General features: G+C 39.8%; 35 protein-coding genes and 2 rRNA genes (1 of these 37 only partly in view). 7 read left to right on the top strand and 30 right to left on the bottom strand.

Annotated elements, in window-relative coordinates; translation table 11 throughout:
* The 9 genes from fliF to T530_RS0103625 form a co-directional block, all read right to left on the bottom strand.
* Nucleotides 1-1,614, bottom strand: partial view of a flagellar basal-body MS-ring/collar protein FliF gene (gene fliF / locus T530_RS0103585; protein ID WP_027727851.1) — the 5' portion only. It extends 96 nt beyond the left edge of the window; the window shows 1,614 of its 1,710 coding nt (coding positions 1-1,614); it begins with the start codon at nucleotides 1,612-1,614; the stop codon falls past the left edge of the window.
* A 100-nt stretch (nucleotides 1,615-1,714) separates the two neighbouring features.
* Entirely contained in the window at nucleotides 1,715-3,727 is a 2,013-nt protein-coding gene (locus tag T530_RS0103590) for a serine protease (protein WP_027727852.1), read from the bottom strand.
* Between the two features lie 183 nt (nucleotides 3,728-3,910).
* Nucleotides 3,911-4,306, bottom strand: coding sequence for a flagellar hook-basal body complex protein FliE (fliE, locus tag T530_RS0103595; RefSeq protein WP_027727853.1), 396 nt, complete (start codon nucleotides 4,304-4,306; stop codon nucleotides 3,911-3,913).
* A 30-nt stretch (nucleotides 4,307-4,336) separates the two neighbouring features.
* Entirely contained in the window at nucleotides 4,337-4,795 is a 459-nt protein-coding gene (gene flgC / locus T530_RS0103600) for a flagellar basal body rod protein FlgC (RefSeq protein WP_027727854.1), read from the bottom strand.
* Between the two features lie 90 nt (nucleotides 4,796-4,885).
* Entirely contained in the window at nucleotides 4,886-5,302 is a 417-nt protein-coding gene (gene flgB, locus T530_RS0103605; protein ID WP_027727855.1) for a flagellar basal body rod protein FlgB, read from the bottom strand.
* Between the two features lie 136 nt (nucleotides 5,303-5,438).
* Nucleotides 5,439-6,959 carry an ATP-dependent protease ATPase subunit HslU gene (hslU, locus tag T530_RS0103610; RefSeq protein ID WP_156011514.1) on the bottom strand — a complete coding sequence of 507 codons (1,521 nt, stop codon included), beginning with the start codon at nucleotides 6,957-6,959 and terminating at the stop codon, nucleotides 5,439-5,441.
* A gap of 7 nt (nucleotides 6,960-6,966) precedes the next feature.
* Entirely contained in the window at nucleotides 6,967-7,512 is a 546-nt protein-coding gene (gene hslV, locus T530_RS0103615; protein WP_027727857.1) for an ATP-dependent protease subunit HslV, read from the bottom strand.
* Nucleotides 7,513-7,562: 50 nt separating this feature from the next.
* Nucleotides 7,563-8,465, bottom strand: a complete 903-nt coding sequence (locus T530_RS0103620) for a tyrosine-type recombinase/integrase (protein WP_027727858.1) — start codon at nucleotides 8,463-8,465, stop codon at nucleotides 7,563-7,565.
* Nucleotides 8,466-8,509: 44 nt separating this feature from the next.
* The gene (locus tag T530_RS0103625; RefSeq protein ID WP_027727859.1) at nucleotides 8,510-11,305 is read right to left on the bottom strand and encodes a CHASE2 domain-containing protein; all 2,796 of its coding nucleotides are present in this window, start codon (nucleotides 11,303-11,305) and stop codon (nucleotides 8,510-8,512) included.
* Between the two features lie 50 nt (nucleotides 11,306-11,355).
* Here T530_RS0103625 and T530_RS0103630 point away from each other — a divergent pair, with 50 nt between their 5' ends.
* Genes T530_RS0103630 through T530_RS14610 form a run of 3 tightly spaced genes read left to right on the top strand, consistent with a single transcriptional unit; the run spans nucleotide 11,356 to nucleotide 13,840 of the window.
* Complete coding sequence (locus tag T530_RS0103630; RefSeq protein WP_027727860.1) at nucleotides 11,356-11,805, top strand: hypothetical protein; 450 nt, start codon at nucleotides 11,356-11,358, stop codon at nucleotides 11,803-11,805.
* The gene (locus T530_RS0103635) at nucleotides 11,802-12,998 is read left to right on the top strand and encodes a hypothetical protein (RefSeq protein WP_027727861.1); all 1,197 of its coding nucleotides are present in this window, start codon (nucleotides 11,802-11,804) and stop codon (nucleotides 12,996-12,998) included. The genes T530_RS0103630 and T530_RS0103635 overlap by 4 nt, the downstream gene beginning before the upstream one ends.
* A 23-nt stretch (nucleotides 12,999-13,021) precedes the next feature.
* Nucleotides 13,022-13,840, top strand: coding sequence for a FecR domain-containing protein (locus tag T530_RS14610; protein ID WP_051537794.1), 819 nt, complete (start codon nucleotides 13,022-13,024; stop codon nucleotides 13,838-13,840).
* On the opposite strand, the gene T530_RS0103645 is transcribed toward T530_RS14610, so the two are convergent.
* The 4 genes from T530_RS0103645 to argH are packed head-to-tail and all read right to left on the bottom strand — an operon-like array spanning nucleotide 13,841 to nucleotide 17,583.
* The gene (locus tag T530_RS0103645) at nucleotides 13,841-14,599 is read right to left on the bottom strand and encodes an amino acid ABC transporter ATP-binding protein (RefSeq protein WP_027727862.1); all 759 of its coding nucleotides are present in this window, start codon (nucleotides 14,597-14,599) and stop codon (nucleotides 13,841-13,843) included.
* 33 nt (nucleotides 14,600-14,632) lie between these two features.
* Entirely contained in the window at nucleotides 14,633-15,310 is a 678-nt protein-coding gene (locus T530_RS0103650; RefSeq protein WP_027727863.1) for an amino acid ABC transporter permease, read from the bottom strand.
* 18 nt (nucleotides 15,311-15,328) lie between these two features.
* Complete coding sequence (locus T530_RS0103655; RefSeq protein WP_027727864.1) at nucleotides 15,329-16,132, bottom strand: amino acid ABC transporter substrate-binding protein; 804 nt, start codon at nucleotides 16,130-16,132, stop codon at nucleotides 15,329-15,331.
* A gap of 35 nt (nucleotides 16,133-16,167) precedes the next feature.
* Complete coding sequence (gene argH / locus T530_RS0103660) at nucleotides 16,168-17,583, bottom strand: argininosuccinate lyase (RefSeq protein WP_027727865.1); 1,416 nt, start codon at nucleotides 17,581-17,583, stop codon at nucleotides 16,168-16,170.
* 67 nt (nucleotides 17,584-17,650) lie between these two features.
* Between argH and T530_RS15285 the strand changes: the two genes are divergently transcribed.
* Complete coding sequence (locus T530_RS15285; protein WP_256380927.1) at nucleotides 17,651-17,782, top strand: hypothetical protein; 132 nt, start codon at nucleotides 17,651-17,653, stop codon at nucleotides 17,780-17,782.
* A 4-nt stretch (nucleotides 17,783-17,786) separates the two neighbouring features.
* Here T530_RS15285 and T530_RS0103670 read toward each other — a convergent pair whose 3' ends face one another.
* The 6 genes from T530_RS0103670 to T530_RS0103695 all read right to left on the bottom strand — a co-directional run bounded on the left by T530_RS0103670 (nucleotide 17,787) and on the right by T530_RS0103695 (nucleotide 30,502).
* Nucleotides 17,787-20,144 carry an HD-GYP domain-containing protein gene (locus T530_RS0103670; protein ID WP_027727866.1) on the bottom strand — a complete coding sequence of 786 codons (2,358 nt, stop codon included), beginning with the start codon at nucleotides 20,142-20,144 and terminating at the stop codon, nucleotides 17,787-17,789.
* Nucleotides 20,145-24,164, bottom strand: coding sequence for an ATP-binding protein (locus T530_RS0103675; protein ID WP_027727867.1), 4,020 nt, complete (start codon nucleotides 24,162-24,164; stop codon nucleotides 20,145-20,147).
* Nucleotides 24,165-24,202: 38 nt separating this feature from the next.
* The gene (locus T530_RS0103680; protein WP_156011515.1) at nucleotides 24,203-26,356 is read right to left on the bottom strand and encodes an HD domain-containing phosphohydrolase; all 2,154 of its coding nucleotides are present in this window, start codon (nucleotides 26,354-26,356) and stop codon (nucleotides 24,203-24,205) included.
* Between the two features lie 349 nt (nucleotides 26,357-26,705).
* Nucleotides 26,706-28,139: a sodium ion-translocating decarboxylase subunit beta gene (locus tag T530_RS0103685; RefSeq protein ID WP_027727869.1), complete on the bottom strand. Its 1,434-nt coding sequence runs from the start codon at nucleotides 28,137-28,139 to the stop codon at nucleotides 26,706-26,708.
* Nucleotides 28,140-28,149: 10 nt separating this feature from the next.
* On the bottom strand, nucleotides 28,150-30,234 hold the full coding sequence (oadA, locus tag T530_RS0103690) for a sodium-extruding oxaloacetate decarboxylase subunit alpha (protein ID WP_027727870.1): 2,085 nt from the start codon (nucleotides 30,232-30,234) through the stop codon (nucleotides 28,150-28,152).
* 19 nt (nucleotides 30,235-30,253) lie between these two features.
* Complete coding sequence (locus T530_RS0103695; RefSeq protein ID WP_009105648.1) at nucleotides 30,254-30,502, bottom strand: OadG family protein; 249 nt, start codon at nucleotides 30,500-30,502, stop codon at nucleotides 30,254-30,256.
* A gap of 124 nt (nucleotides 30,503-30,626) precedes the next feature.
* On the opposite strand from T530_RS0103695, the gene T530_RS0103700 reads away from it, so the two are divergent.
* A complete protein-coding gene (locus T530_RS0103700; RefSeq protein WP_027727871.1) occupies nucleotides 30,627-31,325 on the top strand; it encodes a hypothetical protein in 699 nt (232 codons plus the stop codon).
* Here T530_RS0103700 and T530_RS0103705 read toward each other — a convergent pair.
* Nucleotides 31,306-33,177: an alpha-amylase family glycosyl hydrolase gene (locus T530_RS0103705; protein ID WP_027727872.1), complete on the bottom strand. Its 1,872-nt coding sequence runs from the start codon at nucleotides 33,175-33,177 to the stop codon at nucleotides 31,306-31,308. The two genes, T530_RS0103700 and T530_RS0103705, sit on opposite strands and share 20 nt — an antisense overlap.
* A 76-nt stretch (nucleotides 33,178-33,253) precedes the next feature.
* Entirely contained in the window at nucleotides 33,254-34,954 is a 1,701-nt protein-coding gene (locus T530_RS14615) for an ATP-binding protein (RefSeq protein WP_197018230.1), read from the bottom strand.
* A gap of 258 nt (nucleotides 34,955-35,212) precedes the next feature.
* On the opposite strand from T530_RS14615, the gene T530_RS0103715 reads away from it, so the two are divergent.
* Nucleotides 35,213-35,506 carry a hypothetical protein gene (locus tag T530_RS0103715; RefSeq protein WP_051537796.1) on the top strand — a complete coding sequence of 98 codons (294 nt, stop codon included), beginning with the start codon at nucleotides 35,213-35,215 and terminating at the stop codon, nucleotides 35,504-35,506.
* A gap of 96 nt (nucleotides 35,507-35,602) precedes the next feature.
* Here the strand turns inward: T530_RS0103715 and rsfS are convergent, their stop codons facing one another.
* The 7 genes from rsfS to rplU all read right to left on the bottom strand — a co-directional run bounded on the left by rsfS (nucleotide 35,603) and on the right by rplU (nucleotide 40,342).
* Nucleotides 35,603-35,959: a ribosome silencing factor gene (gene rsfS, locus T530_RS0103720; RefSeq protein ID WP_027727874.1), complete on the bottom strand. Its 357-nt coding sequence runs from the start codon at nucleotides 35,957-35,959 to the stop codon at nucleotides 35,603-35,605.
* Between the two features lie 28 nt (nucleotides 35,960-35,987).
* Nucleotides 35,988-37,196, bottom strand: a complete 1,209-nt coding sequence (locus tag T530_RS0103725) for an LCP family protein (protein ID WP_027727875.1) — start codon at nucleotides 37,194-37,196, stop codon at nucleotides 35,988-35,990.
* A 1-nt stretch (nucleotide 37,197) separates the two neighbouring features.
* On the bottom strand, nucleotides 37,198-37,782 hold the full coding sequence (gene yqeK, locus T530_RS0103730) for a bis(5'-nucleosyl)-tetraphosphatase (symmetrical) YqeK (RefSeq protein WP_027727876.1): 585 nt from the start codon (nucleotides 37,780-37,782) through the stop codon (nucleotides 37,198-37,200).
* A gap of 32 nt (nucleotides 37,783-37,814) precedes the next feature.
* Nucleotides 37,815-38,498: a nicotinate (nicotinamide) nucleotide adenylyltransferase gene (nadD, locus tag T530_RS0103735; protein WP_027727877.1), complete on the bottom strand. Its 684-nt coding sequence runs from the start codon at nucleotides 38,496-38,498 to the stop codon at nucleotides 37,815-37,817.
* Between the two features lie 30 nt (nucleotides 38,499-38,528).
* Nucleotides 38,529-39,656 (bottom strand): GTPase ObgE, encoded by a 1,128-nt coding sequence (gene obgE / locus T530_RS0103740; protein ID WP_027727878.1) that lies wholly within the window; start codon nucleotides 39,654-39,656, stop codon nucleotides 38,529-38,531.
* A 101-nt stretch (nucleotides 39,657-39,757) separates the two neighbouring features.
* Nucleotides 39,758-40,012, bottom strand: a complete 255-nt coding sequence (locus tag T530_RS0103745; RefSeq protein ID WP_009105626.1) for a 50S ribosomal protein L27 — start codon at nucleotides 40,010-40,012, stop codon at nucleotides 39,758-39,760.
* 15 nt (nucleotides 40,013-40,027) lie between these two features.
* Nucleotides 40,028-40,342 carry a 50S ribosomal protein L21 gene (gene rplU, locus T530_RS0103750; RefSeq protein WP_009105625.1) on the bottom strand — a complete coding sequence of 105 codons (315 nt, stop codon included), beginning with the start codon at nucleotides 40,340-40,342 and terminating at the stop codon, nucleotides 40,028-40,030.
* A 314-nt stretch (nucleotides 40,343-40,656) separates the two neighbouring features.
* On the opposite strand from rplU, the gene T530_RS0103755 reads away from it, so the two are divergent.
* On the top strand, nucleotides 40,657-41,379 hold the full coding sequence (locus T530_RS0103755) for a hypothetical protein (RefSeq protein WP_027727879.1): 723 nt from the start codon (nucleotides 40,657-40,659) through the stop codon (nucleotides 41,377-41,379).
* Between the two features lie 547 nt (nucleotides 41,380-41,926).
* Here T530_RS0103755 and rrf read toward each other — a convergent pair.
* Together rrf and T530_RS0103770 are read right to left on the bottom strand one after the other, a co-directional pair.
* A 5S ribosomal RNA gene (rrf, locus tag T530_RS0103765) occupies nucleotides 41,927-42,037 on the bottom strand.
* A gap of 100 nt (nucleotides 42,038-42,137) precedes the next feature.
* Nucleotides 42,138-42,261 (bottom strand): 23S ribosomal RNA (locus T530_RS0103770); the annotation flags it as partial.

A 42,261-nucleotide genomic window follows, 5' to 3' on the forward strand; every position in this document is an offset into this window, starting at 1 on the left:
TGTTTCTTCAACAGACATTGTAACGTCCATACCTTCGTCTTTTGCTTCCCAAAGGGCACGTTCGCGTGCTGCCTGCTGTTCTGCAAGAAGACGGGCTTCGCGTTCGCGTCTGCGTCTTTCCATTTCCTTAGAAATAATTCTGAAGAGGATAAAGCCGACAAGGATAACAGCAATAGAAACAAGAACAAGAATAATTGTACGGCGTCTTTGGATTGCAGCAAAGTATTCTGCATCCTCTTCTTCAAACTGTTTAGTACGGTCAATCTGAAGAGCTGTAACACTTACAATATCACCGCGGCTTCTGTTATAGCCGATTGCGCCTTCAATATAACTTCTTACGCTGTCAAGCTCAGCCTGAGTTGGTTCTACATAAGTGCGTTTTATGGCGCCAAATTCGTCAAATTCCCACTGGCCGGTCTTAGGGTCTTTTGTCTTTTTCCAGATACCGTCAACATTGACAGAAACAGACCATTTTTCAGGCTTAGGAGCCGAAACTTCGTGAGTTGTTGTTGTGTTGATTACGTTATTCTGAGTAACACCTGTCTGAGTAGAACGGCCGATTACATTACTCATATCTGAATAAACAGGAGGAGTCTGTCCTTCAACACCCGCAGGACCTTCCGGATTATAACCTGTTCCCTGCCATTCATTTGTAACTGTCTGGCTTGAAATTGGAAGATAGTCTACCATATCAGAATCGTCGTAAGGAGTGTCGGGGTTATCTTCCTTGCGGACAATCGGTGAATATTTTGTAGAATCAATTGTTTTCTGAGAATAATCCATCTCAAGCTTTACGTTGAGGTTACGGATTCGGTCTTCTGTGAAAATTCCCTGCAGAGTTGTAAGGATGTCTGCAGTCATCTGAATTTCCATTTTATTGATATTTTTCTGCTGTTTTGCGACTAAATCAATGCGATCGCTTTCAGCCATGCCTTCAAAATCATTAATCTGCTCGCCCTGAGAATTTGTGATTACAAGGTTATCTTCTGTAAGACCTTCAACGGCAGAAAGGATAAGTCGCTGCAAGCCTAAAATACGGCGGCGGTTTGTAGCAAAATCACTTCCGCTGTTAAGGAAAAGTGTTACAGAGGCAGAAACAGGTCTCTGGTCAGCAGCAAAAAGCTTATCTTCAGGACGAACAATTACAACTTTTGCATCGCGGATGCCGTCAATTGTAATAATCATATTGCGGACTTCGTTCTGAAGTTCCTTATTCAGCTTCATAAGCTGGTCAGCATCAGTTGTTGACCAGTCACGCTTAAAGATTGAAGCAGAGAAAGGCTGTACGTAAGAAGGGACAAGATTTTCACTTACTAAAAGAGTCTGAAGCTTTCGGGCGGTTCTTTCATCTTCAACGATGATATAACCGTCCTGAACTGAACAAGGGATATGTTCTTCGTCAATTCTGTCTGTGATTTTTGTGAGTGTATCAGGATCTGAAATTGCCTGAGTAAAAACCCTTACTGTAGTTGGCTTTGAAGAAACGCGCGCAGCAGAAACTATCGCAATTATGATAACTGCGAATATACCAATTATTATGACTTTTTGAATTGGTTTGCCGTTTTTCCAAAGGCCTTTGGCTTTTTCGGCAAACTTTTTAAGCCATTCGTTCATCTGTCCCCTCCCGTGAACGAATTTCTTTTCATTTTTTTAAAGAAATTTATATAAATTTAATTAATTATAACACAAGGGTTTAAACTTGACAATTATAATTTTATTTTACAGTAATTCCTGTCTCAATTTTTGAAGCAAAATCCTTGATTTCGTCAAATTTATTCTGACCTTCCATCTCATAGCTGAAAACATAGAGATATTCTGAGTCTTCTGCATTTGATTTATCAAAGCCGGCCTGATAAACAACTTTATCAAGATATGTGCATTTTTCTTCATTATATGGCTCGCCATTATATGGAGAAACCTGATTTACATACTGTTTCCACCACTGCTGCAAATCATCTTTTGCCTTTTTGCCAGGATTTTTAATCATAAAAACAGAAACGCTTTTATAATCTTCTTCCTTAGTACTTGTCCAGAAGGCAACATTTCTGATTTCAGAAGTAAGTTTTCCGTCTTTTTCTGCATATCCTGTTCTTACAACAATTGCGCTGTCATCATTATACTGAATGTTCTTCTTGGAAATTGAAAACTTGATTGAATCTGTATTGAACTCAATTCCGTCATCACTTTCTTTCATAGAAAGCTGCTTTTCAATTGGTGAGAATTTTTCACGCATACTTTCAGGAAGAGCAAAATATTCACGCCAGTATTTGATTTTTCCGCCGTAACGAGGATATATGAAATCTGACATAAATTTTGTATCCAGATTGATTGTGCGTAAAATCTGATTACGGTTTGAAACTGAACAAAGAACAATTGCTCCAGTTGGAGTTGGAAGAAGGAATGTCAAAGCCATTGCATCAGAGAAATCAAGGGCATAATAATTCAAATACCAGGTTCTTCCAAAATAATCTTTGTATTCTTCTGATTTTACAGGTTCGCCGAAAGAAAGAATCTGAACCTGCTCACCATATACGTTTCTCTTAAAGGCAAAGGCTTTAATGAGGTAATCCATTGTTGTTTTTGGATTTTCAACAAGGTCTTTAAGAGGAAGAGAATCAGGCTTGTGAATTCTTGCAAAATAATAATTAAGCATAGCGCCGTATTCAACATATCCGTTATCTTCAAGGTTGAATGTTTTAAGGTTACTAGGCTGAGCATAATCCCATGAACCGCTCTGATTCAAATAAAGCAAAAGAGGGAAAGGAGAACCATAAACATTTGCAAAGAATTCATCTTTCTGAATTGAATTTTCAAAACATTTTTCACCGTTTGGAGAATAGTCCTTCTTCATTTCATCAATGCAGGTTTCAATATCCTTCTGATGAAGGGCTGTAGCAGTTTTATTTACTTCAGAAATTGTTTTTGGAAGAGGAATTTCTGCCTGAAAAATATGAGGATGGTGGTAGCTCAAAATATTTGGCAGAATATATTTATAATCAGCATATGCAATTCCCGTGTCAACTTTTTCTGCAGAAACTTCTTTAATAGGAAGAGCATAATTGAGGTTTTCATTTTCACTCTTCATGGTAATAATACCAATTACAGAACCGTCAGGATTTACAAGCGGTCCGCCAGAGTTTCCAGGGCTAGCCGCAGCAGAAAATCTGCTCCATTTCCAGTCGCCGTTCTTTTCTTCATATGTCTGGCTTGTAAGGGAACCGTTACGGATTACAATTCCTTCGCCCAGGGCATTTCCAACAGAAAAAACAGTTGAGTTGATTTCAAACTTATCGCTTGTTTCAAGACCCATTCCAGGCTGGAATTTAAAATCTTTGGCAGTAAACTTTACAAAGTCGCGGCGCTGAGAAAATTCCTGAATCATATCGATTTCATAAACATTTTCAGCTGTATCGCGGATAAAATATTTGTCGTAAACACTTACATTGTAAAGGCTGAGTACGTGAGCGGCAGTGTAAAAAGAGCCGTCTGTCAAAAGGAAGGCTGTTCCAATTGGAATATATTTATCATTTCTGATTGCAAAAGGAATTCTTTCCAATGGAAGGTCTTTTTCATAAACAATAGCTGTATCTTCGTGCTTTTCTACAACTACTTCAAAAACGTTTGCGGATACTTTTTTATATACTTCATTGTCCAGGGCAATCTGAGCAAAAAGAGAAAGCCCTGCAAAAAAAGATGTAAATAGAATAGAACAAATAAATTTCTTCATATATACTCCGTTTTTAAAGTATATCAGAAAAATTTATTTGTTGCTATTATCGCGTGAAAACAGGTCTGCCGCTAAGAGGCACTAACGGGCTGGATTAAAATTGCTTTCGCAATTTTAATCGACGACGCATTTCCACGTAAATAAAAAACACACTTTTGAACAAAGTGCGTTTTTTATTTTCTATTATCGCGTTGTTGTAATCTCGTTCCAGCTTGTTGTAATGCGGTCGATTACGTTCTGGGCAAGATTCAGGCTCATCCTTGCTTTTGACATGGCAATTGTAACGTCGTGGATGTCTACGTCATCAGGATTTGTGATTAATTTTTCCTGAACTGCGTTTACTTCAAGCTGGCTGCCGTTTACAGAATTCAAAGCTTCCATAAGATAAGACTGGAAGGAACGTGAAGAAGCTTCCTTCACACCGCCAAGAGAATAAAGTTCTGAATCCTTAGAAACGCCTTTAATTGAATTAACAACAGGCATTTCTCCCGAATTCTGAACAGAAGATATTTTTGATTTTCCAAAATGCTGAAGGTCAGTTCGCGCCATCTGAAGAGCGCCAAATTCTGCAATTTTCATATTCCACCACCCGAATTTATTCTACATCAACTAGCGGCCAATGTCCAATGCAGCGTTGAACATATCCTTTGCACCGTCAACAACAGTGGCATTTGCTTCGTAAGCACGGCTTGCAGAAATCAAATCTACCATTTCGTTTACGATGTTTACGTTTGGATATTCAACATATCCGGCGTGAGGACCCGATTTAATTGCATCCGGATGGTCAGGGTCATAAACAAAAGTACCTTCACTGTTGTCCTTTACAATTTCCATTACTTTTACACCGCGTCCAGGACCGTTGTCCAGGTCAGAAGGCACAAAAGGCATTCTCCACTGTGGATGCGAATCCGAAACCGGGCTAAGTATTACAGAAGAGCGTTTGAAGGCTCCCCCTTCCTGTGTTCTTGTTGTTGTTGCGTTTGCAATGTTATCAGAAATTACATCGCTTCTAAGGCGTTCGGCACTCATTCCTGTTGCCGCAATATTTATACTGGTAAAAAGTCCCATTCTAAGCTCCTAGTTGGTAAAGCTAAAAATTGCTCCGCCGCAATTTTTTTAACGCTTTGCTATCAATCAAAAGGCCGCCAGCGGCCTTACTCATTTCTTCATCGCCGTATTAACTTGATCAAACTCAAATGCTGTCAGCTGAGTAAGCAGGCGGTACTGCATCTGAATCTGAAGGATATTGTTAGCTTCGTATTCTGCGTCTACGTTGTTGCCGTTTGCTTTTGCTGTAGAAAGATAGTCTGTTACGCGGCGAGGCTGAACTTCGCGGTAATCGTATGGCTGGTTGATTTTGATATGGCGGTCGTCTGTACGTGTGAGATGAAAAGAATCTTTCGCCATCTTTTCTGATTCAAAAGCGCGTTTTAATTCGCTTTCAAAGTTTACGGTCTGACGCTTAAAGTTAGGTGTTTCAGCGTTTGCAAGGTTATTAGAAGTAACCTGATAACGCAGACTCGAAACATCCATTTCGCGCTGTAATAAATCGATTGAGCGTGTAAAACTATTCATTTTTTTGACATCCTTTGTTTTATCATCGGAATCAAAAAAGAAAAGTTAAGAAAAAAATTAGCCACAGATGGGACGCAGATAAACACAGATAAAAATCACCATCTGTGTCCTATCTGTGTTTATCTGTGGCTATAATCTATAAGATATATCTTGAAAGGTCTTCGCTTGATGCTACGTCGTTGAGTTTTTCTTCAACGTATTTTGCATCAATTGTGATTGTTTCGCCTGCGTGCTCGTCTGCATCAAAAGCGATTTCATCAAGCACCTTTTCCATGATTGTATGAAGGCGGCGGGCACCGATGTTTTCAGCCTTTGAGTTTACATCTTCTGCAATAAAACTCATCTTATCAAGAGCGTCTTCTGTAAATTCAAGCTTCAAGCCTTCTGTTTCCAAAAGTGCTGTGTACTGTTTGATAAGGGAGTTCTTCGGCTCCATAAGGATTTTCTTGAAATCTTCCTTATGAAGAGATTCAAGTTCAACTCGCAATGGGAAGCGTCCCTGAAGTTCAGGAATCAAATCACTTGGAGCAGCAACACTGAAGGCTCCGGCTGCAATAAACAGAATGTGAGTTGTATCTACAACACCCATTTTTGTATTAACGTTACTTCCCTCTACAATAGGAAGAATATCGCGCTGAACACCTTCGCGGCTTACGTCCTGTCCGTGGCTTTCACCATGAACGGCAATCTTATCAATTTCATCAATAAAGATGATTCCGCTCTGCTCTACCCGTTTTTTAGCCTCGTCAGCAACCTTATCGTGGTCAATCATATTGTCCAGAGTTTCTTCGGTAAGGATTTTGCGGGCCTCGCGGATTGTAACGGAGCGCTTTTTACCCCGGCCGGAACCGTTCATCATATTGAGGATGCCCTGCATGCTGTTCTGAAGGTCATCAATTGAACCGCCTGCAATAATTTCCATGCTTGGCATTCCAACTGAACGGTGCACAACCATATCAACTTCGCGATCTTCAAGCTTTCCTTCGCGCAGCATTGTACGGAATTTTTCGCGGGTAGATTTATTTCTTTCTTCTTCAGCCTTTTCTTCATCAGATTTCTGCCGGGCAGCGGCGGCAGTATTTGCGGCATCAAGAGAATCCTGCAAAGAAGAAGCAAGCTTGTTCAAATCAAGGGTAATTCCGTTTTCACCAGCCTGAGTAATCAAGCCCTGTGGAAGCGGCTCAGCCTTTGCATCCTTTTTCTTGTCTTTGTCTTTTTCGCCGGAACCAGGAACCAGCAAATCAAGCAGTTTTTCTTCTACAATAGAAACTGACTTCTCACGAAGCTGCTCTTCCATTTCGGCTTTTACGTCGTTATAGCCCACAGCCATAAGGTCGCGGATCATAGATTCAACGTCGCGGCCGACATAGCCGACTTCTGTATATTTTGTAGCCTCAACCTTCAAAAATGGTGCCCCGCAAAGCTTTGCAAGACGGCGGGCAATTTCAGTTTTACCAACACCTGTAGGTCCAATCATCAGAATATTTTTTGGAGCAACTTCATCGCGGATTTCTTCTGCAAGCTTAAGGCGGCGAAAGCGGTTACGAAGGGCAACTGCCACAGCCTTTTTAGCCTTTTTCTGCCCGATAATATACTGATCAAGTTTTTCTACAATCTGTTTTGGGGTAAGTTCTGTCTTATTTTCGATTTCTTCCATAATGTTCCTACTCAAGAGTTTCAATTGTCAGATTCTGGTTTGTGTAAATACAGATGCTGCCGGCAATCTTCAAAGAACGCTCTGCAATTTCCTTTGCGCTCAAATCAGAAGAATCAAGATAAGCAAGAGCCGCAGAATATGCGTAGTTTCCGCCCGAACCGATTGCAATTGCATCTTTTTCAGGTTCAATAACGTTACCGTCTCCGCTGATTAAAAGAATCTTGTTTTTATCTGCAACAAGCAGCATTGCTTCAAGCTTCTGCAGCATGCGGTCTGTTCGCCACATTTTTGCAAGCTCAACAGCCGAGCGCATAATATCACCGTTATATTCTTTTACCTTAGTTTCAAAGCGGTCAAGAAGTGTAAAAGCATCTGCAACACTTCCGGCAAAGCCTGTAAGAATCTTTCCGTCATAAATCTTTCTTACTTTGCGGGAATTACCCTTGCATACAGTCTCGCCAAGAGTACACTGTCCGTCACCCGCCATAGCAACCTGTCCGTTTCTGCGCACAGCAAGAATCGTGGTGCTTCTAATTTTAATCTTATTTCCCATAGGTTAAAATATAATGATTTATAAAGACTTCGGCAAATAAAAAAATTCCCCTAACCGTGAGGATGGGCATTTTTATAGGTTTCTATCAGTTTTTCGGTCGTTACGTGGGTATAGCGCTGGGTCGTAGAAATGCTGGAATGACCCAAAAGTTCCTGAACTACGCGAACGTCACAGCCGTTTGAAAGAAGCTGGGTTGCAAAGGTGTGGCGGAAGGCATGAGGATTAATGTGATGATTTGTTCCCTCTGCCCCGGAATAACGGCTGAGAATATAGCGGATTCCGCCTGTAGACAAGGCTCGTCCCATCTGATTTATAAAAACATTGGGAACAGATTTCGGATCAATTCCCTTATCAAAAATCATTTTCTTTCTGTCTTTCAGATAATCTAAAAATGCCTGCTGGGCTTTTTTTCCGAAATAAACGATTCTGTCCTTGTTACCCTTTCCGTGAACGACAGCCTGCCCTATTCCGCCGTTAAAATCAGAAATTTTCAGGGCGGCAAGTTCGCTGACACGGCAGCCTGAAGAATATAGCATTTCAAAAAGGGCCTTATCCCGACTTTCCCATAAAAGTTCCTTTTTAGAAGGCAGCTCGCACAAAGTTTCAACTTCCTTTTCTGTCATAAAACGCGGCATAAGTTTAGAGGTCTTTACAGTTTTTAAGGAGAGCGCTGGATTTTTTTCTATATAATTAAACTTGAGGCAATAGGAAAAGAGGCATCTGACAGAAGAAATAAAACGGTTGATACTTGTATTCTTTCGCTTTAATTTAGCCATTTCTCCGATGCAAATATTCAGATCTTCACGAACGACATCATTAAGTTCCCGGTTCTGCCCCAGAAAAGTAAGCAAAAGCTCGTAATCATTTTTATAGCCGATTACGGTATTTTCGCTAAGGCCTTTTACAGAACCTATATAAAGAAGAAATTCGTCAATTGCAGCTGCAAGTTTCATATAAATATTATCGGAGAAAAGACGCCCGATTTTACATAAGACTTTTACTTTGTCGTCATTGTGTAAACGCCGTCCCAAGGCCCAGGAATTCCATTTTTCAAGAATTCATTGCAGCGGGCAATCATCTTTTTTTCCATAGAAATAAAGCCCGGATCCTGAGGATCTACCATATGGAAGCATTTATAGGACTCTTCAAAAAGCCTGATTGCTTCCTTAAAATCATCAGGATTTTTAGGCTGGTCAGGAGTCTCCCGCCCCTTAAGATAGAATTCCATTGCCCGGTTAAAAATATCAGCGCCTTCAATTTCTGCAGATGAAAGTTCATTTTTAAGTCCGACTATGCTGTAAATCTGAACCGGCTTTTCAACATTGATTACCTTTACACAGTCCAGCTGGCGGGCAATAAGTTCCCCTTTATGAGCGCCCTTATTTGCGTCATTCCAGGTAGATTCACTTGCAATAATCCAGCTGTCATATTCCTTGTTGGTTCCTTCCAGGCGGCTTGCAAGGTTTACGTTATTTCCCATCACCGTATAATTCAGCTTTTTCTGGGTTCCCATATTGCCGACAACCATATCACCGGTATTAAGGCCAACGCGGGACTTCAAAAGGAAAGGAGTTCTTGTTTTAGGATGGAATGGCAGTTCATCCTGATGCTCCTGATTAAAATAAGCCTCTGCCTGACGCATTTTTATTCCTGCCAGGCAGGCGTGATAGGCATTTTCTTCATCATCGACAGGGGCGCCAAAGAAGGAAACAATTTCATCACCTACGTATTTATCAATTGTTCCATGCTGGGCCATAATTGCGTCACTAAGAGCGCCAAGATAGCCGTTCAATATTTCAACCAGGCGGACAGCACCCCTTTCTTCACCTTCTTCCTGATTTACACATTCGGTAAAGCCTGAGAATTTTCTAACGTCACTGAAAAGAGCTGTAAGACGCTTGTTATCACCGCCAAGCTTGAGCTTATCAGGATTTTTTACAATCTGATTTACAACTTCCGGCGCAACATAGGCATCAAAACCGCGGCGCAGGGTTCTTCTGTCCTTTTCTAGCTGAATAAAATTAAAGCTGGTGTTTCCGATAAAGCTCAAAAGCACAAAAACAGAAGACATCGCCAGCGGAATAAAAATCTTAAAGCCAACCATTAGCACAACAAGCAGGGCAATTACAAGAAAAACATAAATCAGGCCGAAAGTAATTTTCTGGGCAAGAGTGCATTTGCGGACTAAAAAAACAACAAGGATAACAAGAATAAAGGCAAAGAAAAGTCCCCAGAATTCAGAAAGAGGCCTGATAAAATCTTCATGAAGGATTGTGTTAGCGACATTGGCGTGAACACCAAGATTTGCATAAATGCGGTCAAAAGGCGTAGTTCCAAAATCGGTACTGGCATTTGCCGTAAAACCGATAAGACAGAGGGCGCCGTTATACTTTTCCTTCATTTCAGACACATAAGTGTTATAGACATTTACATTTCCACAAAGCGCTTTAATCAGCTGGCAAATATATGAAATCTGATCGGAAGAAAGTTTTGTATCAGTAATAAAAAGAAGTTTTTCAGCATAAGCAGCAAGCTTTTCAGAAAAAACTGTCAAAGAGTCAAAAAACTCAGAACGATAGGCAATGTACTGCTGAGTAAAAGCTTCATCAAGGCCGCCTTCCAGAGCATTGCCTTCAATATCATAGCCGTTGCAAAAATCAAGAAGATTATTTTTTGCGCGGGCAAGTTCAGAAAAGAAAGAATGTTTATTCCAGATTTCTGAATATAATTCACCCTCAATAAAATCTGCATTGCTTAAAGCGGCAAGAGACTCTCCAATATATTCTTCTATTAAGTCCAGCTGATTCAAAAAGGCAAGAGATTCATGGCGGTTTTCCTTTACGTTTCCAAGATTGCCGCCAAAACTTTCGTTATAGGGAGCGTGAAGCCAGTTAATCAGCATACAGCCGGCATCATCCAGAGGAATATTGATTGTATGACGCTCGCCTTTTCCGGGAAGAAGGGCATCATTCAAAATCAGATGAGACTTAGTTCTTTTTATCTCCTTTACATCCATAAGATTTACCAAAGGCGCAAAAACCAGCTGCCCGATGTAGGAATCTTCATTTTTTTCCAGAAGCTGAATTCTGCGGCGGATTCCATCAAGGTCAATAAAACAGTTTGTAAAACCGGCTCCCTTTGCCGCATCTATTACAGGAGAAACAGCCGGTGTCAGAAACTTGTCAACTTTTACTCCGCTTGCAATATATTCCAGATGACGTACAGCTTCATTACCCTTTGCAACGAAATCTCCTTCATCAGTTACAGGAAGACCAAAACGCTTTCTTGCATAATTCTGTTCTTCTTCCGTCCTGTTAAGTCCCATATTCTGCATATTAAAGGTAAGCCAGGAGTTTCCAAAAAACTGAAGGCAACGGGAAAAATAATCATCAGGATTGATTACAAGATTATTCACCAGGGAATTCACATCATTATAGGAATCAATTTTTTCAAGAGTTTTTTGATTTAATGCCAGATTAGATGAAGAAAGATATTCAATATCGAAAACCACCCTCTCAGCCCCAAGTTCCTTCATTCTTAAAAGGGCGTTTCCCATAATATCTCGGGTCCAGGGCCAGTCACCAACCTGATCAATGGCAAAATCATCAATTTCTACAAGAAGAAGAGGACTGTCTGTTTTGATTTCCTTAGTAAAAGGGAGCATGGCATCATAAGCCTTGTACTCAATTTTTCTATAGGCTCCAGCCTTCCATAAAGAAATACTGATAAGGGCTGCAATAATAATAACTACAAACTCAGCCTGTTTTTTTAATACTTCAATCAATTTTTTCATAGTTATTATTATAAACCCATGTTATAATTTTTCATAAAGGAATATTTATAATGAAGAAATTATTTTTATCAGTAATATTTTTCACTCTCCTTTTCTGTCTGCAAGCCCAGTCTGCCCAAAAGATTACAGAACTGATTTCAACTCAAAAGGCAAGTTACGGAAACGCAAGCTGGCTGATAGCCCTTCAGGCAGGCCTTGCCCAGGATGACGTATCAGAAGAAGCGGCACTCCAGCTTCTAAAAGAAAATGCCTGGCTGCCGGAAGAAACAAAAATTGATGATGAAATTAAGCTTCAGGATTTTGCCCTTCTTTGTACCAGGGCTTTTGATATAAAAGGCGGCATCTTCTACCGCCTGACAAAAAATTCCCGCTATGCCCTTCGTGAACTCAAGGCAATGAAAATTGTTTCCAATGATTCAGATCCAAAGGCTTCTGTCAGCGGAAAGCAAATGATAAATATTCTAAACTCCTGTTCATATAAGACGGAGGCTGCAAAATGAATGAAAAAAAGCTGACGATTTTTCTTGCAGGATTTTTTACAGCCCTCTTCAGCCTGCATTCACTTGATTACGGCGGAAGCATTGGAACTTATACAAAACTTTGCACACCCTCAAATCCGGGTAACGAAGAATTTAAAAACTGCAGCCTAAAGCAGGAAGAAATCCTTACCTTGTGGATACGCCATAATTTTACGCCGACAAGCTTTATTGCTGCAGAAGCTGATGCAAGACTTCGTTCTATCCGACCAAAACTTGGAAAGAAACTTGACAGTAACAGCGATGTTATAATCCCCGATGTAAAACTACTTCGCTTTACAAAGCTTTTTCCCATAGAAAACAATAAAATCATGCTGAATGCGGGAAGATTTTACTTTGCAGATATTTCAAGCACAGTTTTATCACAGACCGCAGACGGAGCCAGCATCTCTTTTGATTTCAAGAAAATCAGAAGCAAAGCCTATGCAAATTACACAGGCCTTTTAAACGCTCAGAACATTCAGATTATCAACAAGCAGGATTCAAAATACGCTTTGGATTCCAAAAAAGGCTGGTATTTTAATGCCTCATACGCAAACTTTGGAGCACAGGTGGAACTTCCCTATCTTTTTGCAAACCAAACTTTAAGCGCTGAATATCTTGCAAGCATAGGTTTTGACGGCCTTGAAAAAGGTTCTTCCGGCTATAACAGAATGTGGGGAAGCCTTGGCTTAAACGGCTTTCTTCATAAAAATCTCTGCTATGTACTTACAACTACCTTCGGCTCAGAATTGGAAGACGGCATTTCAAACCTTACAAAGATTACTTTTACACTGCTCCCGGATTATAAGAACATGACTCTTTCCCTTTCTGGTCTTTATGCCTCTGGCGAACAGTTTGGCTTAAAGCCTTTCAGAGGCTTTACAAGTCAGACAGCCGTAAACTCACATGAAGAGCCGGAATACACAAGCCTTGTAAAAGGCGGACTTTCAGCATCCATAAAACCGGCAGAGCAGCTTTTATTATCAGCATCAGCAAATGCTGTTTTTGATTTCCCGGAAAGCAAGCTTGAATATTCAGGAACAGAAGCCGGTCTTAATGCCAATATCCAGATTTTCAGTGATTTGAATATCAATGCAGGGCTGACTCAGTTCTTTGCAAAAAAAGACAAGCAGTCTAAAGGCTGCTTTATTCTGACAGCCACCCTGGCCTTCTAATTGTAAGAGAAACGGAGGAAAGAATGAAAAAATTATTTTCCATATTAATAATTTCCGCTATATTCGCAGGTTTTCTTTCAGCTCAGGCAATAAGCGCAAAAGTAGTTTCCATTACAGGGAAAGTTGAAATAATGAAGGGAAACGCCTGGCATCAGGCTGCTGAAGGAGAGACTTTAGTTCGCGGAGATATTATTTCTACCGGCTTCAACTCTCAGGCTGTATTAAATGTAAAAGATTCAACAATTACCCTTTCTGCCCTTACAAGAATGACTGTCGAACAGCTTGCAGAAAATGACGTAAAATCCCAGACTCAGCTTTTTATTGATACTGGCAAAGTTACGGCAAATGTAAAACATGCGGAAAATAAAAGAACAGATTTCAAGGTGCGTTCTCCTGTATCAACTGCGTCAGTAAGAGGAACTAATTTTACAGTATCAGCAACCGGAGAGATTGCAACAACAGAAGGAATGGTAGCAGGTACAGCTTCAACTTCCCAGACTGCCCAGGTTGCGCAAACAGACACTCCAAGTGATTATCTTCCTCTGGAAGCAAGTTCAACAGTCTTTACCTCGACTTCCGAGCTGTCAGAAGGAAAAGGAACTCCAGTTTATGAAGGTCAGGCTACTATGGCCGATGAAATGACTGGTGAAGTAATTTCAACTCAGCTGAAAATGCTTGTGGACGCCTACTCTGTAGGTGGATTTTCGGCAGCGACAGGAAGCTCACTTGCTGAAAACGGCCTTTCTACCCTGTCAGCAATTGGAAGTAATACTTCCAGCACAAATATAAAAGACGAAAAAATCGGAACCCTTATTCTTCGCCTCAGCATTACTTCACAATAACTAGAGGCTGCTGAAGCGTGCCAGGAAGGCCTTTGTGCGTTCAGTTTTAGGATTATTGATTACTTCTGAAGGCTGGCCCTCTTCTACGATTACGCCGCCGTCCATAAAAATAATCTTTGTTGAAATATCACGGGCAAAAGCCATTTCGTGAGTTACTACAACCATTGTCATTTTTTCAGCTGCCAGTTCCTTTATTACGGCTAAGATTTCGCCTGTAAGTTCAGGGTCAAGGGCAGATGTAGGCTCATCAAATAGCAGAACCTGAGGCTCCATGGCAAGAGCGCGGGCAATAGAAACACGCTGCTGCTGACCGCCGGAAAGCTCGCAGGGATAATTATTAAGTCTCTGTCCCAGTCCGATTCTGGTAAGGATTTCAACAGCCTTATCTTTTGCTTCCTGCTTAGAGCGCTTCAAAACGCGGATTTGAGGCTCCATAACATTCTGCAAAACTGAATAATGAGGAAAAAGATTGAAGTTCTGGAATACAAGTCCGCTTTTTAAGGTAATTTCGTGGCGGAGTTTTTTATCTGAATATACGCCGTCTGTAACAAGAGGAAGACCGCAGATGCTGATGCTGCCACCGCTAACGTTTTCCAGCTGAGAAACACAGCGAAGAATTGTAGACTTTCCGCTTCCGGAAGGCCCGATAATTCCAAGAACCTCGCCTTTATTTACAGAAAAAGAAATGCCTTTAATGATATTAGAATCACCAAAGGATTTTTTTAGGTTTTCTACTTTTATGATTTCCTGATTTTCCATTTTATGCCCCTTTGTAACTTGTCTGCCGGCCTTCTAGTTATAATAGCTGAGTTTTTTCTCAAGCCGGGTAAAGGCAAAAGAAACAAACCAGTTCATGATAAAGTAAAAAAGACCTGCAATGAAAAGAGGCACAAAACTGAACAATGCGCCCTGACGCTCCTTTGCAACCATCAAAAGCTCGCTTACACCAATTACGCTGACAAGGGCTGTATCCTTTACAAGAGTAATAACTTCATTACCCATTGCAGGAACAATGCGCTTAATCAACTGAGGCAAAACGATGCGGAAAAATGTCTGAGCGCGTGTGTAGCCCAAAACTTTAGCCGCTTCATACTGACCTTTTGGAATTGATTCAATTCCACCGCGGTAGATTTCTGCAAAGTAGGCGGCGTAGTTTACGCTCAAAGCGATGATAGCCGCAGTAAATCTGTCCCATCTGAAAGAAACGTCATAGCCCTTGGAAACAAGCCAGCGCACAAAAAGTCCCGGCCCGAAGTAAACGACCAGCAGCTGAAGCATGAGCGGAGTTCCCCGGATTATCAGAAGGAAAACATTTACGACTGCAGAAAGAATCTTATCTTTACTCATTCTGCCCAAAGCAATAGGCAAAGCCAGAGGAATTGAAAAAATCAGTGTAAGAAAAAATACTTCAAGCGATGTAAGAGATCCGTCAAACATCGCATAAAGCATCTTGATATATTTAGGAGACATCAGACCAACCAGAAAAATTTATTTGATTACAGAAATGTTTTTACCAAACCATTTGTTAGAAATGGCAGAAACAGTTCCGTCAGCAGTCATTTCTTTAAGGATTTCCCAAACCTTGTCGCGAAGTTCAGGTTCATTCTTTCTGAAGCCTACACCGTAGCCTTCGTTAGCAAGTGCTTCATCAACTACAACAAATGGCTTTTTAGTCTGAGCGATTGAATAGTTAGCAACAACACTGTCCATTACAACAGCATCAATACCGCCGATGTCCAGATCGTTCAAAGCAGTGATATTATCCTTGAAGAAAATTGTTTTTCCGATAGATGCCGCAAAAGAAGGATTGTCATCTACAGCTTCCTGAGCACTTGAACCACTCTGAAGACCAAGAATCTTTCCTTTCATGTCAGCAAGAGATTTAATTCCGCTGTCTGCGCGAACAACAAGAACCTGCTCGTTATTAAGATAAGCTTCTGTAAAGCTCAAAGCAGCCTTTCTTTCTTCTGTGATTGTAAAACCGTTCCAGATACAGTCGATTTTACCAGTTTCAAGTTCCATTTCCTTTGCATCCCAGTCGATTGGCTGAGCTTTAAATTCTACGCCAAGACGTTTTGCAACTTCTTTTGCAAGGTCAATATCATAACCTGTAATTTCATTTGTATCGTTATCACGGAAGCCAAGCGGAGGGAAAGAGTCATCAAGACCAAGAACAAAAGTTCCGCGGGCTTTCAAAGCTTCAAGGGCATTTCCGTTAGCTACTTTTTTCTTACAACCTGCAAGGCTAAGAACAGCTGCACATACAAGCACAAGACCAGTAATTTTTTTCATAAATCCACCTCTATTTTTTTTTCGCGTTTACACGCTTATTTTACATTTTTAATAAATTCTTTAAGTTCAGAAATCTGCTCTTCTACCCGCTCTGCGCTTGGGCCGCCTATAGTTTTTCGTGCCTCAACACAAGCCTTAGAAGTGATAAAGGAATAAATATCTTCATCAATAAGCTCTGAACATTCTTTATAAGTTTCAATCGGAAGGTCTTCCAGACGGCAATTCTTTTCAATTGCAATGCGGACAGCCTTTGCGCTTACTCCGTGAGCAGTTCTGAAAGGCATTCCCTTGCGGACAAGATAGTCAGCAACATCAGTTGCGTTCAAAAAGCCGCCCTCGCAGGCATCAGCCATTACCTTAGTATTCCACTTTGCAGTAGAAATCATGTAAGTAAAGACTTTGATGCAGGAAAGAACTGTATCGATTGCATCAAAAAGAGGCTCCTTATCTTCCTGCATGTCGCGGTCATAAGCAAGAGGCAGGGCCTTCATCATTGTCATAAGGGCAAAAAGATCTCCGTAAACCTTACCGGTACGTCCGCGAATCAATTCAGCAAAGTCAGGGTTCTTTTTCTGCGGCATAATGGAAGAGCCAGTAGACCATTTTTCGCTCAAATCAATAAAGCCAAACTCAACAGTAGACCAGAGCACAACTTCTTCGCAGAAGCGGCTAAGGTGCATCTGAATAAGGCTCAAATTAGAAGCAGTTTCAATACAGTAGTCGCGGTCAGAAACAGAATCAAGAGAGTTCTGAGTAACCTTGTCAAAACCAAGCTGATCTGCCTCAAAAGCGCGGTCAAGAGGAAGTCCGCTGCCGGCCAAAGCACATGAACCAATTGGCGAAATGCAGATGCGTTTAAGGGAATCTTCAAGCCGCTGCCAGTCACGGACCAGCATCCAGCTCCATGCGCAAACGTGATGAGCAAGAGTTACCGGCTGTGCATGCTGCATGTGGGTAAAGCCCGGAATCAAAGAATTTTTATGCTGGCTTGCAATCTGAGTAAGCGCGTCAATTAAAGTAAGAAGCGCATTCTGAATTTCAGGAATAGTGCGGCGCAAATACAAACGCTCATCCAGAGCAATCTGGTCGTTACGGCTGCGTCCTGTGTGAACTTTTTTTCCGGCCTCGCCAATGCGGTCTGTCAAAGTTGCTTCTATAAATGAATGAATATCTTCTGCCGAATAGTCAATGGCAAGCTTTCCGCTTTCAAGGTCAGCCTTAATTCCTTCAAGCCCTTCGATAATCTGCTTTGCTTCCCCTTCCGAAATCAGTTTTACATGGGCAAGCATTTTTGCATGGGCAATACTTCCCGCAATATCATCAAAGGCCATTCTTTCATCAACATGAATGGAAGTCTCAAAAGCCACCGCCTGCGCGTCCGGCCCCTCTTCAAAACGTCCATGCCACAAAGCCGCATGGTTATCCTTAGTCATTGTTCCGTGCTGATTCATATTTCTAAATTATAGTGAAAATGAAGCTTTAATAAAAGTGAATATCTTAAATAATAATAAATTTGAAGTGCTAAAAAAAGCCGCAAGTTCCGCTGCCTGTCATTTTGAAAACTGGTCAAAAAGCGATGAGTTTAAGAATATGAGCCATGAAGAACGTATTAAATATCTTTGCGGGCTGAAACTTGCAGAAATAATATAAGTTATTAATATATTCTTATATCCGTCAAAGCACACTGATCCCCTGTCAGAGAAATATAAACAGAATCTTTTTCATCCTTTATTTTTGTTATATTTTCAATGGCAATTCCAAGATTTTCAGTTCTGATAGAAATACGGCCGCCTTTTTTTGTAAATTTTATTTTACATTCGTAGCCAGCCTTATTCAAATCATTCCATTTTCTCCAGTTTTCAAAATTTTCGCTGTGATGCATGGAAAAATCATTTTCAGCATATTCATTTGAACCGTTATCCTCACCATTCAACTTAAAAAAAGCATACTGACGATAGTCTTTTCCGTCAACCTTTCCATCTTCAGAATAATAGAGTAAAACATACGGACAATGCCATACAAGATTTGCATCTGGAAGAGTCATTGTATGAAAACTGAGAGTCATACCATCATTAATTTCAATTCCCTGAGTATATTCTCCACAAGGTGTATTTATCTGAATATTAGGAACATCCGATTCAATATGATTTATATAGCTTATTGGTTCTGCAATCCGCGGAATAGAATTTTCAAAAACTTTTTCATCTGTTACTTCCATTTTTATATCTGAAAGAATACAGTTTTCACCTGTCAGGGAAATATAAGAAGCTTTAGAAATATCTGGCAGAGCAATAATCACTTCAACATGCTTTTCATAACTTTCCATTTTCAGAATAAGATGGTCATCAAAACGTGCTGAAGAAATTTTATAAAAACCTTTATCGTCTTCAGTTTTTTCTTTTTCTGCTATACTAACCTTCATATTTCTTGCGCTGGTTGAAATTACGTGACCGTCAAACCAGACTTCGCCATATTCAAGATAATGATATGATTCTATCAGTTTCTGGCTGCTGTAAACATGACGGTCAAAGGAATCGTAAAGAATGATTGATGGTAATGAAAATTTACCTTTCTCATCATTAACCCTGCATTTAAAAGTAATGTTCACATAATTACTAGAAACAGGCACACCAACAGAAACTCTGTCACGATACTGTCCGCAAACAAGTTCACTTTCCAGAGTTTCATCATTATCATTCTTATGTTCCTTTGTATCAGTATCCATAAGGCGCACCATAGCGCTGGAGAAAGCAGGATCAAAACGCAGACCGCCTTCCTTTACAAATTCTTCACGAACAAGAGCAGCAGGAATTGCATCTCGGTATTTATTTCTGCTTGTCACAGTCGCATATTCCTCCGCAACTGCAACAATTCTTGCAACCTCGGGAATTGACTCTCCTTTTAATCCTTCCGGATATCCCTTTCCATCATAACGTTCATAAACATAGCGGGCATTATTACTCAGATAAGGAAAAGCCTTTATTCTAGAAAGAATTTTCGCACTTAAAACGGGAAGTTTTTTTATTAATTTTTCTTCTTCGCCAGTAATGTTTTCTTCTTTACTGATTAAATTTTCCGGCAGACCTGCAAGCCCGGCATTATGAAGAAGGGCTGTATAATAAGCCTCATTACAAACCTGTTCAGATTTTCCGCATTCTTTTGCAATCTTAAGTGCAGTTTCAGCAGCAAGTTCTGAATGTCCCTTATAAAGGTCATTTCCAGCTTCCAGAGCTTCAACAAAAGCAGTTGCCGTCTGAGAAAAGACAGTTTTCATATTTTTCTGCTCTTCTTTCAGCACTTCCATTTCCAGATAATGTGCATGCTGAATTTCATCATTAATATCAAGATAAGTAAATATATAAAGTGAAACAGAAACGAGCACCATTGCCATGTTCACAATAGAGACTCCATAAGCAAAAATCTGAAGTATTCCCATGAAAATTGGAACAAAAATATAGAGCAAAAGTGCAATATAAATAAAACGGCTGAATTGCTTTCTATGTTTGTAAATTACAGAAAACTGAATGAGAGGTCCAAGAACAGGAATAACATAAGCAAGAAGAAATCCATTTCCCCTGTGATAATGATTATGCGAATCAAAATAATAATAAAGTCCTGTAAAAACTGTTAAAACTGCAAGCAGCATTCCGATAACTGTTGCAACACTAACAATCTTTAATCTTATAGAAGAAAAATCCTTACCTACTTTAGACTCAATTAAATCTGAAATATAAAGATTGAAGCAGAATACAATTCCAGAAGTCATAAAAAAAACAATAAAATTTGAAAGGCGAACCATAACATAGCCGACAGCCCCCAAATTTCCAGAATATATATAAGCCAGTCTGTCAAATCCCAGAAGAAGGGTTGCATTAAGCTCCATTCCAATAAGAATCCATTTTCTTCTTCGCGGAAGAAAGCGTGTTATAAAAAGCAGGACAGCCATTATGGTACTGGTTGCACAGAGATAAAGCATTATATCAAGCTGATAAATTTTGAGAAAATCGAACATTTATTGATCCCCCTTCCCTTCACTACCAGATGCAGTTTTTTCAGCCCCGGAAGACTGTGCTAATCTGCTCAATTTCTGTTTGTAGCCTGTATAAACTTCCAGCAGCTTATCTATATTTGCCGCAATAAAAATTTTGTCTTTCTTCTGGCAGGCATCTGCAAACTTTGCAGCAAGCTCCATTAATGAAATTGCTCCAATAATTCTGGCGGAATTTTTTAAAATTCTTATTTTTACGGCAAAACGGGCAAAATCACCAATCTGGTAAGAGTGATTAATTCCATTTGCAGTATCATCAATAGTGTCATAAAAAAGTTTAAGAGAAAAAATGTAAGAACCTATTCCTCCGGAATTCACAATTCCATCCTGAACAGAAATTTCTTCTACCTTATATATCCACGAAAGTTCTTCCGGCATTTCTGTCAGCATTTCAACAGTTTCATTTTTAGAAGGCTGTGCCATCATTGCTTCCGGCAAATGCCTCATAATTGTGCGCTCCAAAATATCAAAAGTAAAAGGAATTGTAACATATCCCGTAAAACCTTTTTCTTTATAATATTCCTCACCATAACTTGTATTTTCAGTAAGAGCATAAACCGGAAGGCTGGCAGAAACTGAACGGATTTTATCTATTATTTCCTCACCGTCCATTCCGGACATTTCATAATTAACAAATACAACATTAAAAGACGTATTTTTGATCTTTGCAAGACAGTCTTCGCAGGATTCTGCCGTTGTAACAAAAACCTTTGTGGCTTTTAAAAGATTTCTAATAACGTGAAGAGTCATCGGGTTATCTTCAACAACAAGAACATCTGCATCCGGGGCTATAAACTGAGGCAAATAGAGTCCTCTTGCTGTAGTTTTTTCATCCTCAGAAAAATTTCCAATCGGAGTAGAATCTGCAATTTTCTGTTCAAGAGAGAAGATAAATTCCGAACCTTCCCCTGGAGAGCTTTGACATACAAGAACGCCCCCCATTAATTCAGCAAATTTTCTTGAAATATTAAGTCCAAGTCCTGCCATATGATGCTGATTCTGATTTTTTTCATCAGCATCATATGAACCAAAAAGACTTTCTACTGCTTCCTGTTCAATTCCTATACCAGTATCCTTTACAGAAAAACAAAGTCCGCAGATATCATTTGTTCTGCTCTCCATTGTCAGTTTTAATTCAACTCCGCCTTCATCTGTAAATCTTACGGCATTTAAAAGCAGTTTCATTACTACCTGTCTTATTTTTCCAACATCACCGTAAAGCCGTTTTGGAATCATTTCATCAACAATTACATCAAACTTTATACCCTTATCTATAGCTCTGACTCGAATTAAGGAAACAATAGCTTTAAGGAAAGTCTTTACATCGTATTCCTGCTGAACAATATGAAGACTGCCTGTTTCAATTTTTGTCATCTCAAGAAGATCGTTTACAAGAGTCAAAAGTGATTCTGATGAAGTTTTTATATCAAAGGCATAATTTATAATTGAAAGAAAATATGATTTAGGAACGTTCTTTGATTCTTCCCGCATAATCATCTCATTCATACTCATAATCGTATTAATAGGCCCCAGAATATCCTTAGACATATTTGAAAGAAAGCGTGATTTTGCGGTATTAGCACGTTCTGCTTCATCCTTAGCCTGGCGTATTTCATCATATTGACGGGTAATTACAGTTGATTTCATAACCCGCCATACAATAAAGCCGCCAAAAACTAAAAGTACACAAATAAACAAAAGCCTGAAAATGAAAAGTTCCGTTATTCTTGCACGCTTAAACAGCTTAAAGCTGCGGTCAAGCAGAATGTCTTTTCTATTATTATCAAGAATCTGTATATGGAAGGTGTAATTTCCGTAGGAAAGCGAAGTATATTCCAGCGTAGTCAGCTGATTTCTATGAACAGTAATTCCATTTTCCCCGGTTCCTTCAAGAAAAACCCTGACGAGAGGATTTGTCATTGTATAATCCATTACTGAAGGAGTAAGCTTTATTCGTCCCTTAGATGCCGGAAGAACATAAACTCCATCCTGATGCTCAAAAATCTTTTTATCATCACAATATACAGAATTCAAATCAACCTTTATTTGAGAATCTCTGTCAAAATAATGATTGATATTTACACGAATTACCCCCTCACGACCTGCAATAAAAAGGGTTCCGTCTTCTGCCTGAGCACTGTAGGAATTACTTGTTATGGCAGAAGGAAGACCATTTGCAATAGTGTAATGACGGTATTCATTTACACTATCAGAAAGAAGTTCTTCAACATTAACAATAAAAATACCGTAAGAAGAAAGAATCCAGCACTCATCTTTATCATTAATATAAAGGTCATAGTTATTGTTATATGGAAAAGTTGCTATATTCTTTATAATACCGCCTTTTATAAACTGAATCGAATTTGAAGTAATAATCCATAAAACCCCATGCGCCTCATCCTTTTTGATTCGCATAATGACATCACTTGTAAGACCTTCATCCCGTCCGATTCGTTTTACAGAAGATTTTCCGATTACATAAATTCCATCGCCGTCACTTCCGGCATAAATATTTCCGTCAAATCCCTCGCAGACAGTAAGAAACTCCGTATTCTTTATTCCATCTTCCGAGCCTACAGTCCTTATGACTTTTCCATCTTTTATAACTACAAGCCCACTGTTTGTTCCTGCAAGGATTTCACCACTTTTTGATTCGGAAAGGCAGCGTACCTGATTATTTGGCATTCCATTTTTTGTCGTAAATGAAGATATTTTACCATCCGGAGAATAACAGATTATTCCCTTTTGATTAGTATAAGTTGCAAGCCATAGATTTTTCCGGCTGTCTTCAAATATACAGCGGATTCTTGCACCGCCAACATAATCCGTAAGTTTATTAGTCAAGCTTCTGTTTTTGCTGTCAATAAGTCTAAGTCCATTATCTGTTCCTGCAAAAATTTTTGAATCATAAAGGCAGACTGAATTTGTTGTTTCTTTTTCAAGTCCTGATGCACAGCTCAAATTCACAAAATTATTTGTAACAAGCTTCATTACACCCTGTGTTGCCGAACAAATCCAGATATTTCCCTGATAATCTGAAGTCGTCATTTCAATGGCACTATTCATCGGGATATCTAAAACTTCAAAAAATTTATTTGCTTCATCAAGATAGCCCACCTTTGAGGTAGACGAAACCCAGATACGGCCGCAGTCAAAACTTATCCAGTGAATATTTGAAAGAGGTGAAACATCAATTTTTTTCATTTGGGAAGCCTTTTTGCCGAATTCACCATAATAAATGGTACTTCCCTGCGTACAAAGATAAACCTTTCCTGGATTGAGAGGATCATTCATCAGGCTTGTAATTTTTTCCATTTCAAGCTCTTCACTTGAATAAGCCTCTGTAACAAGACAGTCATCAATAGCAAAAACCAGGCCGTTTTTTGTCTGTCCGTAAATTCTGCCGCTATAATCACTTGAAAGCTTAAGGACCCGCTCTTTATTTATACGTTCATCATAAATTGTATAAAGCTGTCCGTTTTTATTTATATAGGAAACACCGGCCGTAGTTCCTATAAATACGTTTTCATCATTATCTTCTGCAAAAATTCTTATAGATGAAGAAGGAAGACCATCCCTGTATGTGTAATGCCTTGATTTTCCGTCATATAAAACAACAACACCATTATCATTTGTAGCAACCCAGACTCTTCCACGACTATCCTCAAAAAGTCCGCGTCCGCTAGTAAGTCCAAAATAAGTTGGAAGCCGTTCAAATGTTGAACCGTTATAACGGAAAACTCCGCTGTAACCGCAAACCCAGACGTATCCGTTTTTTGCACCTAAAACAAAATTTGCATCTGAAGTAGGAAGTCCATTTGTCGCATCATAAATTTCACAGGTAAAGCCAACATTTTCAATCTGACCGGTTGCAGCGTAGCCTCCACCAATTTTACTACTGTGCTGGGCAAAGACTGGCATAGAAAATAAAAAAAAGCCAGAAATAAGAGAAATAAGATTTGCAAAAACTTTCCTATTCTTCATATGCAGCAAAACAAACCTCCGTCTTCACAAAAAGGCACTTAAAGCCCTGTCGTATATTTTTTCAAAATCATCTTGACTTCAGGAAGTGCATCCATAAAAACTTCAACGCATTTTGCATCAAACTGAGTTCCAGATCCTTCCTGCAAAATTTCCAGTGCTTTTTCTATCGGAAATGCCGGCTTATAAACACGAGGAGAAGCAAGGGCATCAAATACATCCGCAACTGCCATAATACGGGCAGAAAGAGGAATTACCTCGCCATGAAGACCTTCCGGATAACCCTTACCATCCCAGCGTTCGTGATGATATGCCGCCATATTTCTGGCTTCCTTAAGATAGCTTTCTCCCTGAACCGTACTGATTGCGTTTTCAAGAATAAGTTTTCCTGCAGTCGTATGAGTTTTCATAATTGCAAATTCTTCATCAGTAAGCTTTCCAGGTTTATTCAAAACACCGTCTGGAATATTAATTTTTCCGACATCATGCAAAGGAGCAGAACGCACAACGTCTGACATAAATTTAGGTGTAATTTTCTGTGCGTAATAACCTTTCTTTTTAAGGCCTTCAACAATAATTTTTACATAGGCAGAAGTTTTCTGAACATGAGCACCAGTATCGGAATCACGGTTTTCAACCATATCTGCCATAGTAATAATAAGACCGTCCTGCATTTTTAAGGTTGAATCAGAAAGCCTCATAATATCACGCATCTGTTCAGCCTGATTCAAAGTCATTCGGCAGATTGATTTATAAAGTTTTTCAACCTCATCTCCTGTATGAATATCAAGAGATCGGATTGTCTTTACGTTTTCATCAAGTTTTTCCTGATCTTCACCAGAATGAGCAAAATTATCTACACAGGCTGCAATAGTACTTATAGGATAAGAAGTATATACACCCGTTGACAAAACCGCATAGGCTATAATAAGGATAAAAAATCCTGCCATAATCAGCATTACGCGTAAAATAAAATTGCTCATATATTCTGTCATATAATCCAGGGAAATATCAGCACCTACATAGCATACACATCTTCCTGCAGAATCATAAACAGGATGGTAAATAGTAAGCATCCAGCCGACTATTGAATGGCTTTCAACAGGTTCTATCTCATTTCCTGCCAGAAGGTCTGGAATATAAGGTTCAAAATCTTCATCAAAAGGAACAAGCTGACCGGGATTATAAGCATCGTATTCATTTTCATCATTATCAAAAATAAAATAACAGCCTTCAGCTTCAACCCTGACAACATAAAGAAATTTTATACCGCTCGAAACATTCTGAATATTTTTTAATATTCTTGCAGTAAGTTCATATTCCGGCAGACGTCTTCCATATTTAATAAAATCATCAACCTTGGCAGGGTTAATCGCTTCAGCTGCAAATTTTACACAGTTTTTTGCAGTTTCTGTTCTTTCATTTTTTATGCTTCCAAAATAAAGATTTATTCCAATCCAGCCCATTACAAAAACCAGAACTGTTGATGTAATTATAAGCGTAAGTGCCGAACGAATTCTAAGAGAACCCTTTATATCACGGCTCCAGTTTTTTATAGACTTTAATTCTGAAACAGAAAGCGGCCTCTGCTTCCATACACCTTCCCTCAGTGATTCAACAACCCTTTTCGGGATTATATTTAAAACAATAATTGCAAAAACAAGTGAAAATCCTTTATCCAGAAGTGAAATTAAAAAATTAACAAGACAAAAGGAAGGAAGAAAAGAAATATTTACTGCTGAAGAAAAAGAACGGGCATTCTGAGCAATAAGGGAAGCCTGACTGTCACCAAAAATTAAAAACTGAACTAAAGAACTTAATATCGATGAAGTAAAAACAAGTGTAAAAGCAAATAAAATCGTTTTTTCAATTTTCTTTAAAGAATAGTTTTTAATATACCAGACGGTAAAAATTGCTATAAGTGCATTCAGAAAAGAAAAATATATGGAAGCTGCATAAAAAAAAGAGCATATTATGCCTGAAACAACTGCAGTAAGAATTCCTGTAAATAATAATCCGCTGACTACAGATACGGTTATAGTTCCGATTGAGTCAAAAAATAAAGGCAGTCCAAGTTTATTCATAAAATAAGAAAAAACGACATTAAGACAGATTCCTGAAAGAGCAAGAAAAAATCTTCCTAAGCCATTGTTCATATTTTTATGAATTGCTTTATTGTTAGATGATGTCCTCAATTTATCCGCCTGCTAATAAAGGTCTAAAAATAATTATAGCACGAGATAAAAAGTATACATAATAAAATTTTATTGAAAATTTTCATAAAAAAAAGGCTGTCCCCCGGAAAGAGGACAGCCTTTCGCAAACACTTGCACCGCTTACGCGTTGCAAGCCTCATATGTTACATTCCTGTTTGCGGTAAAAACAACAATTAAAACCGTCGGTGCAGTCACCGCAAACCCTAACTTTGCATTCGCAAAGTTAGCATTCAATTTTACATACCTGCTTGCGCTAAAAATTAGACCTGCAATCGCATGTGCCTCTAACGCAAGCACAAACTTTACTACGCAAAGTTTGCATTATAATCTACATACCATATGTAGAGATAAACACACCAGCGGCAATTGCGGTTCCGATTACGCCGGAAACGTTTGGTCCCATAGCGTGCATCAAAAGGAAGTTTGTCGGATCTTCTGACATACCAACTTTATTTGCAACGCGGGCTGCCATTGGAACGGCAGAAACACCAGCCGAACCGATAAGCGGATTGATTTTCTCTTTGAGGAAGAGGTTCATAATCTTTGCCATAATAAGACCGCCCATTGTAGCGATACAGAAAGCAAGAAGACCAAGAACGATAATACCCAGAGAGTTAGCGTGCATAATCTTTTCAGGTGTCATCTGTGAACCAACACCAAGTGACAAGAGAATTGAAACGATATTCATAAGTTCGTTTTCAACAGTCTTAGAAAGACGCTGAACACAGCCGATTTCCTTAATGAAGTTACCGAATGCAAGCATACCAATAAGTGGAGCTGCAGGAGGCAGCAAGAGGATTGTTACAACGAGAAGCAAGAGTGGGAACAAAATGCGTTCTGTCTTAGATACAGGACGAAGCTGTTTCATCTTGATTGTACGCTCTTTCTTAGAAGTCAAAAGCTTCATAATAGGAGGCTGAATCATTGGAACAAGAGCCATGTAAGAGTAAGCGGCAACGGCAATTACGGCCATCATTTCTGGAGCAAGTTTACCAGAAACGTAGATTGATGTAGGACCGTCTGCACCACCGATAATAGCGATAGCACAAGCCTGCTTCATGTTGTAGTCGATTCCAGGAATGAAGTTCATGGAAGCAACACCAAAAAGTGTAGCAAATACACCAAGCTGGGCAGCACCACCAAGGAGGGCTGTTTTAGGGTTAGCGATAAGAGGACCGAAGTCTGTCATAGCACCAATTCCCATAAAGATAAGCATAGGGAAGAATTCGTTTCCTACACCTGCAGAATAGATGATATGAAGCATACCGTCAGGCCCATCACCCATACCGGCACCCGGAATGTTTACAAGAATTGTACCAAATCCGATTGGAATAAGAAGAAGAGGTTCAAATCCTTTTGCAGCTCCAAGGTAAACAATAAGAAAGCCGATTGCAAGCATAACAAGACGCTGCCATCCCTTTACAGGATGAGAAGCAAGGTCAGCTGCGGCCTGAGCCATCTGTTCTTCTTTTACAATTTCCATCTGCTCTTTAGAAGCTTTTTCTTCTGCAGCTTCTTCAGGAGTTGGAGTGTGAATCATTTTGTAAATTCCAGTGTTCTTTGCAACGTTTCCGAAGAAAGATTTTACTGAAATAGGTTTGATATTCTCTGAACCTTTTACGATTGTAGTAGAAGCATAGTTTCCAGAAGAACCAGCACTTTTACCGCAACCTACAAAAGAAAGTGAAAGAGCAATAAGACAAACAATAGCACTTGCTCTGAACACTTTATATTTATTATTTTTGTTCAAAACTGTTTCCATCTAATAATCCTTACTGAATTTCAGCGATTGTAGCGCCCTGAGCAATCTGAGAGCCTGTAGCTGCTACAAAGTGAACTTTTCCGGCAGCACCAGCTTTGATTTCCAGTTCCATCTTCATTGACTCAACGATGATTACTGTTGTGTCAGCCTGCACAGCAGCACCTTCACTAACTGCATAGCGGAGAAGAGTTCCGGCAACAGGAGCTTTAACAGGAGTTCCAGCACCAGAAGCAGCTGCAGGTGCAGCAGCAGGTGCAGCCTTAGGAGCCGGAGCAGCAGCAGGGGCTGGAGCTGCAACAGCAACACCGCCCAAAGTTCCAAGAACCTGACCAGCCTGAATCTGTGTACCAGGCTGAACAGAGAAGCTTACAGTTCCGGCTTCAGGAGCCTTAACTTCAAGTTCCATCTTCATAGATTCAACGATGATAACAGTATCACCCTTATTTACTTTTGTTCCGGCAGCAACTGCGTGACGAAGTAATGTACCAGCTACAGGAGCTTTAATTTCTACACCACCAGTAACCTGTGCAGCAGGAGCAGCACTTGCGGCAACAGCCGGAGCGGCACCTGCGGCACCGAATGTTACGTTATAAGCAGTTCCGTTTACGTTTACGCTCATAGAATCGCCTGCAGGGCCTGTTGTAACATTGTAAGCAGTACCGTTTACGTTTACAGTGTATGAACCACCCTTGTTTTCCTTAGCAGCAGCAGGAGCCTCTTTCTTAGCGAATGTTGCAGCAGCGTCAACAGGACCTTTTGCACGTTCAGCAAAGAATTTTGGAGCAACATTAGGGAACATAGCGTAAGTAAGAACATCTTCATCAGATCCGTTACCACCAGCTTTCTTTGATTCTTCAACCATTTTGTCCCATTCAGGTTCAATAAGGTCAGCTGGACGACATGTAACAACTGCATCCATATGATTCTGTTCAAGAGCCTTCTTAACAAGCTCTGGATCTGCATCAGTTGGGAGTTTACCGAACTTACCAGTAATCAAGTTACGGAAGTCCTGAGTCATTACTTTATAAGGTCCCATAAGAACGTTCATAACAGCCTGTGTACCAACAATCTGTGATGTTGGAGTTACAAGAGGAACGTAACCTGCAGCCTTGTGAACCTTTGGAAGTTCAGCAAGTACAGCGTCCATCTTGTCGCCTGCGTTCTGCTGTTTGAGCTGTGATTCGAGGTTAGAAAGCATTCCGCCTGGAACCTGAGAAAGAAGAATACGTGTATCAGCACCAAGGAATGCAGATTCAAGTGATGAGTAGTGCTTGCGAACTTCGCGGAAGTAAGCAGCAATCTCAAGAAGAAGCTTTGTATCAAGGCCAGTATCCATATCTGTGCCCTTGAGCATTTCTACTACAGTTTCAGTTGGAGAGTGAGATGTACCCATAGACATAGAAGAAATTGCTGTATCAAGCCAGTCTGCACCAGCTTCAGCAGCCTTCAAAAGTGTTGCAACAGAAAGACCTGTTGTAGCATGTGAGTGGATTTCTACAGGAAGATCAACCTTTGCCTTGATTTTCTGTACGAGGTCATAAGCCTCATATGGTTTCAAAAGACCAGACATATCTTTAATACAGATAGAATCTGCACCAAAGTCTGCATAAGTCTTAGCAAGCTCAGCATATTTTTCATTTGTGTGGAATGGAGTAACGGCATAAGAAATAGCCATCTGAACATCTACGCCAGATTTTTTAGCTGCCTTTGTAGCGCATTCCATGTTACGAGGGTCATTGCAGGCATCGAAAATACGGAAACATCCAATACCATTCTTTGCAGCAGTTGCAACGAACTTCTCTACTACATCATCAGCATAGTGCTTGTAACCAAGAAGGTTCTGAGCACGAAGAAGCATCATAATTTTGTTGTTTGGAAGAGCTGCGTGAAGCTTTCTGAGGCGCTCCCATGGATCTTCGTTCAAGAAGCGGATACAAGAGTCATAAGTTGCTCCACCCCAACCTTCAATATATTTATAACCAACTTTATCAAGTTTATCGCAGATTGGCAGCATATCAGCTGTTGTCATACGAGTTGCGTGAAGACTCTGGTGAGCATCACGGATTGCAAGTTCAGAAATTCCTACTTTAGACATATTTATATTTCCCCTTTAATTAGACAGATTGTTTTTCACGGATAGCGGCAGCTATTGCAGCAATAATTGCACCGTCATTACCCGCAGCCGCGCTTGCAGCCGGAGCAGCATTATTAGTTGGCTCTGCAGTTTTATCAAGTTTAAATGCATGAATAACAGCTTTAAGCACTGTCATGCAGATAATCAAAATGATAATAAAACTGAAGACAACACACATTCCAAGCAGTGTCAAAAGTCCACCTTGACCTAGCATTTCTGTAATTGTCATAAAAAGTTACTCCTAAAAAAAACCGAAAATTGACCCGATTTTAATACGCAAAATTATATTGGAATGCAAGTTTTTTTTAAAGTAGCAAGTGGCAAAGTATGACGGTGTATGATATATTTTTCTTATGTATTATTTTTTGTGGACTTTTCTTGCACTCTTTGTAATCTCACTCGGACTCTATATCTTCTTCTATATAAGAGCAAACCAGCTTCTTCGTGATATTTTCAAGCTGCTCCTGCTGCCTTTTTCTTCAGCCTGCCTTATCACGTTGCTGCTTTTCCGAATTCCAGATTCTTTCCATATAATTCAGATTCAGATTATTTCATTTATCTTTACAGAAGCCTTTCTTGCCCTTCAGCTTGTGATTAAGAAAAAGCCTAACCGCACTCTTGAAATTGCTTCATTCGCATTTTTATTTATGGCTCTTGAAGTCTGGAACAATGTTTTTCTTTCGGCAATTTATCTTGTCCGCATTCCAAACTGGTTTAACATCATTATAATTGCAGATTTAATTGCAGCATTCGCCACCTTCTGTCTTTTAACCCGTCCGCGAATGATAAAAATATATTTCTTCTATCTGGCAGTTTTCTGCGCCGGCGGATTTTTATGCTTTACTTCCCTGGCAGAATTGATTTTCGGCCGCAAGCTTTACGGCATTCCTTTATTCTTTGGAACTGTTACCCTGCTTCTAAATATTCTCTTTACCTCTGCCCGTCCAAAGTGGACTCAGAAAAAACATTCCCAGCTGATTATGGATATGACGCTGCTCACAGCAGAACTTTTGATTTCTTCATCAGCTGTCATTATGATTTTTTTAGGATGATGAAGGAAAGGGGGCTCAGGCAGACATTCACGCAGCCGCCCCTGTCACAATCAAGGGCTGCCTCGCATATCTCGCCGGAAAGCACATCAACTTCCACCGCATATCCTTCTACCTGCGTTTCAAAGTCACTTTTTCTGGCATTGTAAATTACGCAGAAATCGCCGGTCTTATATAGAACAACACCTTCCCCCAGAGACTGAGCTTCAGCATTTTCATTCTGCCCGAAGGCCTGGCGGTTTGCCCGTCTCAAGGCAAAAAGTCCCTTGTAAGCTGCAAATACATCTGCATTTTTTTTCTTAAAAGAAAAATCTATCTGGTTAATTTCATCAGAAGAAATATAGCTGTTTTCGTCTCCCCGCTTTGTACGCATAAACTCCTGTCCGCCGTTTATAAAAGGTACTCCCTGGGCAAGAATCACAAAAGCGGCGCTCAAAATATTCTGCTTACGGACAGTCTCAAGACCTTCTTTACCGATTGCCTTATATAAATCCCCGGAAAACTCAGTCTTCCCAAGATAAGAAATAGCAAGCTTATCAAAAAGCGTGTAATTGTCATGGCACTCAACGTAATTTATAGTCCTGTTAGGATTCTGAGTAAAGCCAGCATTTTTCTTAAGGGAACCTGTAAGACCCGTGCAGATTGCTGCATCATTAAAGACTCCCTGCACCTGCCCCTGCTTAAAGCCGCAGAATTCAGCACCTTTAATTGCATCGCGGAAGTTGTCATTAAAGCAGGCAACTCCTTCTGCCTCGTCAATTACTTCCTTTGTACAGGATTTTTCTACCCCGCACTCGCCTCCGCACCAGGGCTCCCCGTAAACAAGAACGTTTTTATCAATCTTTTTGAGTTCGGCATAAATCTCTTTCATTGTCTCAGGCTCAAAAACACCCATCAGATCAAAGCGGAAGCCGTTGATGCCATAATCCTTCATCCAGTGCTTAAGGGAATCAATTATAAAGTCGCGAACAACCTTGTGATTAGAAGCGAGCTCGTTTCCGCAGCCAGAACCGTTAAAATATTCAATGCCAGTTTCATCATCTTTTTTCAGGCGGTAAAAATATCCGGGAACAGTCATATCATAAATTGAATTGCTGCCAGTTCCAATTGTATGGTTATAGACCACGTCCATATTCACAGCAATTCCGTTTTTATGGAAGGCATCAATCATTTTCCTCATTTCATCTACAGCCTGCTTTCCGTCTTCATAGCCGGCACTTACATAGCGGCCTTCAGGCACATTAAAATTAAATGGATCATAGCCCCAGTTATAGGACAAATCATCATTGGTGTTTGCGTAATCAAAGGAAGGTAAAAGCTGAACATGAGTTACGCCAAGCTCCTTCAAATGCTCCATAAGTTTATTGAAATCTGCAATTTCAAGAAATTTTCCCGTAGAATCCTTTACAAAAGACCGCGACCAGTCCCTGACATGCATTTCAAAAATTACGGCATCAGAAAAGACTTTTCTTTCCCCGCCATTTTTACCAAAGGGGTTATAGTAATCTATAGGCTCCAGCTGGCAAAGTTCAGAAGCAAGGGAATCAGGCGAAGCGCATTTTGACCAGATATCACAGACTTCATAGACGGCATTTTCAAAAGTAAAACGATATTTATAGTATTTATTCTCTTTTATAAGATTTTCCAGGCGGTCAGCAGAAAGTATCCAGCAGCCGTCACAAGCTTTTTCCATCTGACATTCAAAAGAAGGCTTTCCATTTTTTACAGCTTCAAAATCCCTGTAAAAAAGAACAGAAACTTCTTTTGCAAAAGGAGACCAGGTTGTCAGAGCCTCCTTCTTAAAGCCCAGCTTATTTACGTCTACATTTTCAAATGGATTAAAGTTATGACTCATATTCACCGCCCCTATTTAGTTTATCGCTAAATATGAATATAAGAATACACCATTATCATTAAACAGGCAAATAAAATTAATTCATTTCATCTGAAGCGGCTTTCTTTATATCACTGTTAAAAATCACGTTAATTACACGCGCAAGTTTGTCTGCTGAAACTGGTTTTGAAATAAAGGCATCCATTCCGCTGTCAAAAGCCTTTTTCTTATCATCCGGGAATGCATTTGCAGAAAGAGCAACAATAGGAATTTTACTCAGGCTTTCATTCGGGAAAGAACGGATAATTCTTGTGGCTTCGTAACCGTCCATAATAGGCATCTGAATATCCATAAGAATTAAATCGTAATAACCGTGCCCCGCAAGATTTACCATATCAACTGCAAAAGAACCGTCTTTTGCCTCTTCTACAATACAGCCGGCGCTTTCAAGCATATCCTTTACAATTTCGCGGTTAAGTGTGTTGTCTTCAACAATCAGGATACGCTTTCCGCTTATAAGGATTTCCTCATCAGGAACTTCTTCAGCAATTTCCATAAGAGTCTGAATCACAAGAGGAATAGAAATAAATACTTCTGTTCCCTTTCCTTCTTCACTTTCAATATTGATTTTACCGTTCATCATCTGAATCAGCTTACGGCAAATTGAAAGTCCAAGTCCGATTCCGGAAACTTCAGTTTTTCCGACAGTTCTTTCACGCTCAAAAGGCTCAAAAATCTTTTCAAGGAATTCTTTAGAAACGCCGCAGCCTTCATCTTTAATTCTGATTTCGGTCTTGGCAATTCCCTGCTCATCATCAATTTCAGGCTGCTTAACAGAAATAAAGATTTTTCCGCCGTTATTTGAATACTGAACGGCATTCAAAAGAATGTTCTGAAGAATCTGTGTAAGCTTAACCTTATCTGCAATAATCTTGTCTTCCCAGACTTCTGAATAATCAAGCTGCAAATCAATCTGCTTTTCTATCATCTGGTTTTCAAGAATATCAGCAACGTCGTTTACAATCTGCTGAATCGAACATTCAGTCTCTAAAAGCTGGGTTCCGCCCATTTCAAGGCGGGACATATCAAGAATTCCATTGATAAGCTCAAGAAGATGGTCACTTGCTATGCTGATTTTTTCAAAGCAGTCCATCAGCTTTTTGCGGTCATCACAATTCTGCCTTGCAATTTCCGAATAACCGACAATTGCATTCATCGGAGTACGTATATCGTGCGAAATATTTGAAAGGAATTCCGATTTTATGAGATTTGCCTGGTCAGCGCGTCTCACAGCCGCAATAATACGCTTCTGCTGCTCTTCAAAAGTAAATGTTGAATACTTATAGAAAAAACCGACAGCAACCGTAACACAGATAAATGCCACAAGCATATCAAAAACCGCAGCAAATTCAGACGGCATCGGAGTAAAAAGCATAGGATATAAATAGCCGGCAACTATTGTCGTGATACTTACAATCGCATTTATTACAAAAACTATTACACAAGTCTTTTTTCTCAGCAGCAGCAGGGTTGAAACAAGGCCTAAAACCATCCATATAGGCATACCGCTGTTCATTCCGTCAGAGGTGAAATAAAGAAAGGGAAGACAGATATCATTTACAAAAATCGTAAGGATAATGGAAGCCAGCACAGTTTTATTGAATCTGACAGAAATAAAAAGGCAAAGAAGAGTTATAACAATAACTACACCTGATAAAAGAATTGAACTCAAGGGAAGACCGAATAAAATATTCGTAACAATAGTTATCAGTCCTACAGAGAAGAGAACAATAGACATAAGATTAAATATCTTACGATTAATTGAATAATTATCTTTGAGTATTATGTTTTTTATGCGGCTAAAAATATTCAAATTAAAATCCCTTAAATTAAGTTCAAAATCAATAATCATTATAAGTCATAAAAATCTATTTTGCAAAAAAAATCCTTACTATATAACAAAATGAAATCAGAATTCCTATTGACAATAAAAGCAGTTCAAATTACATTTCTTGTGCGAGTTGTTTATAAACACTTTTATTTATTGGGGTATCCTATGTCTTTTTTCAATTCCGAATCAGAATATTCTGAGTTAGAAATGTCTTTGTCTTATGACGATGATTTTTCAGATTATGATGATGATTTTGAAGATGATTTTGACGAAGACTACGGCGAATCAGACGAATCTTTAGATGAATTTGATGACGACGCAGATCTTTATTACGATGATGTTTTCAAGGAAGAAGAGGACGTAGACGAACCTTACGACGACGTTGAACCGGAAGACGGCTATTCAAGCTACCGCCCGGACGCTTCAGACGAACTTCTTAACGACGATCTGGATTTCTAAAATTTCCAGGGACAAAACAAATCCTGATATATAAAAAAAAAGCAGACCTTAGAACTCTTAAGTTTCAGGTCTGCTTTTTTTACGCATTTCTATAAATTACTCAGCTGAATAATCAATCTTTTCACCGGCGTGCCACAATTTTTCCAGATCATAGAATTCGCGTGCCGACTCAGACATAAGGTGCACAACAATAGGACCAAGGTCAATCAAATTCCAGTCATCGCCATCAGGGCTCTTTTTGTTTGTAAGATGAATTTCAAGGTCATTATCCTTAATATAATTTTTTACATCCTTAAAAAGTCCCTGCCAGTGAGTAGAAGAGTTTACTGTTACGATTACAAAATAATCTGTCCAGCTGTTCAGCTCGCTGATGTTCAAAAGAACAACATTCTTTCCTTTTCCGTCTTCCATCAGTTTTGCAATTTCGACTGCTTTTTCTCGCATTGTTTTCATTTGTATTACTCCAAAATCGTTTTAATAGTTATTTACGGCGTTTAATAACGTATTGTCCGTTAAAATCCCGTCCCAAAATTATAGTAAAGTCAACGTCAGAAGAATGAGCGGTAGTTTCTGCATTCTCTGAATCAGCTTTAATAATATTATCACAATGAATAAAGTCTCCGATTGCCTTTGCGGCTTCCGCGTTTCCAAGGCGGTCAATAATTACAGTTTCTTCATAATCATTTCTGTCTGCATTTATGGCGCTAAGAACGTCATAACTTGCATTCTGGAAAAGAATTGATGTATTTCTTGCCAGTCCCTGAGTTGTAGTTCCGTTCTGAATTTCCAGAATATAAACACGGCTGTTGTATGCGCCCTCAGAAGAAACCAGCATGTTTGCAACCTGGCGAACGTTATTTCTAACGTTTTCACCGTTGTTAAGAGGGAACAAAAGGCTCTGTCCATCCACATTACGGAAAGAACCTGTGATAGTCTGGCGGATAATCGATTCAGAATCAACACCAGAAATTATCTTAAATAGTTTTTCCTCTTCCTCAGCCTTGATGTTAGAACGAAAACAGCTTGAATAGTTTCTGAAATTATGTCCGTCAAACAAAATGAATTTTTTATCACTTAAAGCAGTAATAAAGGCCGTCATGGCATTCTGATAACGGTCCTGCAAATCAGTTTCATCTTCATCAGAAAGCTTGTAATGAAGATAAGTAAGAACCTTGTCACCGTCAAGATTTACAGCACCTGACGGCAGAATATACATGCTTCCGTCATCAGAAACATAATCAATAGGCTCAGAAATGAAAACCCGCAAACCGCCAAAATAATCTGTCAGTTTTGCAAAATCTTCCATAGTAATAATTGTATAGAAAGGAATCTGAATACCAATGAGTTTCTTAACTTCCTCCCGGTAACTTTCAATTCCCTTTTCTTCATATACCTTTTTAATCTGGGCAGTTCTGTTCAGGCTGGCATAAATGGAACCTGTGTAACCTGGAATATTGATGAGAGCCGCTTTCTGAGAAGAAGGATAATAAATCAGAACGCTGGAAAACAAAAGTGAACCGTCAGAATCTTCAACGCCAATAAGCATCTGAATTTTCTGATCCCTGTCCAGAGTTTCCTGAACTACATCAGTATGCAGGGAAACCGAAAAAATTACGGCAGCACCAGCCATAATAAGCAAAATCAAAAGAATAAAAACAAGTCCCTTCTGCTCATCTCTGAATTTGCGCATTCTACTCCACCCCTTCTACCTTATATTCTTCCAGAAGCCCTTCTGTGCCCGGGAAAACTTCATAACCTTTTTTTGTCAGGTAATTATAATTTTCTTTGAGAACTGAATAAACCATTCCGTCAAAAGAAAGTGAAAATTTTTGTTCAATATATTTTGGAGTCGCCTGAGGGCGGCAAGGCTCAATCTTATCAGCTACAAAAAGCGCCTTTGTAAGGTCACACATGCCGCTTTTTCCAGAAGTATGATAAGCAACGGCTTCAAGAATTTCTTCATCAGAAATTCCAAACTCCTCTTTCATCATAACAGCGGCAGCCCGTCCGTGCAGCAAAGAAGGCTTTTTCATCTCAAAATCAGTAATTGGATTTCCATCTTTCTTTGCAAGCTCTATCATCTTTTCCACAGGAAAATCCTTGCACATATCGTGACCGACACCCGCAAGATAGCCCTTTTCTGAATCAAGTCTGTAAAAACGGCAGATTCTTGCGCACATTTCTGCCACGCGAACCGAATGCTCATATCTTGATTTTTTTACCGAGGCCTGTGTAAAAGCCCTGATTTTCTCTGTTATTTCAACAAATCTGTCCATAATTTCTGCAATATTTTCTGTAAAATTATCTATTATCTATATAATTGAGCTTCTTCTATATACTCATAAACAGCTTTAGGAATAAGGTATTTAAAGCTTCTGCCCGATGCAATTCTGGCCCGAATCTCGGTTGATGAAATTGTCAGAATCGGAATATCAAGGAATTTATGAGGATAAGGAAATTTCTTAGGATTAAAAGTAGCCCTGAAATCACCAAGATAACTGCCTGTCGGATTATTTTTTATATTTGTAACCGGTATAGCAGAATTTCCAGCCCTGATAGAGTTACCGTAAACATCCGGATAGCGGGGAACGACAATCAAATCAGCCTTAGAAGCAATCACGTCCGGAGATTTCCATTTAGAAAACTCTGCCGCAATTTCTTCACCCATCAAAAGGGCCGGCTTTCCTTCCAGCTCATCCTTATATTTTTCTATTATATATTCCAGAGTATCAACAGTGTAAGAAATTCCCCCGCGTTCAACCTCACAGGTTTCAAGCTCAAACTTACCGTCGCCCACGGCGTCACAGAAACGCCTTACAATTTCCACCCTCTGCTCAGTCGTAATTTTTGCAGTAATTTCCTTGTGAGGCGGCTTAAAAGTCGGAATAAAAAGCACTTTATCGTAATGCATCTCGCGGATAATTACATCCGCAAGCATCGCATGCCCGATATGAAGAGGATTAAAACTGCCGCCTAAAATTGCAAGTTTCATCTATAAAACCTAAACAAAAACCCGACTTTATTAATTTTCGCTTCCCGGATACTGAACGTTTTCGTCATCATCCTCAAAGCCAGCCCTTGCTTCCATAAAGGCAGAACCAAAAGCCTTCTCTTCTTTATTTTCTTTGCTTTCACTTCTTTTTTCAAGTCTGTCAACAAGAGAAATTATATGAATTCTTGCATCTTTCATGCCGTTTCCTGTAAGAACACTAATAGGCACAACAGGAGTGTCCGGCTCAGACTGATGAATCTTATCAGCAACTTCTACCGCGCGGGCATGAGCGCCAGGAATATCAACTTTATTGCACAGAACAATACGAGGCTTTTCCATCAAGAGGTCAGAATAATTTGAAAGCTCATTGCACAAAGTTTCATAGGCCGTCAGATAATTATCATCCGAACAGTCAATCATAAAGATAAGGCAGGAAGTTCTGGTAATATGCTTAAGGAAGGTATCACCAAGACCGAGGCCTTCAGAAGCACCTTCAATAATTCCCGGAATATCAGCAATTATGATATCGTTTTCATCATCAACGCGAAGCACGCCAAGATTTGGAATAATAGTAGTAAAAGGATATGGCGCAATCTTAGGACGGGCATTTGTAAATGCAGTCAAAAGAGACGATTTACCCGCATTAGGAAATCCTACAAGACCAGCATCAGCCATAATACTGAGCTCCAGCTTCAAAAAGCGTGTTTCACCCTTCTGTCCGGGATTTGCGTGCTTAGGAGCCTGATTTGTCGAAGATTTAAAATGAACGTTTCCCCAGCCGCCGTTTCCGCCCTTAAGGAAAACAAAAGTTTCGTTCTCATCTTTACCGGTAAAGTCGTAAATAAATTCGCCAGTTTCTGCATCACGGATAGTAGTTCCAGGAGGAACAGGAATAACACAGTCTTCTCCGTCTGCACCAAAGCGGTTCCAGCCCTGACCGTCGCCGCCATTCTTAGCCTTAAAACAATGCTTATGGCGGATATTAGAAAGAGTACGCATATTGCGCTTTACAGTAAAAATAACATCTCCGCCCTTTCCACCGTCACCGCCGTTTGGACCGCCATGCGGAATATATTTTTCGCGGCGAAAAGCAACACAACCGTTACCGCCGTTACCAGAGCGAACTTCAATCAGCGCCTCATCAGCAAAATTAATCATAAAAAAAACACCTTCACAAAAGAGGATTATCCCCACCAACCCTAAAAACAAAAAAAGCCCGGCAACTCAAACACCGGGCTCTTCAAACATATTTATGTAAACTACTCAGCAGCTTTTACAGAAACGTATTTGTGATTCATACGCTCGTGGTAAACAACAGTACCGTCAGCAACTGCGAACAAGCTGTCGTTTCCTGCTTTCTTTACATTGTTGCCAGGATAGATTTTTGTTCCACGCTGAGTCAAGATAATTGAACCAGCTGTTACAAATTCACCTGCATATTTTTTAACACCCAAGCTTTTTGGATTTGAATCGCGGCCGTTTTTAGCACCGCTTCCGCCTCTAGTTCTTCCCATTGTAGTCTCCTTTAATTATGCAATAACAATGTCTTCAACACGTACTTTTGTGTACTGCTGTCTGTGACCGATTGTACGGTGATAGTCTTTCTTTGATTTGTATTTGAATACCAAAACTTTCTTGTCGCGGAAAGAATCTTCAACAACAACCTTTACTTTTGCACCTTTTACGTAAGGAGCGCCAACACTGATTTTGTCACCGTCGCTTACCAAAAGAACTGTATCAATGTCAAGTTTTGCACCTTTTTCAGCGTCAAGCTTATCAACTGTAAGCACAACACCTTTCTCTGCTTTGTACTGCTTTCCTTTAAATTCAATAGTTGCGTACATAAAATACCTCAATTAATGATTACAAATTGTTCATCGATTGCAGAGGATCTGAGGAAACATAAATCACTTCATACAACGACTGGCATAAACAAGCAATTAAGCAGCATAAAACGGGGATTAAACGCCGACAAAACTTCTATGTTCATGTGTAGCAAAAATATTATCAAAAAAGCCATGTTTATTCAATACTTTATATGGAGATATAAGTTAAATTAAGTAATTTTTTCTGCCATTTCAGCATACCCCTTCAGCAAACAAAATAAATTTGCGTTATTTAATGTTTGCCTTTATATTGTAAGCAAAGGAGTAAAACTATGAAAAAATTTTTTTTGGCAATAGGATTAATGTTTGCTTCAGTATGCGCTTTTGCAAATATTGAATTGGATGTGAATATGTATGGAACTATAGCAAAAGCAATGGCAACAGAAAGCACAGACGATGATGCAATTGGAGGAAAACTCAAAGTTAATTACACACAGCCGTTTGCATTTGGTTTTGAAGACAATGTTAACTTCTTCTTTGGAAACAAAGCAAGTAAGTTTGATGCAGGCCTTGCACTTTTTATTAACTGCGATTTCTTTAATAAAATTGAATACAAACCTGAATCCGGCGAAAAAGACTCTATGTCAGGTACTGGTTGTAACGTTGGTTTCGGCATCGGACCTGTATTCCGCATTACTTTTGCAAATCCATTCTCGCTTTTTATTCGCCCTACTTTAGGTTTCAATCTTTTTGTATTTGAAAGTGAAGATTATAAAAACACTGACGGTAGCAGTTTTAAAAGAACGATTGCAGAATTTGATCTTTTCAAATTTGACGTTAATGTTGGCGGACGCTCATGGCTTTTAAATGTTGACGGATTCCACCTTGGAATTGACTACGGTGCAATTATCGGTCTTGGAGCAGGTTTTGGAGGCACCGGCTCAAAAGGCTCTAGCTCAAGTTCAAACACAAATGCTTTTGCAGCTGGCGACGTAGATTTCAAACTTTATCTTGGCTGCTGTATGAACTTCGGTGACCGTGGATTCGACCGCTAACAAATTAGAAATATTTTTCTAAAACTACAAGTCGTCCTTACACAAGGGCGACTTTTTTTGTTTCTATAGAGATTTCAGGCGAGTCGCCGTTCCCACTCGCAACTACGGGTTCGCTGACGCTCAGACTCCTCGCTCACTTCGTTCGCTGCGGTGTCCAAGCCCTCCGTTTCTCCCGCCGGTGACTGTTAAAATTGAAAGGGAAACTTCCCAAGGTAAAGCTGATAAGGGGAAGGCTAATGTTTTTAGAGGACAGGCTGATGCTGGTGAAAGCTTCAAAATTGGAAGTCTAATCTGATAATTTTAAGGTCTTGTGACTCATAGGCAGTTACGTCAGAAGCACTGATTTACAACATGGAGTTCAAACTCCCTACACTACTTTCCGTCGTAAATGCTTCGCATTTACTTACCGCACAGCACTTCAAGTGCTGTGCGCGCTCGCTACGCCTGACGGCTCCGCTCTATGCCAACTACACTGCTCTTCATCGGGTTAAAAACAAAAGCTCCCGGGTTGCCAGGGAGCCTTGAAATATGTGCGTTAAATAAAAAAAACTGGCAGCTACCTACTTTCCCGCTGAAGAGCAGTATCATCGGCGTAAGAGAGCTTGACTTCCGTGTTCGGTATGGGAACGGGTATTGCCTCTCCACTATGGCCACCAGTATTTTATACTAAGTTATAAACAAGGGCCGTTAGAGCATTTTCTGCTGCACGACCGGAGCGTCTTTAATGAAGTATCCGTATTGTAAACGGAGATGAGAATATGGTCAAGCCTCACGACCTATTAGTAATGCTCGGCTGAACACATCGCTGTGCTTACACCTGCATCCTATCAACCAGATAGTCTCTCTGGGGTCTTCAGAAGACTTATAGTCTTAGGGAAGTCT

Source organism: Treponema sp. C6A8, assembly GCF_000619925.1.
In the GTDB taxonomy this organism is placed as follows: Bacteria; Spirochaetota; Spirochaetia; order Treponematales; family Treponemataceae; genus Treponema_D.

Excerpts from the sequence above, each read along its gene's own strand:
- T530_RS0103590 (WP_027727852.1), bottom strand. The coding sequence starts at position 3,727 with ATGAAGAAATTTATTTGTTCTATTCTATTTACATCTTTTTTTGCAGGG.
- fliE (WP_027727853.1), bottom strand. The coding sequence starts at position 4,306 with ATGAAAATTGCAGAATTTGGCGCTCTTCAGATGGCGCGAACTGACCTT.
- flgC (WP_027727854.1), bottom strand. The coding sequence starts at position 4,795 with ATGGGACTTTTTACCAGTATAAATATTGCGGCAACAGGAATGAGTGCC.
- flgB (WP_027727855.1), bottom strand. The coding sequence starts at position 5,302 with ATGAATAGTTTTACACGCTCAATCGATTTATTACAGCGCGAAATGGAT.
- hslU (WP_156011514.1), bottom strand. The coding sequence starts at position 6,959 with ATGGAAGAAATCGAAAATAAGACAGAACTTACCCCAAAACAGATTGTA.
- hslV (WP_027727857.1), bottom strand. The coding sequence starts at position 7,512 with ATGGGAAATAAGATTAAAATTAGAAGCACCACGATTCTTGCTGTGCGC.
- T530_RS0103620 (WP_027727858.1), bottom strand. The coding sequence starts at position 8,465 with ATGAAACTTGCAGCTGCAATTGACGAATTTCTTCTTTATATAGGTTCT.
- T530_RS0103625 (WP_027727859.1), bottom strand. The coding sequence starts at position 11,305 with ATGAAAAAATTGATTGAAGTATTAAAAAAACAGGCTGAGTTTGTAGTT.
- T530_RS0103630 (WP_027727860.1), top strand. The coding sequence starts at position 11,356 with ATGAAGAAATTATTTTTATCAGTAATATTTTTCACTCTCCTTTTCTGT.
- T530_RS0103635 (WP_027727861.1), top strand. The coding sequence starts at position 11,802 with ATGAATGAAAAAAAGCTGACGATTTTTCTTGCAGGATTTTTTACAGCC.
- T530_RS14610 (WP_051537794.1), top strand. The coding sequence starts at position 13,022 with ATGAAAAAATTATTTTCCATATTAATAATTTCCGCTATATTCGCAGGT.
- T530_RS0103645 (WP_027727862.1), bottom strand. The coding sequence starts at position 14,599 with ATGGAAAATCAGGAAATCATAAAAGTAGAAAACCTAAAAAAATCCTTT.
- T530_RS0103650 (WP_027727863.1), bottom strand. The coding sequence starts at position 15,310 with ATGTCTCCTAAATATATCAAGATGCTTTATGCGATGTTTGACGGATCT.
- T530_RS0103655 (WP_027727864.1), bottom strand. The coding sequence starts at position 16,132 with ATGAAAAAAATTACTGGTCTTGTGCTTGTATGTGCAGCTGTTCTTAGC.
- argH (WP_027727865.1), bottom strand. The coding sequence starts at position 17,583 with ATGAATCAGCACGGAACAATGACTAAGGATAACCATGCGGCTTTGTGG.
- T530_RS0103670 (WP_027727866.1), bottom strand. The coding sequence starts at position 20,144 with ATGTTCGATTTTCTCAAAATTTATCAGCTTGATATAATGCTTTATCTC.
- T530_RS0103675 (WP_027727867.1), bottom strand. The coding sequence starts at position 24,164 with ATGAAGAATAGGAAAGTTTTTGCAAATCTTATTTCTCTTATTTCTGGC.
- T530_RS0103685 (WP_027727869.1), bottom strand. The coding sequence starts at position 28,139 with ATGGAAACAGTTTTGAACAAAAATAATAAATATAAAGTGTTCAGAGCA.
- oadA (WP_027727870.1), bottom strand. The coding sequence starts at position 30,234 with ATGTCTAAAGTAGGAATTTCTGAACTTGCAATCCGTGATGCTCACCAG.
- T530_RS0103695 (WP_009105648.1), bottom strand. The coding sequence starts at position 30,502 with ATGACAATTACAGAAATGCTAGGTCAAGGTGGACTTTTGACACTGCTT.
- T530_RS0103700 (WP_027727871.1), top strand. The coding sequence starts at position 30,627 with ATGTATTATTTTTTGTGGACTTTTCTTGCACTCTTTGTAATCTCACTC.
- T530_RS0103705 (WP_027727872.1), bottom strand. The coding sequence starts at position 33,177 with ATGAGTCATAACTTTAATCCATTTGAAAATGTAGACGTAAATAAGCTG.
- T530_RS14615 (WP_197018230.1), bottom strand. The coding sequence starts at position 34,954 with ATGTCTATTGTTCTCTTCTCTGTAGGACTGATAACTATTGTTACGAAT.
- T530_RS0103715 (WP_051537796.1), top strand. The coding sequence starts at position 35,213 with ATGTCTTTTTTCAATTCCGAATCAGAATATTCTGAGTTAGAAATGTCT.
- rsfS (WP_027727874.1), bottom strand. The coding sequence starts at position 35,959 with ATGAAAACAATGCGAGAAAAAGCAGTCGAAATTGCAAAACTGATGGAA.
- T530_RS0103725 (WP_027727875.1), bottom strand. The coding sequence starts at position 37,196 with ATGCGCAAATTCAGAGATGAGCAGAAGGGACTTGTTTTTATTCTTTTG.
- yqeK (WP_027727876.1), bottom strand. The coding sequence starts at position 37,782 with ATGGACAGATTTGTTGAAATAACAGAGAAAATCAGGGCTTTTACACAG.
- nadD (WP_027727877.1), bottom strand. The coding sequence starts at position 38,498 with ATGAAACTTGCAATTTTAGGCGGCAGTTTTAATCCTCTTCATATCGGG.
- obgE (WP_027727878.1), bottom strand. The coding sequence starts at position 39,656 with ATGATTAATTTTGCTGATGAGGCGCTGATTGAAGTTCGCTCTGGTAAC.
- T530_RS0103745 (WP_009105626.1), bottom strand. The coding sequence starts at position 40,012 with ATGGGAAGAACTAGAGGCGGAAGCGGTGCTAAAAACGGCCGCGATTCA.
- rplU (WP_009105625.1), bottom strand. The coding sequence starts at position 40,342 with ATGTACGCAACTATTGAATTTAAAGGAAAGCAGTACAAAGCAGAGAAA.
- T530_RS0103755 (WP_027727879.1), top strand. The coding sequence starts at position 40,657 with ATGAAAAAATTTTTTTTGGCAATAGGATTAATGTTTGCTTCAGTATGC.